Origin of the sequence: Salinisphaera sp. Q1T1-3 (assembly GCF_003602005.1) — a bacterium.
GTDB lineage: Bacteria > Pseudomonadota > Gammaproteobacteria > Nevskiales > Salinisphaeraceae > Salinisphaera.
This window is the reverse complement of sequence record NZ_QZWD01000009.1, coordinates 1-57201: the sequence shown is the minus strand read 5'-3', so window position 1 is coordinate 57201 and position 57201 is coordinate 1. Positions and strand designations below refer to the sequence as shown.

Annotated in this window: 52 protein-coding genes (1 of these 52 only partly in view); 22 read left to right on the top strand and 30 right to left on the bottom strand. The window is 65.1% G+C overall.

What is annotated here, in order from left to right; all coding sequences use genetic code 11:
* Nucleotides 1–1885: the 5' portion of a DNA helicase II gene (gene uvrD, locus D3260_RS09975; RefSeq protein WP_120098534.1), read on the bottom strand. 275 nt of this gene lie to the left of the window's left edge; the window shows 1885 of its 2160 coding nt (coding positions 1–1885); it begins with the start codon at nt 1883–1885; the stop codon falls past the left edge of the window.
* Nucleotides 1886–2052: 167 nt separating this feature from the next.
* Between uvrD and D3260_RS09970 the strand changes: the two genes are divergently transcribed.
* Nucleotides 2053–2856, top strand: a complete 804-nt coding sequence (locus D3260_RS09970; protein ID WP_120098533.1) for a M48 family metallopeptidase — start codon at nt 2053–2055, stop codon at nt 2854–2856.
* Between the two features lie 350 nt (nt 2857–3206).
* A complete protein-coding gene (locus D3260_RS09965) occupies nt 3207–3482 on the top strand; it encodes an RNA-binding protein (protein ID WP_120098452.1) in 276 nt (91 codons plus the stop codon).
* Nucleotides 3483–3695: 213 nt separating this feature from the next.
* Here the strand turns inward: D3260_RS09965 and D3260_RS09960 are convergent, their stop codons facing one another.
* Complete coding sequence (locus tag D3260_RS09960) at nt 3696–4703, bottom strand: ABC transporter ATP-binding protein (protein WP_120098451.1); 1008 nt, start codon at nt 4701–4703, stop codon at nt 3696–3698.
* A gap of 153 nt (nt 4704–4856) precedes the next feature.
* On the opposite strand from D3260_RS09960, the gene D3260_RS09955 reads away from it, so the two are divergent.
* On the top strand, nt 4857–5675 hold the full coding sequence (locus tag D3260_RS09955) for an endonuclease/exonuclease/phosphatase family protein (protein WP_120098450.1): 819 nt from the start codon (nt 4857–4859) through the stop codon (nt 5673–5675).
* Here the strand turns inward: D3260_RS09955 and D3260_RS09950 are convergent.
* The 6 genes from D3260_RS09950 to mnmG form a co-directional block, all read right to left on the bottom strand.
* A complete protein-coding gene (locus tag D3260_RS09950; protein ID WP_120098532.1) occupies nt 5666–7117 on the bottom strand; it encodes a phospholipase D-like domain-containing protein in 1452 nt (483 codons plus the stop codon). The genes D3260_RS09955 and D3260_RS09950 overlap by 10 nt on opposite strands.
* Nucleotides 7118–7386: 269 nt before the next feature.
* Nucleotides 7387–8190, bottom strand: a complete 804-nt coding sequence (locus tag D3260_RS09945; protein ID WP_120098449.1) for an ABC transporter ATP-binding protein — start codon at nt 8188–8190, stop codon at nt 7387–7389.
* A gap of 1 nt (nt 8191) precedes the next feature.
* Nucleotides 8192–9100 (bottom strand): ABC transporter permease subunit, encoded by a 909-nt coding sequence (locus tag D3260_RS09940; RefSeq protein WP_120098448.1) that lies wholly within the window; start codon nt 9098–9100, stop codon nt 8192–8194.
* Nucleotides 9100–10014 (bottom strand): ABC transporter permease, encoded by a 915-nt coding sequence (locus D3260_RS09935; RefSeq protein ID WP_120098447.1) that lies wholly within the window; start codon nt 10012–10014, stop codon nt 9100–9102. The genes D3260_RS09940 and D3260_RS09935 overlap by 1 nt, the downstream gene beginning before the upstream one ends.
* Nucleotides 10015–10047: 33 nt before the next feature.
* Nucleotides 10048–11748: an ABC transporter substrate-binding protein gene (locus D3260_RS09930; protein WP_147418164.1), complete on the bottom strand. Its 1701-nt coding sequence runs from the start codon at nt 11746–11748 to the stop codon at nt 10048–10050.
* A 156-nt stretch (nt 11749–11904) separates the two neighbouring features.
* On the bottom strand, nt 11905–13821 hold the full coding sequence (mnmG, locus tag D3260_RS09925; RefSeq protein ID WP_120098445.1) for a tRNA uridine-5-carboxymethylaminomethyl(34) synthesis enzyme MnmG: 1917 nt from the start codon (nt 13819–13821) through the stop codon (nt 11905–11907).
* A gap of 298 nt (nt 13822–14119) precedes the next feature.
* On the opposite strand from mnmG, the gene D3260_RS09920 reads away from it, so the two are divergent.
* On the top strand, nt 14120–15844 hold the full coding sequence (locus D3260_RS09920; RefSeq protein ID WP_120098444.1) for a sugar phosphorylase: 1725 nt from the start codon (nt 14120–14122) through the stop codon (nt 15842–15844).
* Nucleotides 15845–15853: 9 nt separating this feature from the next.
* On the opposite strand, the gene D3260_RS09915 is transcribed toward D3260_RS09920, so the two are convergent.
* Genes D3260_RS09915 through D3260_RS09905 form a run of 3 tightly spaced genes read right to left on the bottom strand, consistent with a single transcriptional unit; the run spans nt 15854 to nt 18442 of the window.
* On the bottom strand, nt 15854–16291 hold the full coding sequence (locus tag D3260_RS09915) for an Ivy family c-type lysozyme inhibitor (RefSeq protein WP_158583487.1): 438 nt from the start codon (nt 16289–16291) through the stop codon (nt 15854–15856).
* Between the two features lie 32 nt (nt 16292–16323).
* Nucleotides 16324–17562, bottom strand: a complete 1239-nt coding sequence (locus tag D3260_RS09910) for a glycosyl transferase (protein ID WP_120098442.1) — start codon at nt 17560–17562, stop codon at nt 16324–16326.
* Between the two features lie 46 nt (nt 17563–17608).
* Nucleotides 17609–18442, bottom strand: coding sequence for a mannosyl-3-phosphoglycerate phosphatase (locus tag D3260_RS09905; RefSeq protein ID WP_158583486.1), 834 nt, complete (start codon nt 18440–18442; stop codon nt 17609–17611).
* A 188-nt stretch (nt 18443–18630) separates the two neighbouring features.
* On the opposite strand from D3260_RS09905, the gene D3260_RS09900 reads away from it, so the two are divergent.
* The 4 genes from D3260_RS09900 (at nt 18631) to D3260_RS09885 (ending at nt 22880) form a co-directional block, all read left to right on the top strand.
* A complete protein-coding gene (locus D3260_RS09900) occupies nt 18631–19311 on the top strand; it encodes a response regulator transcription factor (RefSeq protein WP_120098440.1) in 681 nt (226 codons plus the stop codon).
* Between the two features lie 39 nt (nt 19312–19350).
* A complete protein-coding gene (locus D3260_RS09895; RefSeq protein WP_120098439.1) occupies nt 19351–20637 on the top strand; it encodes a HAMP domain-containing sensor histidine kinase in 1287 nt (428 codons plus the stop codon).
* A 202-nt stretch (nt 20638–20839) separates the two neighbouring features.
* Nucleotides 20840–21850 carry a glycosyltransferase family 9 protein gene (locus D3260_RS09890; protein ID WP_120098438.1) on the top strand — a complete coding sequence of 337 codons (1011 nt, stop codon included), beginning with the start codon at nt 20840–20842 and terminating at the stop codon, nt 21848–21850.
* A gap of 70 nt (nt 21851–21920) precedes the next feature.
* On the top strand, nt 21921–22880 hold the full coding sequence (locus D3260_RS09885) for a pteridine-dependent deoxygenase like protein (protein ID WP_120098437.1): 960 nt from the start codon (nt 21921–21923) through the stop codon (nt 22878–22880).
* Nucleotides 22881–23312: 432 nt separating this feature from the next.
* Here the strand turns inward: D3260_RS09885 and D3260_RS09880 are convergent, their stop codons facing one another.
* Both D3260_RS09880 and D3260_RS17280 read right to left on the bottom strand, forming a co-directional pair.
* Nucleotides 23313–23825 carry a gamma-glutamylcyclotransferase family protein gene (locus D3260_RS09880; RefSeq protein ID WP_120098436.1) on the bottom strand — a complete coding sequence of 171 codons (513 nt, stop codon included), beginning with the start codon at nt 23823–23825 and terminating at the stop codon, nt 23313–23315.
* A 124-nt stretch (nt 23826–23949) separates the two neighbouring features.
* Nucleotides 23950–24306 carry a hypothetical protein gene (locus tag D3260_RS17280; protein WP_147418162.1) on the bottom strand — a complete coding sequence of 119 codons (357 nt, stop codon included), beginning with the start codon at nt 24304–24306 and terminating at the stop codon, nt 23950–23952.
* Between D3260_RS17280 and D3260_RS09875 the strand changes: the two genes are divergently transcribed.
* Together D3260_RS09875 and corA are read left to right on the top strand one after the other, a co-directional pair.
* Nucleotides 24292–25425: a glycerate kinase gene (locus D3260_RS09875; RefSeq protein ID WP_120098435.1), complete on the top strand. Its 1134-nt coding sequence runs from the start codon at nt 24292–24294 to the stop codon at nt 25423–25425. The two genes, D3260_RS17280 and D3260_RS09875, sit on opposite strands and share 15 nt — an antisense overlap.
* A gap of 49 nt (nt 25426–25474) precedes the next feature.
* Nucleotides 25475–26428: a magnesium/cobalt transporter CorA gene (corA, locus tag D3260_RS09870; protein WP_120098434.1), complete on the top strand. Its 954-nt coding sequence runs from the start codon at nt 25475–25477 to the stop codon at nt 26426–26428.
* A gap of 237 nt (nt 26429–26665) precedes the next feature.
* Here the strand turns inward: corA and D3260_RS09865 are convergent, their stop codons facing one another.
* Together D3260_RS09865 and D3260_RS09860 are read right to left on the bottom strand one after the other, a co-directional pair.
* A complete protein-coding gene (locus D3260_RS09865; RefSeq protein ID WP_120098433.1) occupies nt 26666–27433 on the bottom strand; it encodes a VacJ family lipoprotein in 768 nt (255 codons plus the stop codon).
* Nucleotides 27430–28815, bottom strand: coding sequence for an alpha/beta hydrolase (locus tag D3260_RS09860; RefSeq protein ID WP_147418161.1), 1386 nt, complete (start codon nt 28813–28815; stop codon nt 27430–27432). The genes D3260_RS09865 and D3260_RS09860 overlap by 4 nt, the downstream gene beginning before the upstream one ends.
* An 82-nt stretch (nt 28816–28897) precedes the next feature.
* Here D3260_RS09860 and D3260_RS09855 point away from each other — a divergent pair, with 82 nt between their 5' ends.
* Nucleotides 28898–29917, top strand: coding sequence for an NAD(P)/FAD-dependent oxidoreductase (locus tag D3260_RS09855; protein ID WP_158583485.1), 1020 nt, complete (start codon nt 28898–28900; stop codon nt 29915–29917).
* A gap of 358 nt (nt 29918–30275) precedes the next feature.
* On the opposite strand, the gene D3260_RS09850 is transcribed toward D3260_RS09855, so the two are convergent.
* On the bottom strand, nt 30276–31577 hold the full coding sequence (locus D3260_RS09850; protein WP_120098430.1) for an NAD(P)/FAD-dependent oxidoreductase: 1302 nt from the start codon (nt 31575–31577) through the stop codon (nt 30276–30278).
* A 262-nt stretch (nt 31578–31839) separates the two neighbouring features.
* Here D3260_RS09850 and D3260_RS09845 point away from each other — a divergent pair, with 262 nt between their 5' ends.
* Entirely contained in the window at nt 31840–32427 is a 588-nt protein-coding gene (locus D3260_RS09845) for a superoxide dismutase family protein (protein WP_120098429.1), read from the top strand.
* Nucleotides 32428–32578: 151 nt separating this feature from the next.
* Here D3260_RS09845 and D3260_RS09840 read toward each other — a convergent pair whose 3' ends face one another.
* The gene (locus tag D3260_RS09840) at nt 32579–34504 is read right to left on the bottom strand and encodes an OPT family oligopeptide transporter (RefSeq protein ID WP_120098428.1); all 1926 of its coding nucleotides are present in this window, start codon (nt 34502–34504) and stop codon (nt 32579–32581) included.
* A 265-nt stretch (nt 34505–34769) separates the two neighbouring features.
* Here D3260_RS09840 and D3260_RS09835 point away from each other — a divergent pair, with 265 nt between their 5' ends.
* The 4 genes from D3260_RS09835 to D3260_RS09820 all read left to right on the top strand — a co-directional run bounded on the left by D3260_RS09835 (nt 34770) and on the right by D3260_RS09820 (nt 37776).
* Nucleotides 34770–35591, top strand: coding sequence for a transporter substrate-binding domain-containing protein (locus tag D3260_RS09835; protein ID WP_158583484.1), 822 nt, complete (start codon nt 34770–34772; stop codon nt 35589–35591).
* A gap of 88 nt (nt 35592–35679) precedes the next feature.
* On the top strand, nt 35680–36339 hold the full coding sequence (locus D3260_RS09830; protein ID WP_120098426.1) for an amino acid ABC transporter permease: 660 nt from the start codon (nt 35680–35682) through the stop codon (nt 36337–36339).
* Nucleotides 36340–36355: 16 nt separating this feature from the next.
* A complete protein-coding gene (locus D3260_RS09825) occupies nt 36356–37123 on the top strand; it encodes an amino acid ABC transporter ATP-binding protein (RefSeq protein WP_120098425.1) in 768 nt (255 codons plus the stop codon).
* Nucleotides 37120–37776, top strand: coding sequence for an amino acid ABC transporter permease (locus tag D3260_RS09820; RefSeq protein ID WP_120098424.1), 657 nt, complete (start codon nt 37120–37122; stop codon nt 37774–37776). Before D3260_RS09825 ends, D3260_RS09820 begins: the two co-directional genes overlap by 4 nt.
* 83 nt (nt 37777–37859) lie before the next feature.
* Here D3260_RS09820 and D3260_RS09815 read toward each other — a convergent pair whose 3' ends face one another.
* Complete coding sequence (locus D3260_RS09815) at nt 37860–38735, bottom strand: glycine betaine ABC transporter substrate-binding protein (protein ID WP_120098423.1); 876 nt, start codon at nt 38733–38735, stop codon at nt 37860–37862.
* A 241-nt stretch (nt 38736–38976) separates the two neighbouring features.
* The gene (locus D3260_RS09810; protein WP_120098422.1) at nt 38977–39516 is read right to left on the bottom strand and encodes a DUF421 domain-containing protein; all 540 of its coding nucleotides are present in this window, start codon (nt 39514–39516) and stop codon (nt 38977–38979) included.
* Between the two features lie 99 nt (nt 39517–39615).
* Here D3260_RS09810 and asd point away from each other — a divergent pair, with 99 nt between their 5' ends.
* Nucleotides 39616–40734, top strand: a complete 1119-nt coding sequence (gene asd, locus D3260_RS09805) for an aspartate-semialdehyde dehydrogenase (RefSeq protein ID WP_120098531.1) — start codon at nt 39616–39618, stop codon at nt 40732–40734.
* A gap of 489 nt (nt 40735–41223) precedes the next feature.
* Complete coding sequence (locus D3260_RS09800) at nt 41224–42300, top strand: low specificity L-threonine aldolase (RefSeq protein ID WP_120098421.1); 1077 nt, start codon at nt 41224–41226, stop codon at nt 42298–42300.
* 39 nt (nt 42301–42339) lie between these two features.
* Here the strand turns inward: D3260_RS09800 and D3260_RS09795 are convergent, their stop codons facing one another.
* The 5 genes from D3260_RS09795 to D3260_RS09775 all read right to left on the bottom strand — a co-directional run bounded on the left by D3260_RS09795 (nt 42340) and on the right by D3260_RS09775 (nt 46363).
* The gene (locus D3260_RS09795) at nt 42340–42942 is read right to left on the bottom strand and encodes a hypothetical protein (RefSeq protein WP_120098420.1); all 603 of its coding nucleotides are present in this window, start codon (nt 42940–42942) and stop codon (nt 42340–42342) included.
* A gap of 92 nt (nt 42943–43034) precedes the next feature.
* Nucleotides 43035–43421: a DUF2267 domain-containing protein gene (locus D3260_RS09790; protein WP_158583483.1), complete on the bottom strand. Its 387-nt coding sequence runs from the start codon at nt 43419–43421 to the stop codon at nt 43035–43037.
* Between the two features lie 89 nt (nt 43422–43510).
* Nucleotides 43511–44185 (bottom strand): class I SAM-dependent methyltransferase, encoded by a 675-nt coding sequence (locus D3260_RS09785; RefSeq protein WP_120098418.1) that lies wholly within the window; start codon nt 44183–44185, stop codon nt 43511–43513.
* A 79-nt stretch (nt 44186–44264) separates the two neighbouring features.
* Nucleotides 44265–45137: an FkbM family methyltransferase gene (locus D3260_RS09780; RefSeq protein ID WP_120098417.1), complete on the bottom strand. Its 873-nt coding sequence runs from the start codon at nt 45135–45137 to the stop codon at nt 44265–44267.
* Between the two features lie 107 nt (nt 45138–45244).
* Entirely contained in the window at nt 45245–46363 is a 1119-nt protein-coding gene (locus tag D3260_RS09775; RefSeq protein WP_158583482.1) for an esterase-like activity of phytase family protein, read from the bottom strand.
* 236 nt (nt 46364–46599) lie between these two features.
* On the opposite strand from D3260_RS09775, the gene D3260_RS09770 reads away from it, so the two are divergent.
* The 4 genes from D3260_RS09770 to D3260_RS09755 all read left to right on the top strand — a co-directional run bounded on the left by D3260_RS09770 (nt 46600) and on the right by D3260_RS09755 (nt 51727).
* Nucleotides 46600–47076, top strand: a complete 477-nt coding sequence (locus D3260_RS09770) for a hypothetical protein (protein ID WP_147418158.1) — start codon at nt 46600–46602, stop codon at nt 47074–47076.
* A 234-nt stretch (nt 47077–47310) separates the two neighbouring features.
* Nucleotides 47311–49164, top strand: coding sequence for a monovalent cation:proton antiporter family protein (locus tag D3260_RS09765; RefSeq protein WP_120098414.1), 1854 nt, complete (start codon nt 47311–47313; stop codon nt 49162–49164).
* Nucleotides 49165–49246: 82 nt separating this feature from the next.
* Entirely contained in the window at nt 49247–50380 is a 1134-nt protein-coding gene (locus D3260_RS09760; RefSeq protein ID WP_233544024.1) for a mechanosensitive ion channel family protein, read from the top strand.
* A gap of 576 nt (nt 50381–50956) precedes the next feature.
* Nucleotides 50957–51727 carry an SDR family NAD(P)-dependent oxidoreductase gene (locus D3260_RS09755; RefSeq protein WP_120098413.1) on the top strand — a complete coding sequence of 257 codons (771 nt, stop codon included), beginning with the start codon at nt 50957–50959 and terminating at the stop codon, nt 51725–51727.
* A gap of 36 nt (nt 51728–51763) precedes the next feature.
* Here the strand turns inward: D3260_RS09755 and D3260_RS09750 are convergent, their stop codons facing one another.
* The 6 genes from D3260_RS09750 to hslV all read right to left on the bottom strand — a co-directional run bounded on the left by D3260_RS09750 (nt 51764) and on the right by hslV (nt 56940).
* Nucleotides 51764–52831 (bottom strand): hypothetical protein, encoded by a 1068-nt coding sequence (locus D3260_RS09750; protein WP_120098412.1) that lies wholly within the window; start codon nt 52829–52831, stop codon nt 51764–51766.
* A gap of 283 nt (nt 52832–53114) precedes the next feature.
* Nucleotides 53115–53843, bottom strand: coding sequence for a PEP-CTERM sorting domain-containing protein (locus tag D3260_RS09745; protein ID WP_120098411.1), 729 nt, complete (start codon nt 53841–53843; stop codon nt 53115–53117).
* Between the two features lie 166 nt (nt 53844–54009).
* Nucleotides 54010–54390 carry a hypothetical protein gene (locus tag D3260_RS09740; RefSeq protein WP_120098410.1) on the bottom strand — a complete coding sequence of 127 codons (381 nt, stop codon included), beginning with the start codon at nt 54388–54390 and terminating at the stop codon, nt 54010–54012.
* A gap of 135 nt (nt 54391–54525) precedes the next feature.
* The gene (locus tag D3260_RS09735) at nt 54526–54888 is read right to left on the bottom strand and encodes a gamma-butyrobetaine hydroxylase-like domain-containing protein (protein ID WP_120098409.1); all 363 of its coding nucleotides are present in this window, start codon (nt 54886–54888) and stop codon (nt 54526–54528) included.
* A 116-nt stretch (nt 54889–55004) separates the two neighbouring features.
* On the bottom strand, nt 55005–56405 hold the full coding sequence (gene hslU / locus D3260_RS09730; RefSeq protein WP_199671447.1) for an ATP-dependent protease ATPase subunit HslU: 1401 nt from the start codon (nt 56403–56405) through the stop codon (nt 55005–55007).
* The gene (gene hslV, locus D3260_RS09725) at nt 56398–56940 is read right to left on the bottom strand and encodes an ATP-dependent protease subunit HslV (RefSeq protein ID WP_120098408.1); all 543 of its coding nucleotides are present in this window, start codon (nt 56938–56940) and stop codon (nt 56398–56400) included. Before hslV ends, hslU begins: the two co-directional genes overlap by 8 nt.
* Nucleotides 56941–57201 lie beyond the last annotated feature (261 nt).

The following is a 57201-nucleotide window of genomic DNA, read 5'->3' as shown; positions in this document are numbered from 1 at the left end:
ACGGCGCACAGAGATTCTCACTGCCGTGGATACGCCGGACCTCGGCATGCGAGAGATAGAGTTTCTCCATGGCCCGCGTCATGCCGACATAGGCCAGACGGCGCTCTTCCTCGAGCCCGTTCTCGTCCTCGGCCGAGCGCTGATGCGGGAACAGACCTTCCTCCATGCCGACCATGAAGACCAGCAGAAACTCCAGGCCCTTGGCCGAGTGCAGCGTCATGAGCTGCACCGAGTCGTCCCATTCCCCGGCCTGGGCCTCGCCGGCCTCCAGCGAGGCATAGGCCAGAAACTGGGTGATCTCGTCCATCGTTTCGTCATCGTCCGGGGTATAGGCCCGGGCGGCGGAAACCAGCTCGTCGAGGTTGTCCTTGCGGGATTCGGCCTTCTCGTCGCCGCCCTTGCCGTGATGGGCCTTCAGGTCGGTGGCGCGGATCACGGTTTCGGCCGCTTCGTGCAGGGCCATGCCCTCAATGGTGTTGTCGAGCTCGTCGATGAGCGCGATGAAGGCATTGACGGACTTGGCCGCCCGGGCTGACAGGCTGTTGGCAGCCAGATCGGCGGCAGCCTGCCAGAGATTCATCATCTGATCGCGGGCATGGGCACGGATCTTGTCGACCGTGGTGTTACCGATGCCGCGCGTGGGCGTGTTCACGATGCGCTCGAAAGCCGCATCGTCGGAGCGAGACTGGGTCAGGCGCAGATAGGCCAACGCGTCCTTGATCTCGGCGCGCTCGAAGAACTTCTGGCCGCCATAGATGCGATACGGAATTTCGGCCGCGATCAGGCGTTCTTCCAGCACCCGCGACTGGGCGTTGGAGCGATACAGGATCGCGGCATCCGAGCGCGTGCCCCCCTTGCCGATCCAGTTCGAGATCTGGGTGACGACGTGCTGGGCCTCGTCGTATTCGTTGTAAGCCGCGTACACATCGATCGGCTCGCCCTCCGCGCCGGCCGTCCATAGCTCCTTGCCCAGCCGGGTCAGATTATGGCCGATCAGGCCGTTGGCCGCGCCCAGGATGGTACCGGTCGAGCGATAGTTCTGCTCCAGGCGTACGGTCCGGGTATCCGGATAATCCGATTCGAAGGACAGAATGTTGTCGACGCGGGCACCGCGCCAGGAATAGATCGACTGGTCGTCGTCGCCGACGATGAAGACCTTGCCCGTATCCCCGGCCAGCAGCTTGACCCAGGCATATTGCAGGGCGTTGGTGTCCTGGAACTCGTCGACCATGATGTGCGAAAACCGGCGTCGGTAATGCGCCAGCAGGTCGGCGTTGTCACGACAGATTTCGTAGGCCTTGAGCAACAGCTCGGGGAAATCGACCAGCCCGGCCGATTCGCGCGCCGTCTCGTAGGCGGTGTAGACCGCGATCATCTGGCTGCGGGCATAGTCACCGCCCGCGGCGAGATCGCCCGGGCGTTCGGCCGCTTCCTTGCAGCTGTTGATAAAGCCGGCCATCTGCTTGGGCGGCCAGCGCTGCTCGTCCATGCCCATGCCACGCATGGCCCGCTTGACCAGCCGCAGCTGATCATCGGCATCCAGGATCTGGAAGGCCTGGGGCAGCCCGGCCTCCTTGTAATGCATGCGCAGTAGGCGATGGGCGATGCCGTGGAAGGTACCCACCCACAGCGACCGAGCCGGGATGCGCAGCATCGGTTCCAGCCGCCCGCGCATCTCGCCGGCTGCCTTGTTGGTGAACGTCACCGCCAGGATCGACTGGGGCGATACGCCTTCGACGCCGATCAGCCAGGCAATGCGATGAATCAATACACGGGTCTTGCCCGAACCGGCACCGGCCAGCACGCGCATATGCGACGGCGGCGCCCCCACCGCCTCGCGCTGGGCATCGTTCAGGCCGTCGAGAATCTGAGATACATCATCCATGGCCGGCATTGTAACCAATGGGGCACGGCCGGCGTTCAGCGATCCCTGATAGCCTCGCCTGCATACGCGATCGGTCTTGCGATGTGGCGCTGCCGGCCGGTGCGCCGCCATCCGACAAGCCGCGTGATGCGAACAAGCGTGATGACAGTCACCTCTGGGGACCATTGATGAAAAAGATCCTTCTGTGCGCCGTGCTGACGATCGGTCTGGTCGGCTGCGCGACCTCGCCCACCGGACGCAACCAGCTCATGTTCTTCGGCCAGCAGAAAATGGCGGCCATGGGCGACGAGAGCTTCGCCGAACTCAAGCAGAAGACGCCGACCGATACCAACAGCGCCGACAATCGTTTCGTCGAATGCGTGGCCCGCGCCATCGTCAGCGTGCCGAGCGTCAACGAAGCCGCCAAGGTCGATTCCTGGGACATCCAGGTCTTCAAGTCCGACCAGATCAACGCCTTTGCCCTGCCCGGCGGCAACATCGGTGTCTACTCGGGGCTGTTGCCGGTGGCCAAGAACGGCGCCCAGCTCGCCGCCGTGATCGGCCACGAAGTGGGCCACGTGATCGCCCAGCATCCGAACGAGCGCATGTCGGACCAGTACGCCACGCAGGGCGGCCTGACGGCACTCTCGGCATTCCTGGGCGGCGGCGCCGGCGGTGGATCGAGCCAGGCGATCATGTCGGCGCTGGGTGTCGGAGCCCAGGTGGGCATTCTGTTGCCATTCTCGCGCGCTCAGGAAAGCGAGGCCGATCTGATCGGGCTCGAGCTCATGGCCCGGGCCGGTTTCGATCCGCGCGAATCGGTCAAGCTCTGGCAGAACATGAGTGCGGCATCCGACGGCCAGAAACCCAATCCGTTCCTGTCGACGCACCCCTCCAACGACAACCGCATCCAGGCCCTGCAGTCGCACATGGAACAGGCTCTGTCGTTGTATTACGCCGCCGACAATCATCCGAACTGTGTCCATCCGTAAGCCGTGAAACGCCTCTCATGAGCACGCTCGGCCAGGGCTCTGCACCGACCTTTTTTCACAAAAATGCAATTCGCCACCGGGACATCCATAACCGGCCGGGTGCGTTCATCTGTGCCGGTGGCAGCTCGTCGCAGTGGTGCTGACAACGACAGGCCACAGCGCATTGCCAAAACCGCTCGTCGGTTGGCATGAAACCAGACGAAAAACCCGCTTGCGGGCGGGTTCAACTCAGGTAGACTTCAATTAAAGCGGCTTGAGAGCCGTTGTCCGTTGGTCTTGGTTTTGGTGTCATTGACGGGTCCGGACGGTTTTTTGGTAATGACACGTCTTTTTATGAGCTGAGATCAGTCGTGACGAATATTTACGTTGGCAACCTTTCGTGGAGCTCCGCGGACGACGACCTGCGCGCCGCGTTCGAGGCGTTCGGCGAGGTCACCTCCGCGAAGGTGATCATGGATCGCGAGACCGGCCGCTCCCGCGGTTTCGGTTTCGTCGAAATGCCGAACGAGAACGAGGCCCGCGAGGCCATCGAAGGCATGAATCAGAAGGACCTTCAGGGTCGAACCCTGCGCGTGAACGAAGCCCGTCCGCGCGAAGAGCGTCCTCGCGGCCCGCGTCGCTTCTAACAAGCCGCGCATTGCTGCAGCGGCCCGCCTCAGGTGGACCGCAAGAGTCGGTCGTGTCTGCGCACGGCCGGCTTTTTTGTGCGCGACAACATCCGCGATGACCCAGCACCGCCCTACCGGCCCGGCTAGGCACGCTGGATATCAGGCGCAGTCCAGGCGCCCCGCACGACGACTCGGTGAATCGGCCGCCCGATGCCGGGCGGCCGTCGCCTGTCAGGCTGCCGCCGCGGACTCGGCCATGACGCGCTCGGCGTGGTGACAGGCGACCTGCCCGCCGGCCAGCGTGCGCAGAGCCGGTATCCGTTGCGAACAGACGTCCGTGGCCCAGGGGCAACGCGTACGGAAAACACAGCCGGACGGCGGATTGGCCGGCGACGGCAGATCACCGGGCAACTGAATCCGCTGGCGCGCCCGCTCGGCGGCCAGATCGGGCCGGGGCACCGCCGACAACAACGCCCGGGTATAGGGATGACGCGGCTGATCGAACAGGGCAGCGGCGCCGGCCTGCTCCATGACGTTGCCGAGATACATGACGCGGACCTCGTCGCTGATCTGGCGAACCACGGCCAGATCGTGGGCGATGAACAACATCGCCACCTGTGTTTCGCGCTGCAGTTCCATGAGCAGATCCACGATCCGCGCCTGGATGGAGACATCGAGTGCGGAGACCGGTTCATCGCAGACCAGCACGCGCGGTTCCACCACGAGCGCCCGAGCAATGCCGATGCGCTGGCACTGACCGCCCGAGAATTCGTGCGGATAACGCCCCATCTGCGATTTCGACAGCCCGACCCGCTCGACCATGTCGGCCACGCGCCGCCGCCGCTCGGCGCGCGACAGGTCGCGGCGCAGATTGGCCAGCGGCTCGGCGATGATCTGGGCCACCGTCATGCGCGGATCCAGACTCGCCAACGGGTCCTGGAAGATCATCTGCACATCGCGTCGCAGGGCCTGCCAGTCGCGCGCCCCGCCCCGCGTGATATCACGACCGTCGAGATGTAGCCGGCCGGCCGTGATGGGCGCAAGGCCCGTCAACGCACGCGCCAGCGTGGATTTGCCACACCCGGATTCACCCACGAGCCCGAGTGTGCGTCCGGCCGTCAAGGACAGGGTCGCCCCGTCGACCGCGCGCAGCATCGGCGCACTCTGCCAGGGCCAGTCGGTGGTCAGCGGGAAATGAACCTTGATGTCTTCGGCAGCGAGGACAGCGGAATCGGACATGGAAAAAGGCGCTCATGGGTTGGGCCAGCCATGATGGTACGCTGACTGCATGCCTACGGACCATCGCCCGAGAGTCGGACAGACGGGCGTATGTCACGTTATCCAAGAATTGCGCCAGCCGCGATCGAGACGGCCGGACGAACGAGGATCCGCATGAGCCGCCCGGGCCTGCCCAACGAATTATCGATCCTGAGTTTCAATATGCAGGTCGGGATCGGCACGCGCCGTTATCGCGAATACGTGACCCGCGGCTGGCGACATCTGTTGCCCAGCCAGGCCGTGACCGACAACCTGGAACGGATCGCCGAGCTCGTCGCCGGCCACGATATCGTCGGGCTGCAGGAGATCGATGCCGGCAGCCGCCGGTCGCGCTATCGCAACCAGATCGAGGCGATTGCCCGACAGGCCGGCTATGCGTACTGGGAGGTTCAGGTCAACCGCGATCTGGGACGCGTCGCCCAGCACGGGCTCGGCCTGATCAGCCGGTATGCGCCCTATGATGTCAGCGAGCACAAACTGCCCGGCCGGGTGCCCGGCCGCGGCGCGCTCATCGCCCGATTCGGCACCCCGGCCGCGCCGCTGACCGTGGTAGTCACGCATCTGTCGCTCGGCGCGCGCAGCCGAGCCCAGCAGCTCGAGGCGATCTGCGAGCTCGTGGCCGACGAGCCCAACGTCGTGCTGATGGGCGATACGAACTGCAACAGTGCGGAGCTGATCGCCGACAGTGCACTGGCGGCCAGCGCGCTGCGCGTCTACGACCGGGCGTTGCCGACGTTCCCGAGCTGGCGGCCGCGCCGCGGCATCGATCATATCCTGACCTCGGCCAGCCTCGAGGTCCGCCAGGCCCGTGTGGTCGATGCCGTGCTCTCGGATCATCGGCCCGTGGCAATGCGCGTCGGCATTCCCGATAACCTGGCCCGCGGCCTGGCCGGCCGCACGTCGGCCGATGCGGCTTCACTGCCTCAGAAGTAGGGCGAGAACAGCCAGAAGAACGAGTCCCGAAGCCGGGCCGGCCAACGCCGGGCCGCCAGTGCCTGCTGCGTGTATTCCGTGCTGCGACCGACCACGTCGCCCACGTGGGCGAGCAGCGCGCCGACCGTGGGCTCGTCATAGATTTCAACAGCCAGTTCGAAATTCAGTCGCAGGCTGCGCGGATCGATGTTCGGCGAGCCGATCAGCGCGTAATCGTCGTCGACGATGAACAGCTTGCTGTGGGCGAACGGCGGCGGCTGAAAATAGACACGCGCGCCCGCACCGAGCAGCTCGCCCAGACCGTGGCGCGCGGCCCAGGCCACGAACGGCAGATTGTTGCGCTCGGGCATCACGATGGTCACCGCCAGCCCCCGCAGCGCCGCCGCCTGTAGCGCCCCGACCAGCGCCTGGCCCGGCAGAAAATACGGCGTGACGATCGTGATGCGCTCATGCGCGCTGGAAACCGCGGTCAACAGCAGGGTCGAAAGGGTCTCGTAATCCCGCGTGGGCCCGTTTTCGACCGTGCGACACGCCGCATTGCCGAGCTCCGGCAGACCGCGCCCGGAGACACGGCTCTGCTCCCCTGTCGCGAACGCCCAGTCCGACAGGAATACCGCCTCGATCTGACGCACGACCGGCCCGGCCAGACGGAAGTGCATGTCGGCAACGCCGCGGGCACCGGTCACGAAATGCCGATCGCCGATGTTCATGCCACCGGTGAACGCCACGCCGCCATCGGTGACCAATATCTTGCGGTGATTGCGCAGATTGAGCCGCAGGGCCGGCGGCCACCACCGCGGCGGGAGAAAACGCGCCGTGCTCACCCCATGATCGATGAGCAGCTTGACCGGTCGCTCGCCCGGCAGGGCATACCATTCGCCCACCCCGTCGATGAGCACACGCACGTCGACACCGCGCTGGACGGCCCGCGCCAGTGCATCGATGAAGCGCTGGCCGATCCGGTTGGTCTCGAAGATGTAAGTGGTCAGATAGACGAACGAATCCGCATTGTCGATCGCCTCGATCATCGGCGGATAGGCTTTCTCGCCGTTGTTGAGGATATCGACGCGATTGCCGGGCACCACCGGCCAGGCCGACAACCGGTCGCCGGCACCGGCCAGACCACGCCGGCGCGCATCCATGAAGCCGCGATAGTCACGGAGTGCGGCCGACGGGCCCGGCCGGTGCGCGCCCAGGCCGTGTCGCGAGGCGCGATCCAGACGTCGCGCCCGGATCCGCACACGATTGACGCCGAACATGTAATACAACAGCGGGCCGACCGGCGGAAACAGCAGGCACACGCCGATCCAGCCGAACGCGCTGGCCGGCGTCTCGCGACTGAGCAATGCGTGCACCGTGGCCGCCAGGGCACTACCGGCCACCAGCAACACCGGCCCCCAGAACATCAGCGCATCGAGAATGCCGTCGAAGTCTATCGACATGGCTCGCGGCGTTCCCGCAGGCAGGATCCGGAGCTGTAACGAGACCCGCGCGACATGGGCTTTGCCCTGCGATGACATGGCTGATGACGGCAGGCGCCGTCCGGATTCAATGATAACAGCGCCGCCGATACGGGCCGTCGCATCGAACGGAAAATCCGCCCCGCAACACGCCGCAGCCTATCGATCCCCGAACGGGCTTGATTCCGGCCGGCACCAAGCCCTTGTTCGCCACCTCACGGCCGACGGGCAACCGCGCGATGTTGAACGGATCAGCCTTCCAGACGCGGAATCGCGGCCAGTAGATTGCGGGTATAGTCGGCGCGCGGCGATTCGAAGACCTGTTCGATCGCCCCCTGCTCGACGAGATCGCCGCCGCGCATCACGATCGCGCGGCTGCAGTTGCCGGCAACAACGCCGAGATCGTGGGTGATCAGCAACAAAGCCGTATTCGTACGCTCGCGCAGATCGCCGATCACATCGAGAATCTCGTCCTGCACGGTCACATCGAGTGCCGTAGTCGGCTCGTCGGCGATCAGCAGTTCCGGCTCGCAGGACAACGCCATGGCGATCATCACACGCTGGCGCATGCCGCCGGAGAACTGGTGCGGATAATACTTCACCCGGCGTGCGGCTTCGGGGATCCGTACCGCCTCCATCATCTCGACCGCATAATCCATGGCCTGACGCCGCTTCATCCCGCGATGGGCGGCCAGCAGTTCGGTCATCTGGGTCGAGATCCGTAGATGCGGATTCAGGGCGGTCATCGGGTCCTGGAAGATCATCGCGATCCGGGCGCCGCGCACGGCCCGCAGCACACGCGAGCGCGCATTCAACAGCTCGATCGACGGCGTTTCATCATGCTCGCCCGCCAGCTTCGCCGAGCCGGAGACCCGGGCGTTGTCGGCCAGCAGCCCCATGAGCGCCAGCACGGTCTGGCTCTTGCCGGAGCCGGACTCGCCGACGATGCCCACGGATTCACCGCGCTCGATGGCAAAGGACAGGCCATTGACGGCCGGCACACTGCCTGTGTGCGTGGCAAAGGCAATCTTCAGATCATTGACGTCGAGCAGCATGTCAGCGGTCCTTCGGATCGAGCGCGTCGCGAAGCCCGTCGCCGATGAAATTGAAGCAGAACAGGGTCACGGCCAGAAAGATCGACGGGATGATCAACAGCCACGGCGCCACGCTCATCTCGCTCGTGCCGTCGTTGATGAGCGCCCCCCAGGAGGTCGCCGGCGGCTGCACGCCGAGCCCGAGATAGCTCAGAAACGATTCGAACAGAATCACCTGCGGGATCGTGAGCGTGACATAGACGACCACGATGCCGAGCAGATTGGGCACGATGTGCCGGGCGATGATCTTCGCGGTACCGGAACCGGCCATGCGCGCCGCCTCGATATAGGGCTGCGACTTGATCGTGAGCGTCTGACCGCGAACGATGCGCGCCATGTCCAGCCAGCTCACCGCCCCGATCGCGGCGAATAACAGGAACAGATTCCGGCCGAAGAAGACCACCAGCAGGATCACGAAAAACATGAAGGGCAGCGAATACAGAATATCCACCGCACGCATCATGATTGAATCGGTCCGCCCGCCGAGATAGCCGGCCAGCGCGCCGTAGGTCACCCCGATGATCAGGCTCACGAAGGTGGTCACGATGCCGACCATCAACGAAATGCGCCCGCCTGTCATGGTCCGCACGAACAGATCCCGGCCGACCTGATCGGTGCCGAAGAAATGCCCGCTCGCCAGACTCGGCGCGTCCCAGATAGCGTTGTAGTCCTGCGAGAAATAGTTGTAGGGCGACAGCCAGGGCCCTACCAGGACCATCAGGCCGACCAGGGCCAGCAGCACCAGCGAAGCCATGGCTGCCTTGTTGGCCTTGAGACGTCGCCAGGCATCCCGGCCGAGACTGTTGCCCCCTTCGGCCGCCGCCGCCATTGCGCGCGTCTTGCGGCTTTTGGATTTCGTTGCGACAGCCATCAGTAGGTCACTCGCGGGTCGAGCCAGCCGTAGAGGATATCCACGACGAGGTTGAAGCCGATGATGATGATCCCGTAGAACAGCGTGATACCGAGCACGAGCGTGTAGTCACGGTTGAGCGCGGCCGTGACGAAGAACCGTCCGAGCCCCGGGATGCCGAAGATCTGCTCGACGACGACCGAGCCGGTCAGGATCGCCGCCGCCCCCGGGCCCAGAAACGAGATCACCGGCAGGATTGCCGCCGGCAACACGTGCACGAAGAACACCCGGGCCTCGGACAGCCCCTTGGCACGGGCGGTACGTATGAACGGCGAGCGCAGGACCTCGATGGTCGAGGCCCGCATCAGACGCGTGACATAGGCCATGTACATCACGCTGAGGGCGATGACCGGCATGACATAGTTCTGCCATCCACCGAGCCCGCCGGCCGGCAACCAATTGTTGTAGACGGCAAGGACCAGGATCATCAGCGGGCCGAGCACGAAATTGGGAACCGAGATACCGACCAGCGAACCACTCATCGCGGCATAGTCGGCGAACCGGTTCTGGCGCACGGCCGCCAGCATGCCCAGCGGGATGCCGAACACCAGCGCGAGCAGCAGCGCGAAGCCACCGACCGCCAGCGAGACCGGGAAACCGGTCGCGATCAGATCGTTGACCGAGGTGTCCTTATACTGGAAGGACGCCCCGAAATCGAACTGCGCCACATTGAGCAGATAATGGCCGTACTGCTCGTAGAGCGGCTCGTCGAGATGATACTTGGCCTCCAGGTTCGCCCGGATCTGCGCCGGCATCGGCCGGTCGGAATCCAGCGGGCTGCCGGGCGCCAGATGCACGAGCAGGAAGGTCAGCGTCAGCAGGATGAAGACCGTCGGAATCGCCCCGAGCAGGCGCTTGATGGTGTACGAGAGCATCAGCTGCGCCTCCGGCTCGGGCCCGCGACACGATTAAGGCGCATGCGAGGCTCCCTTGTTGTCTGACGCCGCACGTCGATCACTGGAGCCGGCGGGCACGATATCGAAATTCTTGGTGTAATAGTTGTCCAGCGCGTTGCCGGTGAACCCCTTCACGTACGGCTTGACCAGATGATGGTTGGTCCAGAACCAGACCGGAATGATCGGCGCGTCATGCAGCAGCGTGCCTTCGGCCTTGTGCAGCAACGCGGTGCGCTTCGGCCCGTTCGGCGTATGGCTCGAGGCCTCCTGCGCGGCATCGTAGACGGCACTGTCGTAGCCCGGATAATCCAGGGCGGCCTTCGAGTTGAAGATCGACAGGAATGTATTCGGATCCTCGTAATCGCCGATCCAGCCGCCCCAGAAGATCTGGGTTTCATAGCCTTCGCGGGTGGTCTGTAGAAACACCTTCCATTCCTGGTTGACCGGCGTGATGTCGGCCCCCAGGACCTTGCGCCACATCGCCGCCGCCACGATGCCGATGACCTTGCCCTGACCGCCCGACGGATACAGATACTCGGCCTTGAGCGGGTGCGCGTCGGAATAGCCGGCCTCGTGATAGAGCTTGCGGGCCATGGCCTCGCGCTTGGCATCCGACCAGTTTTTCCACTGATACTCGACCGGGTCGTAGTCGTTCATCGCCGGCGGTATCAGACTATAGGCCGGCGCTTCGCCACCGCGCAGGATCTTTTCGGTGATCACCCGGCGATTGAGCGCCATCGACAGTGCCATGCGCAGTTTCGGGCTGTTCTTGAACGGCGCCCGGCGCACGTTGAGCCCCAGATAGGCGATGCCCAGCGTCGGCACCGCATGATATTGCCCCGGAATCGTTTTCTTGATGCGGCCGATCTCGGACGGCGGCATCGTGTAGGTCCAGTCCAGACCGCCGGCCTGATAGCGAGACAGTTCGGATTTCGGATCGTCGATCGGGAAATACTCGACCTGGTCGATCCGGGTATGGGCGTTATCCCAGTAATACGGATTGCGTTTGAGCGTGATGCGTTCGTTGACGCGCCACGTCTTCATCTCATAGGCGCCGTTGGTCACGGCATGACCAGGCTGGGTGAACGAATCCCCCCATTTCTTGACGGCCGGTTTATAGACCGGATCACTGCTCGTATGCGCCAGCGTCTTGAGGAAGAACGGCGTCGGCTCCTTGAGCCGGATCTGCAGCGTATGCGGATCCAGTGCCTTCACCCCCAGCGTGTCCGGGTCCTTCTTGCCCGCGATGATGGGCTCGGCATTCACGATCGGAGAATGGATATCGGCATACGGCGAGGCGACCTTCGGATCCACGCTGCGACGCAGGCTGTAGACGAAATCCTGGGCAGTCACCGGCGCGCCATTCGACCATTTCGCGTCATCGCGCAGATGAAAGGTATAGGTCAGCCTGTCGTCGCTGATCTCCCAGGATTTGGCCACACCGGGCACGATCTGGGCATGATCGCCCGTGATGACCAGCCCTTCATAGAGATCGTGCAGCACGTTGGAGGCCGGCACCCCGGAGGCCTTGTGCGGATCCAACGACCCCGGCTCCGAGCCGTTGCCATAGCGCATGGTCTTCGGGCCGCCGTTCGCACCGCTGGCCGGAGACAGCCGATTCGCGAAACCGTCGTCCTCCTGGCCGCCGCAGCCCGCCACAATGACGGCACTGCACAACATCAGTGCCGCTGTCTTCCAAAGTCGTCTGGCCAAGAAATCCCCCTGTTACACGACCGACCCATCTGTCGCTCGATGCGCCGGCCTGACGCAGCCGGCCGATCACTGCCCCGATCGGGGCGCTAAAGTGCCACGATCAGGCGCGGCGGTCAGTCACACCGTCGGCGACAGTGCGGCCCGAACCGAGCCGGTTCACGCCGACTTAGCAAGTTTCACGCCGGTTTTCTTGAGATGCACCAGCAGCAGCGACACGGCCGCCGGCGTCATGCCGGGCAGCCGGGCAGCCTGGCCGATGGTCTCCGGGCGTGCTTCGGCGAGCTTGGCCGTGAGTTCATTCGACAGGCCGGTCACTGCCGTGTAGTCGAGATCACGCGGCAACATCGTGGCTTCGTGTTCGCGTGCCCGGGCGATCTCGTCGCCCTGACGCGCGATATAGCCGGCATACTTGGCCTGGATCTCGACCTGCTCGCCGACCGCATCCGCGGCCTCGGCCGACAGGCCGTCGACGCTGGCCGGGCCGACCACAGCCAGCGCGGCCAGATCGGCATGGCCGATCTTGGGGCGCTTGAGCAGATCAGCGGCCGCCGTCGCTTCCTTGAGCGGCGTGCCGAGCAGACCAGCCCCGTGATCGGCGCCCAGATCGGCGGGCTTGAGTACGTGTTTCGACAACCGCGACTGCTCGGTCGTCACGGCATCCCGCTTGGCCGTGAACGCTGCCCAGCGGGCATCGTCGACGAGCCCGAGTTCGCGCCCGATGGGCGTCAGCCGCACGTCGGCGTTGTCCTCGCGCAGCAGCAGACGATGCTCGGCCCGGGAGGTGAACATCCGATACGGCTCCTGCGCCCCGCGTGTGATCAGATCATCGACCAGCACGCCAAGATAGGCTTCGTCGCGCCGCGGCGACCAGGCCGGCTCGCCAGCCGCGCCGCGCGCTGCGTTGATGCCAGCCAGAAGCCCCTGCGCGGCGGCCTCCTCGTAGCCGGTCGTGCCGTTGATCTGGCCGGCGAAATACAACCCCGGGATGGCTTTTGTCTCGAGACTCGCCGAAAGCGCCCTCGGATCGAAATAATCGTATTCGATCGCATAGCCCGGCCGCGTGATGTGTGCGTTCGTAAAGCCCTCGATGGAGCGCACGAGCGCGAGCTGGGTCTCGAACGACAGACTGGTCGAGATGCCGTTGGGATAGACCTCGCTCGCCGCCAGCCCCTCGGGTTCGATGAAGATCTGATGCGCATCCTTGTCGGCAAAACGCACGATCTTGTCCTCGATCGACGGGCAGTAGCGCGGCCCGGCCGAATCGATTGCCCCGGAATAGATGGCCGATTCGTGCAGTCGCTCGTGGATGATGTCGTGCGTGCGCGTGTTCGTATAGGTGATGTGGCAGGGCACCTGCCGCGGATGCTCGGCCCGCGTGCCCATGAACGAGAACACCGGCGCCGGATCGTCGCCGGGCTGCACCGCCAGCCGGGAATAATCGATGGATTTGGCATCGATGCGCGGCGGTGTCCCCGTCTTGAGCCGGCCCACCGGCAGATCCAGCGCCCGAAGGCGCTCGGCCAGCGCATTCGAGGGCGCATCGCCCGCGCGCCCCCCGCCGAAGCGCTTGTCGCCGATATGGATCGTCCCGCCCAGGAACGTGCCCACCGTCAGCACCACCGCCGGGGCAGCGAAGGTCAGCCCCATCGCGGTGGTCACACCGGCAACCCGGCCATTCTCGACGACCAGATCGGCAACCGACTGCTGGAACAGCGACAGATTCGGCTGGGCCTCGACCATGTCGCGCACCGCGGCCTTGTAGAGCGCGCGGTCGGCCTGGGCACGCGTGGCCCGCACAGCCGGGCCCTTGCGGGCATTGAGGCGGCGAAACTGGATACCGCCCCGATCGGCGGCCCGTGCCATGATGCCGCCCAGCGCATCGATCTCGCGCACCAGATGTCCCTTGCCGATACCTCCGATCGCCGGATTGCAGGACATCTGGCCGATGGTCTCGATATTGTCGGTGAGCAGCAGCGTGCGGGCACCGGCACGGGCCGCGGCCGTGGCACTCTCCGTACCGGCATGGCCGCCGCCGACCACGATGACGTCGAATTCAAGCCGCGTCGAGGACATATCGCACTCCGTCGCGCGCCATACGCGCGAATGACAGCCAGACCGCGGCCCGCGCCTGTCGTTACCGACAGCGCGATCACCGCGTCAAATCGCCATGATAACGCCTGGTGCCATCGGTTCGAAAATCAGGGCATCCGTCAACACGGCGGACCGGCCGCGTTCGCATACCCGTTCATCATACGATGGTCGAACACTGGTATGACTCTTGTTTCAATCAGTCGGGACAGACGACGACCGAAGTTGCGCACCAGTTCGGTGCAAAAGACTCGCCAGTTCAAACGCGGAGCCAGATCAGCGCATGAGTGAAGCCATCGCCAGTTCTTCTTCCCACGATGCCGTCCGACAATCGCTGGTCGAATGGCTGGTGCCGCTCTACGGGGACGCACCGGCCCGGGAATGCATCGATGCGACCATCGATGCTGCCCAGCGACACGGCCTGCCGCGCGAGATCGATCTGGCCGTGGATCAGTCGCTCAACGTGATGATCACATATCCGGACATCGTGCAGCGCCCCGGCGAGCCGCCGCTGGCGACGCTGCGTGATTTCATTGCACAGAATCTGGGCGAAGCGATCACCGCGGTGCATATCCTGCCCTTCTATCCGGCGAGCTCGGACGGCGGTTTCTCGGTCATGGACTACCGGGCCGTGAACGGCGATTACGGCGACTGGGACGATATCGCGGCCCTGGCAAACGACAAGCCGCTGATGTTCGACCTGATCCTCAACCATGCCTCACGCAAGGGAATCTGGTTCGCTCACTATCTGGCCGATGCCGATCCCGGTCGCGATTACTTCATCGAAGTCGATCCCAAGACCGACCTGCGTTCGGTGGTCCGCCCCCGCCCGACGCCGCTGCTCGCTGAAGTGCCCACGGCGCGGGGCACGAAATATCTCTGGGCGACCTTCTCCGAGGACCAGATCGACCTGGATTTCGCCAATCCCAAGGTGATGGCGGAGTTCATCGACATCATCTTCGAATACGTGGCTCGCGGGGCCCGCCTGATCCGTCTGGATGCCGTGGGATTTCTCTGGAAGGAGATCGGCACTTCCTGCATGCATCTGTGGCAGACCCATCACGTGATCAAGTTCTTCCGGGCCCTGCTCGGTCACTATGCCCCGGGCGTGCAGTTGATCACCGAGACCAACGTGCCGCACGCCGAAAACATCTCGTATCTGACCGATGGCGACGAGGCCCATGTGGCCTATCAGTTCGTGCTGCCACCGCTGGTGGCCCACACGCTGCTGACCGGTGACGGCTCCCGGCTGACCGAATGGGCGGCCAGCCTGCCGCCGCTGCCGGCAGGCTGTCATTTCCTGAACTTCACCGCCAGCCATGACGGCATCGGCGTACGCTCGGTCGAATCGATTCTCGACGAGGCCGAGCTGGCCGGGCTCGTGGCAACCACGCGCGAGCGCGGCGGTTTCGTCTCCACTCGGGCGATGGGCGATGGCTCGACGCGGCCGTACGAGCTCAACATCACCTATTACGATCTGCTGGCCGCCCCGGACGAACGCGATAGCGGCACGCACATCGACCGGTTCGTGCTCAGTCAGGCCATCGCGATGGCCCTGGCCGGGATCCCGGCGCTCTATTTCCACAGCCTGGTGGCCACGCACAACGACCACGACGGCGTCGAGGCGACCGGGGCCAGCCGCTCGATCAACCGTCGACGCTATGATGCCGGTGAACTCAACTATCAGCTGTCGCAGGAATCGGCAGCGGCCGAGGTGCTGCGCCGACTCAAGCGACTGCTCGTGGTCCGCGCGCGCCAGCCGGCCTTCCATCCCGACGCACCGCAGTCGATCGTGGATCTCGGGCCGTCGCTGTTCGCAGTCCAGCGCCACTGCGACGGCCAGACCCTGCTGGCCCTGCACAATCTGACCGACCGCCCGGTCAAGGTGCCGGGCCACGTCCTGCCGGAGGCTCGCGTGCGCAAGAACGTGGCTGCGGCCACCGAAATCAGCGGCGCGCAGCGCTCGATCTCGCTGGCGCCCTACGAGGTCGCCTGGATCAGTGACTGATCGCGTTGATCAACGGAACAGATAGGCCCCGATGAAACGCCGCTGATCGGCGCTGGGCGCGCCGAGCCAGGTGATCTCGGACTGGCCGGGCCCGCTGCCGTCGTCGCCGTGATTGACCACCAAGGCCCCGGCGGCCTTCGATGCCCCGGGCTGCATGAGCGCCACCACGTTTTCGCTGGCGCAGTCGTGGGGCTTGCAGGAGGCCAGTACGGCGTAATCCGTGCCGGCGATCGTGACATGCGAGACCGGCGTCTCGGTGCCCTGGCCGGCCGCGACCCAGCCGTGCGCGGGCTGTACCGGTTTGACGAGCGCTGCGTACTGCTTGGCAAGCGCCGGCTTGCTGTCGAGCAGCTGGCTCGGGTAGACCGTGTCGCCGTCGGCGGCCTGCGCGGTCACGGCCGTGGCAGCGAGCAGTACCGCACACAGCCACATGGAACGTCGAGTCATGACATGTCCTTGAAAATGATGCCGAACCCCCATCATGCCATGCCCTGACCGCTGCCCACGTCACGGGCATCGGCCTCGACGGCATCGTAGAAGTCGTCGAGCAGATCCGGACAGGCCGAGCGCACCCGATTCCAGGTCGGCATAAACGGGACTTCCATCGGATTGGCGATATATTCCTCGCCGGCCTTGATGACCGACTCGACGAACACTTCGACGGTCTTCTCCTCCTTGTGCCGGTCGAGCGTCAGGCCGTTGATCTGGGCATCGAAATAGAATCGCTCGACGGCATCCAGCGCATTGCGCAGATACACCGCCTTGATGGTGCGAATGGTCTCGGGCGTCATCGTCACGCCGTAGGTCGCAAGCTTGCGATACAGCGCCTTGGCGATGTCCGCGCTCATCTTGGCCAACCCGGTGTTGGCCTCATGGTCGGCGACATCCTGGTGCTTGTGATCATAGTGATCGGCGATGTCGACCTGGCAGATCGCGTTGCCCCCGTAGTTGCGGTGCACCTCGGCCAGGATCCCGACTTCCAGCCCCCAGTCGCTCGGGATGCGGATCGACTCGGCCACCGAGTCGGTCATGGCGCATTCGCCGGACAGCGGGTAACGGAAACTGTCCATGAAATCGAGGTAATCGATCGGCCCGACCACCGTGTCCAGCGCCCGGATGATCGGTGTCATGAAAAGACGCACGACGCGGCCGTTGATGGAGCCGTCGGCAACCCGCGCATAAAACCCCTTGGAGAACCGGAACGCGAAGTTCGGATGCACCATGGGGTAGTACAGCCGCGCGAGCATGTCCCGGCTGTAGGTCAGGATGTCGCAGTCGTGCATGGCCAGTACGCGACCGCGCCCGCTGGCCAGGAAATAGCCCATGCAGTTCCAGACATTGGCGCCCTTGCCCGGGCGGGCCGGTGCCAGGCCCTCGGCCTCGAGCCGATCGAACAACGCCTGTATCCGCGGCCCGTCGTTCCAGATCAGGCGATGGCGCGGCGCCAGCGGCGCGAAGAACTCGTGGGCGTGGGCGTACTGTTTCTCGTTCGCCGCATCCAGCCCGATGATGATCTCGGAGAGATAGTCGACCTGCGACAGGGCCGCCACGATCCGGGGCAGGGCCTCGCCTTCCAGCTCGGAATAGAGACAGGGCAGGATCAGCGACATCGGACGGCGCCGCGAATAACGGGCAAGCTCGGCCTCGAGCGCTTCGATGGGTCGGTCCGCCAGACGATGCAGCGTCGTGATGGTGCCGTTCTGATGAAAATCGGCCATGTCGTCTCCCCCGCGCACGCCGCCCGCTCGGGCATGCCGCGTGTTGTCAGATTTCTCCGGCCTCGATCATGGCATGAATCGCGGCCGACCAGCCGACTGGACCGATACCTTCGGCATGCCGGATGTGACCGCCGGCCGGCGCTTCGTAGTCGCCATCGGGACGCGCCACCCACCAGCCGATATCCGCGGCAGCCAGCATGTCGGCATCGTTGGCCGAGTCTCCCAGGGCCACAGCAAGAATCGGGCCGTGGACCGCCTCGAAACGCGTCCGCAGCCAGTCGAGCGCATCCCCCTTGTCGGCGAGGCCCAGCACGTGGACGAAACGTCCGCCGCGTCGCGTGGTCGCCCCGGCTTCGGCCACGGCCTGGGCGAAAGCGGTCTCGGCGGCGGCGCTGTCCTGCCAGAGCAACGGCTCGGACGCATCGCGCTGCCGGGCCGCCGCTGCGGCCTCCCGATCCAGCCCGGTCGCAGCCATGACATCGGCCACGCTCATATCGCCGAAACCGGTGTAGTCGAAGCCGTGGCGCGCCCGCAGATCCACGACCAGCCGGCGCAATCGATCATACGGCGCGCCCAGGGTCGTGCAGGTCAGGGTTTCCTCCGCCTCGCTGTCGTTCGCGAATTCGCCCTCGAAATAGCCGTCCGGTACCGCGACGATGCTGCCGTTCTCGGTAGCAAACGGGGCCCGGTTGCCCAAGGCCCGACGCAGAGCACGCACTTCGGCCACGGTCTTGCTCGTACACAGACAGACCGGCACGCCGCGGCTCTTCAGGGCCTCGAGCGCGTCTTGCGCCGCGGACCAGTCGTAGCTGTCGTGATCGAGCAGCGTTGCATCGAGATCGGTGAACACCACCGCGCGGACCGCGCGCTTGGTCGACATGGCAGGCTCCTGCGCCCAGAGGTTCCATCGCAGTCTACGATGTTCATCGGATACTGTCGGGCTGCCCCGCTCAGGCCCCATGCCCGGCCGTGCCGGCAAGTGATCATGCCGCGCATCGGCCCGGCCATTACTTCGCCGTTAAGAACTCGTTTAGACTGAGCGCCCACGCGTCGGCGGATAGTTGCGACATGCGCATTCTGGTCATTGAAGACAATGAAGATCTGGCTGCCAATATCATCGAGTACCTCTCGGCACGCGGCCATGTCCTTGACAACGCCACCGACGGCGTGACCGGTCTGCATCTGGCGGTCGTCCACAATTTCGATGCCATCGTGCTCGATCTGATGCTGCCGGGCATCGACGGACTGGCGCTGTGTGAGCGCCTGCGTGCCGAGGCGGACTCCCAGACCCCGATCCTCATGCTGACCGCGCGCGACACGATCGACGACAAACTCGCCGGTTTCGCCTCCGGCGCCGACGATTATCTGATCAAGCCGTTCTCGCTGCTGGAGCTCGAAGCCCGGCTGTCCGCACTCGGCAATCGCGGGCCGCGGCGCAGCGTGCACCAGCTCAAGGCCGGGGATCTGTCGCTGGATCTCGACACCTGGCAGGCCGAGCGCCAGAACGTGAAGCTCACACTCACGCCGACCGCGCTGCGTCTGCTCGAAGTCCTGCTGCGGGCCTCGCCGCGCCTGGTACGCCGCGCCGAGCTGGAAACCGCGATCTGGGGCGATCATCCGCCGGATTCCGAAGCGCTGCGCACACACATTCATGCCCTGCGCGCGGCCATCGACAAGCCGTTCGCCACGGCCATGCTGCAGACCGTACCGACCATGGGCTATCGCCTGATCGATCCGGATGCCGGCTGAGCCGGCCTGCGCCCCCCGACGCCGCGACGGCCGGCCGTGATGCCGCGCGATTTCCTGCGCCGCGTGCTCACCGGCCCGCGCGACAGTCTCCAGTATCGAGTGGCGACCGCCCTGGCGCTGTTCGTGGCGATCGTGGTGAGCGCCGTGCTCGCCGCGTTGTTCACCATCAACGATCATCTCAAGACCGAGCTGCTCAACGGCATCGTCAGTCACGAGATGTCGGAACTGATCGAGGACTATCCCACCGAAGGCGACGGCGCAATTCCGCACTCGGCGAACCTGATCGGTTACGTGGTCGGCCCGAACCAGCACGATCAGCTGCCCGAGGCGCTGCGCGGCCTGGGGCCGGATGTCAGCGGCGTGACACTCGATGTGGGCGACCGGACCTATCGCGTGGGCACCCACGCGATAGGCAATAAACAGGCTTATCTGGCCTACGACATCACCGCCATCGAGGATCGCGAGACGCTGTTCAAGGCCGTGGCCATCACCGCCGCGCTGCTCGTGCTGGCACTGGCGATTCCGCTCGGCTCGGCGATCGCCCGCATCAGCCTCAAGCCGATCAATGCGCTGGCCGATCACGTCGGGCGTCTGCATCCCGACGAGCGCACCACGCAGCTGGCCGAACAGTTCGAGCATTACGAAGTCGGGGTGATCGCACGGGCCTTCGACCGCTTCATGGGCCGGCTCGATGAGTTCGTCGAGCGCGAGCGCAGTTTCACCGCCGATGCCAGCCACGAGCTGCGCACACCGCTGGCTGTGATCCAGGGCGCCGTCGAAGTCCTGCAACAGGATACGCGCCTGTCGGGCAGTGGCCCGATCACGCGGATCGACCGGGCTGCCGGCCAGATGGCCGAACTGATCGAGGCCCTGCTGTTTCTGGCCCGTGACGAACAGCACGAAGCCGATGGTGCAGCCCCGATCTGTCGCGCCGACGAGGTCGTGCGCGAAGTCGTGGACGCCTATCGACCGATCATGGCCGGCAAACAGGTCGAGCTCGGCGTTCTGGACCCGGTGGAGGTGGATGCGCCACGCATCGCGCTGGTCATCGCCTTCGGCAATCTGTTACGCAACGCACTGCGCCACGGCGGCGACGAGATCCGCGTCACCCTGGCCGATCAGCGTCTGACGGTGGCCGACAACGGTCACGGCATGAACAGCGAGCAGATGCAGCGTGTCTTCGATCGTGGCTTCCGCTGCGGCCCCGGCGCGGGGCTGGGCCTCGGCCTGTATCTGGTCAAGCGGGTCGCGGACCGCTACGGCTGGCGGATTCGACTGGCCAGCCGGCCGGAGGAAGGCACACAGATCGAGATGCGCCTGGCCTGACAGCCGTACGCCCGGTCTGGCGAGGCGCCGCCGGGGCCAAGATTCACGTTTTTTTAACGCGAAGCTGACGCCCCGGCCAAGCCCAGGGGTGCAGCCTGTCCGGGTATTTCCGATACACGAGTCCGCTGTGTCCAAGGGTGCTGCACAGACCGCCACGTGGGGGAATTGGGCCCGACAGTGGCGTCGCAATAATCGTCGACGCTTGAATCAGCTCCTCGCCCGACTGCTCGGCACGCCGGGCGCCCGGCGACGGCCGTTGGCCGCCGATACGCGGCGTATTCTCGTCGTGCGTCTGAACAAGCGTCTCGGCAATGTTCTGTTTCTGACCCCGATGCTGCGCAGCCTGGCAGCCAGCCTGCCCGAGGCCCGGATCGATATCGTCATCCAGAGCCCGGCCCAGGTCGATCTGCTGCAGAGCCTGCCGGGCGTCGGGCGGGTCTGGGTGCAGAAGAACCGTGTGTTCGGCCTGTTCGGCTTGCTGCGAGCCATCCGGCGCGAGCGCTACGATCTGGCCATCGATCCGACCGGTAATTCGGCCAGCAACCGGATCGGCATGGCACTGTCCGGCGCACGCCAGCGGCTGGGTTTCGCCAACGCCGATCAGTGGCTGCCGTTGACCCATGCCGCCGGCCGGTCGATCAGCCGTCATCAGGCACTACAGGCGGTCGAGTTGCTGACCGGGGGCATCTCCGACCCGCCGATCGAGCGTTTCGACACCCTCGCCGTGTTCCCCGAGGCCTGCGATCGCCAGGCCGCGGAGACGCTCTGGCACGACACACTCGGCGTCATGGCCCCCCGCACGCCGGTGATCGGTTTCTTCTCGCGCGCCACCGGCGACAAGCAGCTCGCCCGGCCCTGGTGGGAAGCGTTTCTGGCCGCCGTCAGCCAAGCCGGGCCGAATGCCGTGCTCGTCGAGATCCTGCCGGGACCGGACGCGGATCCGATCGATCCGGCCCGGCCGCATGTCGCGATCGCATCACTCACTCAGCTGGCCGCCTTCATGGCGCGCTGTGATCAGTTCGTGGCCGCGGACTCGGGGCCGATGCACCTGGCGGCGGCAGCCGGCGTACCGGTCGTCGGCCTGTTTCAGGCTACGGCACCGAGCCATTACGCGCCGCTGGGCCAGGCCTGCATCAGCCTGGAAGGCGAGCGTCTGACGCCGTCACACACCGCACGCGTCGTCGTCGACCGGCTCGCCACGGGCACCGACTGACACGCCCCCCCTCGGCGCCGAAGCCTCCGCGCGGTATCGTGGCATGGCTCCACACAACACAGGGTAGTCCATGACCGTCGTCAAGCCGGACCGTGGCATCGACTGGGCCCCGCTCGACGACGTCGTGGTCGACCGTCCCGAGCTGGCCCATGTGGCCTTCAACGGCACCGATCTACCGCTGCCCCGCCTGGGCGGGGCCCTGGCGGGCGAGCGCTGGCTCACCGATGGCCACACGACCGCCCGACAGATCGCGGGCTGGCATGTGCGTGCCAACGATCGAATCGGCTGGGCGAGTCGTCGACTGGATGCGCCCGACACGGACGAACAACTCGTCGAGATCGCGCGTCGGGCCTATCACGATCTGTTTGCAGTCCAGCAGGCGACCGGCTTGCCGCACCCTCAGCGGGTCTGGCACGTGCTCTCCGACGTGGTCGGCGGCGTCGGCGAGGCCCAGCGGTATCGTCAATTCTGTCGCGGCCGGGCCGAGGCGCTGGCCGAAGCCGATAGCGATCCCGAACTGGACTGGTCTGCGTTGCCACCGGCCACGCTCGTCGGCAGCGATGCACACGGGCTGTGGATGCACGCCCTGCTCGGCCGGCAGCCGATCATACCGGTCGAGAATCCACGTCAGGTCAGCGCGTATGCCTACCCGTTGCAGTATGCGGCCCGGCCGCCGGCCTTCGCCCGGGCCGGCGTGATGACCGTCGGCCACGCCCGATACCTGCTCGTTTCCGGCACCGCCGCCATCGTCGGCCACGAGAGCCGTCATGTCGGCGATGCACCGGCTCAGCTCGACGAGGCTCTGGCGAACGTCGCCGCGGTGATCGCCGCGGCGACACCGCACATCGGGCACCACCGACTCGCCGATCTGGCCTGTCTGAAACTCTATGTCCGTCGCCCGGCAGACGCCCCCGCACTGCTCGCCCGGGCAGCCGCACATCTGCCGGACGTGCCGCTCGGCGCGCTGGCGGCCACCGTCTGTCGTGACGAACTGCTCGTGGAAGTCGAGGCCCACCTCAGAGCCGCCTAGGGCGTGTTGAGGTTTCGTGCGAATCCGCGCCAAGCGCGCCCTGAAATTGACGATGGGCGGCAAGACGAGGCGTCGTGCGCGCCGTGCCGCCATGCTGCACCCGCGAGCGACAACGCTGGATTGCCGTCGTGTTCTTGATTCTGGGGCGCTTGTCCCTTCGGGGTGGGCCGCCCATGAAAAATCGACGATGGGCGCCCGGCGGCGTTGCCAGCCTTGATCGTGGCACGCCACGATACGGCGACTCGCGTCTTGCCGGACACACTACGGCCTCTCGACGAAAAGGCGCTCGAACGAAACCTCAACCGGCCGTAGGGCAGGTCGTCATGAAGTCGTCCCCTTGCCCGGCATGCGTCGGACACGGCGCGGTCCGTCCAGCCGAGCAACGACTCGTCTGGTGACTCAAGGCCGCGTCATCAGGGACCTCGCGCCCGCTCAGTCCAGCCGGTTGATCGGAATCTCGGCCAGGATCTCGCGGTTGCGCGCCGTACGCTCGGCGTCGGGATCGGTGACCGTGCTCACCCGATCCAGCCCGGCGATCCAGTCCTGGGGGAGCGCGTGTTCGCGGGCCCCCGCCAGGACGAAATCGCGATACCAGGCATAAGGGACACGTGCATCGTCGAGCCAGTCGGCGCGACCGCGATAGATCGCCGCAGTCAATGTCTTACCGGCATGGACGACCGGCAGCTCGAGGAAATCGTAGGCCGGACCCTCTGCTGCGTGCAGGGCTTCGAGACGATCCGCCTCGAGCTCGAAGACCACACCGTGCACGACATCGCCCGGCTCGCCGGTGGCCACGACGTTGCACTTGCCCGATGCATCACTGCCGATCAGATGCCAGGCCAGACGATGCCCGGCGAGCGAGGCGGCGCCCAGCGGCCGCACGCTGGGCACACGTCGCGCCAGCCGCGCGGTACACATATTCGAGCCATAGGCGAAGTAATACATTCGAAACGCTTGTCGTAGGCCGCAGGGCGACCATTCTAGGGCCTGTTAACACGTCGCACCTGACCTGACCGCGTTGCCGCCCGAAAACCGGCCAGGCAAGGCACAGGGCGCCGACCCTGGTCATTCATGCCAAGGTCAAGCCGTGCAACGCCGCATGGCCGGTTTTTGCGCGCAACCCGACGGGACGGCGGTCATTTTTCTGCCATCCGGCGTTGTCGTTCGCGACGCCAGAATGACGGCCGTACGCGCCCGATGCCTTGTCTTGCAAAAAATGAGCGCCGGCGCGGCGCACGCGGGACGTGTTATTAATCCGGCACGAAAAATAAACGCCGGCGCTTGTCCGTCTTTTCATCTTCAATGGCTTCACGGCCGTAGGGCGTCCCGCCGGGAGCGCGACACGACACGCACGATCCGGCCCGTCCTTTGCGTACCATGAAGACAGGTCCATCGATGCAGGCGCTTGCTCATGTCCGATCTTCATGTCGTCATCGCCCCCGACAGTTTCAAAGGCAGCCTGTCGGCGCGACAGGTCGCCGATGCCATCGCCGTCGGACTGGCACAGTTGCCCGAGCCGCCGCGCGTCACGCTCGCCCCCATGGCCGACGGCGGCGAGGGCCTGCTCGATGCCATCGCCGCCCGCTGTGCCGGGCACTCGCAGGAGATACGCGTGATCGGCGTGCATCGCCAGTCGCTGACGGCGCGCTGGTATGCCATGACCGACGGGACCGCCGTGATCGAATCCGCCGAAGTACTTGGCCTGCCGCTGATCGAGGCCACGCGCGATGCCCCGGCCCTGTCCGATCGATCGAGCTACGGCCTTGGCACCCTCATTGCCGACGCGCTGGATTCCGGCGCACGCGATATCGCCGTCGGGCTCGGCGGCAGCGCCACCAACGATGCCGGCCTCGGGATGCTGCTGGCCCTCGGCGCACGTGCGCGCGACGCCGACGATGCACCGATCGCGCCGACCATGGCCGGCTTGCTGCGGCTGGCGCGCCTGGACCTGTCGGGGCTGGACGCCCGGCTGGCCGAAACCCGTCTGCGCGCGTTCTGTGATGTCGACAACCCGTTGCTCGGGCCGGAGGGCGCCAGCCGTGTCTACGGACCGCAGAAAGGGCTGACCGATACCGATATCGCCGACGTGGAAGCGGCCTTCGAACAGCTGGCCGAGCAGTCGCGCCAGCCGGCACGGGCCGAGTGGCCCGGCAGCGGCGCGGCCGGCGGGCTGGGTTTTGCCCTGGCACTGCTGGACGCACGCCTGGAATCCGGCGCCGACGCCGTGATCGGCCTGACCGGCCTGGCTGCGCATATCAAGGACGCCGATGCGGTGATCACGGGCGAAGGCCGCTCCGATCGACAGACGCTGTCGGGCAAGTTGCCCATGGCCGTGGCCAAAACGGCCGGCCGGACGCCGACCCATCTGGTCGCGGGCGCGATCAGCGACGATGCGCGCGACGAACTGGCACAGCATTTCGCCAGCCTGAGCACGCTTGTCGAGACGGCCGGCAGTCAGGATGCGGCGTTGGCCGAACCGGCGCGCTGGCTGGGCGAAATCGCCCGCGCGCTCGCCCCGCGCCTGCGTACCGGGGCAGGACACTGATCCGGCGCTCCCCTATCATGATGCAGCCGACCCGCAATCCGAGATCGCCATGCTCCGCACCTTCGCCATCGACCAGGGCCGCATCGTCGAGGATCGCACGGCCGAGGAGCCGCGCGAGGCGCGCCTGGGCCGCGCGCACTGGATCGATGCCCTGGAGGCCGATGAGGACGAACGCGCCGCCCTGAACCGGTTCCTGACGGACGAGCTGCCGGAGGACGAGGACGTCGAGGAGATCGAGTCCTCGGCGCGCTATTTCGTCGACATCGACGGCATCCACGTGCATTCGCTGTTTCTTGCGCAAAGCGAGGGCCGACACGAAACGGAGACGGTGGCCTTCATCCTTCAGCCCGCGCGATTGATCACGCTGCGCGACGAGGATCTGGCGGATTTCCGTCTCCTGCGCATGCGCGCGCGGGCTGGTCAGGTCGAGGCCGATACGCCGGAATCGCTTCTGGTGACCATGTTCGACCAGAAGGTCGAGAATCTGGCCGACACGGTCGAGGATCTGCATCTCAAGCTCGAGCAGGTCAGCCACACCGTGCTGGAGGACGAGGAGGCCGATTACGAGGCGGCCATCGACAATCTGGCCAAGCTCGAGGATTCGGCCGGCAAGATCCGGCTGTGTCTGATGGACACCCAGCGCTCCATCTCGTTCGTGCTGCGCCACCTGCCGGCGCGCTCGCCCAGCCGCGAGACCGCCCGCGAGATCCTGCGCGACGTGGACACGCTGATGAGCCACATCGCTTTTCTGTTCGACAAGATCAACTTCCTGATGGACTCGACGGTCTCGTTCATCAACATCGAACAGAACCAGATCATCAAGATCTTCTCGATCGCGGCCGTGGTGTTTCTGCCGCCGACGCTGGTCGCCAGTATCTACGGGATGAATTTCCAGTACATGCCGGAGCTGTCGTGGAAGTACGGTTATCCGATGGCGATCTGTCTGATGATCGCCGCCGGCATCGCCCCGTATCTGTATTTCAAGCACAAGAACTGGCTCTGAGCCGAACCGAACGAACGACCTCGCCGGCGCGAGGGCGTGTCGTCACGAGATAGGCAGCCCACTGCCCCTGCCAGGCGTGTCACGCAGTACGCACAACACGGCATGGCGGGGCCGGCAGGAGCAACCCGAAGAGCCAGCGGCCTATCTCGTGACGACGCGCCCTGGTCATCATGCCCCGCGCGATGCCGGCCCCGTCGCGGTGCATCTCGCCCCAGGTGCGGTGCGCCGTCGGGCCGGTTACTGATTGACCTGTAGCGCCCGGTAGTTCAGATAGACCATGCGTACCAGCAGATACTCGAACGGCGAGCCGGTCTGGTAGTACCGGAAATTGGTCTGTTCACGCTTGTTGAGTGCATAGAAGCCGTTGTAGGCCGCACTCGCCGGGAAGTTGCCGTTGATCTGCAGCGGATCGATCACGTAGAACAGCCCCTGATCCGCTGCCAGCCCGATGGCATCGCGCATGTCGGATGGCCCGAAGAACGGCAGCACCAGATACGGTCCGGTGCCCACGCCGTAATGGCCGAGCGTCTGGCCGAAATCCTCGTCTCGCTTCTGCAGCCCGAAATGCGTGGCCGGATCGAAAAACCCTGCGAGGCCGAGCGTCGAGTTGATCACGAACCGGGACGCGGTGACCGCGCTCGCACGCGGCTTGAGCTGCAGCACGCTGTTGGCGAACGTATTGATCTCGTCGAGATTCGAGAAGAAATTGCCGATGCCGTCCCGCACGGGCGATGGCGCCACCGTGTCGTAGACATGCACCGCCGGCAGCAGCAGATAGTGATCGGTGAGCGCGTTGAAGCGATAGACACGCCGGTTGAACGGGCCGAGCGGGTCGTCGATCGCCAACGGGTTGGCCGTGGTCTGGGCGACCGGCACATCGTCGGGCGTGCGCGGGTCCACGCTGGTCGGCGGCGGCGTCGAGGCACAGGCGCTCAGGAACAGAACGCCTGCCAGCGCATACAGACTGCGCAGACGCCGAAGACTCAGGGAATACGACGCTTTCATGGCGAGAAGAAATCCTGCAGCGCTCGAATCGTCTTGTCGTAGCTCAGGTTGCCCATGTGACCGCCGTGCGGCCGGATGCGGGCACGCGCTCCGAACGTTCGAGAAAGAAAGGCCACCTCGTCGTCCGACAGGATCGGATCGTCGGCGTTGGTGAAGACGGCGATGTTGTCGCTATTGGCCAGAAAACCGGCGATCTGGTGCAGATCGGCCTCGCGGATCAGCGTCGACTTGGGCACGTGGCGTCCATCGCTGTTCCAGTACGGCACCAACAGCTCGTTAATGTAGTCGTTGAACGACATATCGAACGCGCGCCGGAAATAAGGCCGCATATCACTGTATGGGCCGGGCGTGACGTTCTTCGGCACGATCACGTCCGAACGTGTGATCACGTCCGCGGCATAAGCCATGTTGGCCAGCGACAGCCTGAAGGCCAGACCGACGAGGGCCCCGATATCGTTCTGATCGGCCGCACCGGACTGATAGGCCTGATAGAGGAAATCCTCGTTGAAGCGCAGGGCCTTGTTCTTGGCGTAGACATCCTTGAGACCACCCAGGCCCTTGGCCAGGAACGACGGCACCTGATCGATGCCGCCGGGCAGCGTCCGATCCAGCAATGCATCCATGCGCGCGACGGAATCCCACACACTGACCGCCGGGTTGAGCAACAGCACATGCTGGAAATCGAACTGTCCGGCGCTGGCATCCTTGTGTGCGACGAAGGCCGCCTCGGTGGCGCCGAGGCTCCAGCCGGTCAAGGCATAGCCGGTGATGTCGATCTGATCCGACAGATCGTCACGCACAGCCCCCATCATCCGATACAGATCGTCCACGTCTGTCTTCATCCGGCCCGGCACCGGATATTCGGCGGCCCCCAGCATGAAGGTGACACTGGTCGGCGACGGCAGACAGGCCACGCTATAGCCGTCCGCATACAGCGCACGGGACAGCAGCACACATTTACTCGACAGGGCCGATGCGCCGGTACCGGCGATCACGAACGCCAGTGGCGCCGGCCCGTCCTGCGGCGTGAACATGTACTGCAACGGTCGCGCATAGCGCAACGTATCCGGCGTGTCGCGCTGAACCAGCGGGTCGAGCGTGCGCAGCGTGATCGGGGCGTCGTCGGGCAGCGGGGCCTTGAGCTTGGCAGGCGTGCCGAGGACGGTCGCGAGCAGCGGATTATCGATCGGATACGGCGCAACGGCGGCGCGATCATCATCGGACTCGCGGCTGTCAGCGGCCGTGGCGCTCGTCTTGCCCGGTGTCGCCGTGAGATCATTGGCGCCGGCGGCATCGCGCGCGCCGCCCTGGGTGGCACAACCCGCGCAGGCCAACAGGACAAGAAATACGACGCCGAGGCGACGACTAACGAATCTGGGCACAAGCCTTCCCTGATCGACTCGACATATTTGTTTCATCATACCGCGTTGCATGCAATCGGACAGCGGTACAGGACATCCGGATATGAACGACATCCTGATCATTGGCGCCGGCGTGGCCGGCATGGCGGCCGCCGAATATCTGACGGCCGCCGGCTGCCGGATCCAGATGGTCGACAAGGCCGGCCGCCCCGGCGGCCGTTGTGCCACGCGCCGCGTGACGCCGGACACGGCGGCAGACTGGTTCGATTACGGGGCGCAATACTTCACCGCACGATCGCAGACCTTTCGGATCAGCGTCGACCGCGATCTCGAGGCCGGCCGCCTCGTACACTGGCAGCCCCGGATCAACACCGCCGAGCCCCTGGGCGGCACCTGGCTGTTCTCGCCCTCACCGGATGATCGGGAACGCCTGATCGGGCCGCGGGGCATGAACCACTGGGTGCGCGACCGACTGGCGCAATCGGGATTGCATGTCGCCTGCGAACGCCGCGCCAACGCCCTGCGACGCGGCTCGGACGGCCAGTGGACTGCTCGTTTCGACAGCGGGGCGCCGATCAGTGCCTCGCATGTCCTGTTGACGCCGCCCGCGAGCCAGACACGGGCGTTGCTGGCCGGCGATGCGAAGGGCATCGACGTGCTCGACGCCGCGCCGCGGGCCATGGCGGCCTGTCATTCGCTGGTCGTCGCCGCGCCGCCGATCGACGGCGTCGATGCCATCTTCTTCAAGAGCGGCAAACTGTCGTGGGCAGCTGACAACACCACCAAGGCCGGCGTGACGCGCGATCGGCATCTCTGGACGCTGCATGCCAGCACGGCCTTCAGCACCGATCACGAGGATCGCATGGCCGAGGACCTCGCGGCGGCGATGCTGGCGGAGTTCGCCGCCGCCACCGCCCTGTCGGTCACCGATATGGAAGTCGTTCGCGCCCGGCGTTGGCGCTTTGCCCGGCCCGGCAGCGGCGCGCCGGACGAAGATCAACGTTTCTGGGTGGATCCGCGGTGCCGGCTGGCGATCGCCGGCGACTGGCTGGCCGGCGGTCGGGTCGAAGGGGCCTGGCTATCCGGCCGCGGGGCCGCGGCCCGCCTGATCGGCGACGTCTAGCCCGGCCGGGGCAGACAACGCCGTACGGAGAGCCTTGGCCCCACGCGACTCAGTCCGGCGGCGGCAAGACAAGGCATCGCGCGCGTACGGCCGTCATTCTGGCGTCGCGAACGACAACGCCGGATGGCGGAAAATGACCGCCGTCCCGTCGGGTTGCGCGCGCAGTGTTATTAATCCGGCACCAAAACAGCTGACGACGTCAGCTGTTTTCAACGCCATCGAAAAATAAAAGCCGGCACTGGTCCGTCTTTTTATTTTCAATGGCTTCACGGCCTTTGGCCGTGGCGCGCGTGCTTTCGCACACGCGCGTTATCAACCCGAAAAATCATCTATTTTTATGCCGGGTTAATAACACGCCCTAGTGCAGTTTCAGGCGCGGCCGCAACACGTTGTTGATACCGTCCACCACGGCCTTGAGCGCGGTCTTGAAAGCACCGTGAATCGCGCGCTGGTGCATCCGATAGAGCGAGACATAGAACAGCTTGGCCAGCTTGCCCTCGACCAGCAGACTGCGGCCCGCCGCGCCTCGCATGAGGTTACCGACCGCATCGAAATGCGCCAACGAGATCAACGAGCCGAAGTCGCGATACTTGAACGGCTTGAGCGCCCGCCCATCCATCGAGGCACGCAGATTCTTGTAGACGGTCGAGGCCATCTGATGCGCGGACTGGGCCCGCGGCGGCACCCACTTGTCCTCGCCCATCGGGCACGCGGCACAGTCGCCGATCGCGAAGATGCGCTCGTCATCCACGCTGACCAGCGTCTCGTTCACCCGGATCTGATTGTTGGGCCGCGTCGTCAGCCCCAGCTCGGACAGGATATCGGCGCCGCGCACACCGGCCGCCCAGACGGTCAGATCGGCATCGATCCGCTCGCCGGCCTTGGTGAGAAACCCGTTCTCGTCGGCCGAGGTGATCATGGTCTCCCGATGGATCGTCACGCCCAGATTTTCCAGCTCGCGCGCGACCGAGGTGCCGATGCGTTCGGGCAACGCCGGCAGAACACGGGGTGCCGCCTCGATGAGATGCACATCGAGCTGTTGCCTATCGATCTTCGAATAGCCATAGCTCGAAAGCATCTCGGTCGCCGAAAGCAGCTCGGCTGACAGTTCGACGCCTGTGGCGCCGCCGCCGACGATCGCGATCGACAGCTTGCCGGCATGGCCGGGCCCGCCGTCGGAATGCCGTAAAAAGGTGTTGAGCAGCGCACGGCGGAACGTCTCGGCCTGTGTGGTGCTGTCCAGGAAATAGCAGTGTTCGGCGACGCCCGGCGTCCCGAAATCGTTGGAGACACTGCCCAGCGCCAGGACGAGATAATCGTAGGACAACTCGCGCTCGGCCAGGATCTGCGTGCCCTGTTCGTCGTGGATCGGGGCGAGCCGGATCTTGCGGGCCTCGCGGTCAAGCCCGGTGAGCGCGCCCAGCTGATAACGATAGCCATGGGTACGGGCATGTGCCGGATAGGAGACCTCGTCCAGGCTCTGGTCGAGCGCGCCGGTGGCCACCTCGTGCAACAACGGTTTCCAGATGTGCGTCGGCTTGGCATCGACCAGCACCACATCGGTCTTGCCCTTACCGCCGAGCTTGCGGCCCAGCTTGGTGACCAGTTCCAGCCCGCCGGCGCCACCGCCGACGACCACGATACGTGTTTGCTCCGCCATTGCCCGATCCTTGGTTGTGCCGCGCGCTTGGGGGTGAGCTCGTCGCCTCTGACCCCGAAGCGACGATGCGATATTCTTGCGAATTATACTTTAGTACTACATACAAGACGATTCGGATGCATCCAAATCGCCGGTCGAGCCTGTCGTATGCGCCCCCGCAGCACAACATCCGGCGGCGCATGGCGCCTCGCAACGCTGGCGTCCGACCGCCTGAGCGTGCTTAATCTGGGGATCGGAGAATCCCGATTATCAAGGACGCATCATGTCGCTTCGTCAATGTCTCTTCACAGCCGGACTCGTGGCCGGGCTTTCGTCGGTCGGCGCGGCTCAGGCCGCCGATGGCGCGAGTCAAGAAGACCAGGCCCAGGCCGGCATCGCCGTGCTCTCCGGCACCGAGGGCAACGCCGACGTGCACGCCACGATACGCTTTATGCCCACCGACGACGGGCTGGCCTATACCACCGTCGCCCACGGCCTGAAACCGGGCAAGCACGGCTATCATATCCACATCTATGGGGACTGCTCGGGCGCGGACGGCAAGTCGGCTGGCACGCACTACAACCTGCAGGGCAGTTCGCTCAACCCGCCGAAGGATATCGATCGCATCACCGGGGATCTCGGCAACCTGGTCGCCGACGCCAACGGCGACGCCCATGACACCGGCGTGCTTGAAAATGGGGCGTTGACTGGACCGAAATCGATCATCGGCCGCGCGGTCATCATCCATGCCAAGGCCAACGACCCGAGCCAGCCGCCGATCGGTGCCGCCGGCGCGCGTCAGGCCTGTGGCGTGATCGGCATCGCTGATCCGGCCAAGGCCGATCAGGACACGGCCAAGGACGACACCTGAGGGCAGCGGTGGTGTCGCTCGAGCCCGGCTCGGACCTGTCGTTACAGAACGCGCATCACGGCACCATCGCCGCACTCGATCGAAAACACACCGCCCGCATCGCGACCGCCGCGTCCAACGCGACGGTCGCGATGCTGTTCACTGACCGGCCTCAGTCGTTCACGGCCTGCATGGTCTGGCGATACAGCAGCGCGGTCAGGACGAAGAACACGACCACACCCAGACCGAGGGCGACCGGTGCAAAGCCGAGCCCGAACAGGGCCAGTGGGCTGCTCTGGCCGGTGCCGGCCACGATCCCGGCGAACAGCACCCCGAACAACGATTCGCCGACGATCATGCCCGTGGCCGTGAGCACGCCCAGACGACGCGCCAGATCGGCGTTGTGCTGCTTGTCGGCCCAGGCGTTATAGAGCCGTCCGACCACCGCGCCGAGCACCACCGGCAGCGTCACGACCATCGGCAGATAGACCCCGATGCCGATCGCCAGCGGCGGCAACCGTAGCCGGCCGGCCCGTGCCAGACTTTCGTCGAGCCCGATCGCCGCCACCCCGATCAAGGCCCCGATGCCGATCATCGACCAGTTCAGATCACCGCCCAGCACGCCCTTGGCCAGGGACGAGATCAACGCGGCCTGCGGGGCCGGCAGCGCATCCGGCCCCGCGCCGGGTGTGCCGGCAAAACCGAAGGCATTATTGAGCAACGACATGACCGGCGGGATGACCAGCGAGCCGAACGCCACCCCGAAGACCAGCGCGACCTGCTGTTTCCAGGGCGTTGCGCCGACCAGCTGCCCGGTCTTCAAGTCCTGCAGGTTGTCGTTGGAAATGGTCGCCACGCCGAAGACCACGCCGGTCACGATCAACGCATAGGCCACGAGCGCCGCGGTCGTATCGGCATCGTGATCGCGCCCGAACAGCGCCACGAGCAGCAGCGAGGCGGCCACGATCGCCAGGATGCCGATACCGGAAATCGGGCTGTTCGACGAACCGATCAGGCCGGCCATGTAGCCCGAGATCGCCGCGATCATGAGCCCGGCAATCACCACGAAGACCAGCGATCCGGCGATCAGTGGCACGGCCGAGCCGGCCAGCGGCCCGTCGGCGATCAATGCGTCGAACAACCATGCGATCGGCGCCAGTGTGGCCAACGCTACCGCAGCGACCACACCGATCGGCAGATCCCGCTCGGCCACCGGACGCGCGTCGGCGCCCCGGGTCCGGGCGGCGGCCAGGGCCGAGCGAATGCCCGCGATCACCGGTCCCATGATGCGCACCAGCGTCCACACCGCGGCGGCTCCGATCACGCCGGCACCGAGAAACCGCACGTCGTTCGAGAACACCGTGGTCGCGATCTGCTCGGCGCTACCGGTCTGGCCAGACAATGCGGTCAACACCGGCAGCGCGATCCACCAGCCGATGGCCAGTCCGACGAGCATCGCCAGCCCGACCGACAGCCCGACCAGATGGCCGGCGCCGAGCAGCGCGAACGACAGACTGCCCCACAGCGCGGTCGCACCGCTACCGACCTTGAACCAGACGGCCGCCTCGCTGGCCACGAGCTTGAGCTGGGCCCCCAGGGCAAAGCCGGCCGAGGCCACGGCATTGACAACGATCACGCGCAGCCCGCGGGCGGACTCGGCAGCCCCCTCGCGCGAGCCGGCCCCGACCTTGAGCACCTCGGCGGCAGCCCGACCCTCCGGATACGGCAGATCGGCATCGACGACGAGCGCGCGACGCAGCGGCACCGAAAACATCACCCCGAGCAGACCGCCGGTGGCACAGATCGCGGCCGTCGTGAAGAAATCGAAGCCCTGCCACCAACCGACCATCACCAGCCCGGGCAGTACGAAGATGATCGCCGAGAGCGTGCCGGCCGCCGAGGCCACGGTCTGGACGATGTTGTTCTCCACGATCGTGGCATCGGCGAAGCCGCGCAGGACGGCCATCGAGATCACCGCTGCCGGAATCGATGTCGCGAACGTGAGCCCGACCTTGAGGCCGAGATACACGTTGGCCGCGGTGAAGAACACCGTGATCAGTCCGCCGAGGATCACCCCGCGCAGACTCAGTTCGCGCATCCCCCGATGCGTCTTGCTGCTTGCAGCCAAGATCCTCTCCCTGAATGTTTTTCCGATCGCGGCCGACGCACGGCGTCGCCGCCCCCGGCACGGGCACGCCGGCCGGAACCCGGATTATCATGCATCGATCGCGCCGCCGCCCGACAGCCCCGCGCCAAGCGCCGGCATGCCGCCAGAGCTGAACACGCGCGCTCGGTGTGCTTCAATACACGCCTTGAGCCGATCCGTCCGGTCGCCCAACCGTCCGCAAGAGGACCCGTCGAGAATGCGCATTCTTGCCCGCCTGCTGTTCGCGGCCACCGCGATGCTCGCTGCATCGAGCGCCGTCGCCAAGACCTATGTCGCCGGCATCGAGCCCTCGTTTCCGCCGTGGGCCTCGGTCGAGCGCGGCCAGTTCGTGGGCATCGGTCCGGACGCGGTCCGGGCGATCGCCAAGCAGCAGGGCTTCGACGTGACGTTCCGCTCGATGTCGTTCTCGTCGCTGATTCCGGCGCTCAAGGCGGGCAAGATCGACATGGTCGTCACCGGGCTGACGGTCACGCCGGAACGGGCGAAGCAGATCGACTTCACGCTGCCGTGGTGGCAGATCAAGCTGGATGTCCTGGTCCCGCCGAACTCGGACCTGACCGCCGACAGCGCGCTCGGCAACGGCCACACGGTGGGCGTGCAGACGGGAACGACGAACTACGACTATCTCAAGCAGCTGGTCGCCCAGGGCAAGGACATCGATATCAAGACCTATGAACAGGGCACCACCGCCCTGCAGGATCTTGGCATCGGCCGGATCGATGCCCAGTTTCTGGATGACGACACGGCGCAACAGTTCCTGGCCGACAATCCCGGCCGGATGAAGATCGCCGGTCAGATCACCCCGCAACCGCCGCAGGTTTACGCGCTCGGCGTGGCCAAGGGCAACACGGCCCTGTTGAAGCAGCTCAACGCTGGCGAGGTCGCCATCTCGAAATCGGGACAGTGGGCAAAGATCGTCCACAAGTACATGCCCGATGCGCAGATCGCCCCGATCCCGGTGGCGCTGCCTCAGGGGATCGATACCTACCAAAAGCCGATCCCCGGGCTGTCGCCGTAATTCCGACCGCCTGGATGCCGGCGTGGGCGATGTCCGCGTCGGCGCCTGTCATTAAGCGCCGTCGCCCGGCCCGAGTCTCGATCGCACGATGATCTACGCCGTCATCTGGGACAACCTGCCCTATCTCGCCGAGGGCGCAGCCATCACGGTCGCGCTCGCGCTGACGCTGCTCGTCATCGGCCTCGTAGTCGGCACGGGCCTGGGCCTGATTCAGGCATATGCCGGCTGGCCCCTGCGGCTGGCCGCCACTCTCATCGAGCGTTTCTTTCGCGCGATTCCGGCCATCGTGCTGCTGTTTCTGTTCTATTACGGCATCTCGGTCTTCTATAACATCAGCGCATTCCCCGCGGCAGCGCTGGCGCTCGGACTGCGTTCGGCGGCCTATCAATCGCAGATCATCCGGGGGGCCATTGCGGCCGTCCCCGCCGGTCAGCTCGCCGCAGCCCGGGCCATTGGCATGACACGCGCGGCCGGCATTCGCCATGTCGTTTTACCGCAGGCACTGCGTCAGGCGATCGGCCCCTGGACCAACGAAGCACTGTCCGAACTCAAGGATACGTCGCTGGCCTACACGATCGGTGTGGTCGAGCTCATGCGCCAGGCCGACTACATCGTTTCCGCGACCTACGGCCACCAGCTTGCTGTCTATTCCGCGGCGGCGGTCGTCTATCTCGCGCTCTCTCTGGCTGCCAACTGGGCGCTCACGCGGGCCGATCGCCGGCTCGCCGTGCCCGGCCTGTCTCACTAGTCTTACGCCTGTCGCCATGACCGATGCTACGCGCCTGCGCGCCGAACACCTGACGAAATCCTTCGCCGGCCGGCGTGTGCTCGACGATGTCTCGCTCTCGGTCGCCAAGGGCGAGGTCAAGGGCATCATCGGCCCGTCCGGTGCCGGCAAGTCGACGCTCATCCGTTGTCTGAACGGGCTGGAACCGCTCGATACGGGCCGGGTCTGGCTCGGTGCCGACGAGCTGACTGCCCGCAAGGCCGATATCGATGCCCTGCGCGCCCGGATCGGCTTCGTGTTTCAGGATTTCAACCTGTTCACCCATCTGCGGGTCGCCGACAATCTCATGCTCGGCCTGCGGCGGGTCCGCAAGATGGACGCGGTTGAGGCCGAACGCTGTGCCCGCGCCGAGCTGGACCGGGTGGGCCTGGCCGACAAGTGGCAGGCCTGGCCAGCCGAGCTGTCCGGCGGCCAGGCCCAGCGCGTCTCGATCGCGCGGGCCCTGGCCATGGCCCCCGAGGTCATGCTCTTCGACGAGCCGACCTCGGCGCTCGATCCCCAGTCAGTGGGCAGCGTGCTGCGCGTGATGCGCGAACTGGTGGCCGGCGGCATGACCATGATCATCGTCTCCCACGAAATGGCCTTCATCGAGGCCGTGGCCGATGACGTGGTCTTCATGGCCGACGGGGCGATCGTCGAGGAAGGCCCGGCCGGGCAACTCTTCAACACACCGCACGCCGCGGCCACGCGCGCCTTCATCGACGGCATCGCGGCCGCCCATCGCGGCGAAGCGACGACGCCATGAGCCAATGGCTGGCGTTTGCCGGGTCGCACCTGCCCACGCTGCTGGCCGGCACCGGCTACACGCTGACCATCTGGGCGGTAGCGATGATCGCGGGCTTCGTCGCCGGCTGGGTGCTCGCCGTTGCCCGGGTCTATGGTGGTTCGATCTCGCGCCGACTGGCGGTCGGCTACATCGAACTGATTCGCGGTACACCGCTGCTGGTGCAGATGTTCATCGTCTATCTCGGCCTGCCCCAGATCGGCATCGTGTTCGCACCGCTGACCGCGGCGATCGTGGCGATCGGCATCAACACGGCCGCTTATCAGGCCGAGTATTTCCGGGCCGGTATCCGGGCCGTGCGGCCGGGTCAGATCGCCGCGGCTCGCGCGCTCGGCCTCTCACGCGGTCAGGCCATTCGTCACGTGGTACTGCCGCAAGGCTTTCGCATCGCCCTGCCGCAATGGGCCAACGAGGTCGTCATCGAGCTCAAGTACACCTCGGTGGCTTATGCCATCAGTGTTCCGGAGCTCATGGGGCGTGCGAAGGAGATCGGGGCCGCGAGCTTTCGCTATTTCGCCATCTTCTGCGTGGTGGCCGTGATCTATCTGGTGCTGGTCACCGTGGTGACCCTCGTGCTCGACCAGGTCGAGCGCCGCTACGGCCTGCGCCACTGACACCGTAATCGACCGGCCAGGCCGGTCGATTACGGTGTCATGCGCTCGTCGTCACGCGGCGCCGGACAAGACGGCCGTCGCGCTCAGTCGGCCTTCAGCCAGGACTGCACCAGATCCGGGTGCTGGGCAACGAAACGCTTGGCCGCCGCGTCGTATGATGTCTTGTTGGCATCGGCGAGCATCGCGTTCGTTGCCGGAAGCGGGACCTGCATGCGGCTGAAGAACGCGGCGATGGCCGGGTGATCGGTCTTGATCGACGGATTGGCGATGATGTCGACATGCTCCTTGCCGCCGAGCACGTGTTTCGGGTCCGCCAGATAGCGCAGGTCGAAACGCTCCCACATCCAGTGCGGGCTCCATCCGGTGACGACGATCCACTCGTGACGATCGATCGCGCGCTTGAGCGCGGCGGTCATGGCCGGTCCGCTGGCGGTCACCAGACGCAGATGATGCTTCAATCCATAGGCCGTCATCGCCTGATGCGACAGCTGCATCTCCCCGGCCCCGGCCGAGATGCCCTGGATGCGCCCGTCCAGTTTCTTCGCGATGGCCTCTTTTTTCAGATCGGCGATGCTCGAAAGCGCGGCTTTCGGGACATAGGAGGGCACGACCCAGCCGATGCGGGCGCCGTTGTACAGGGTGCCGAGCGTATCGACCCGGTCCTTCACCCGTTTCATGTAATCGGCGTGTGTCTTGGGCAACCAGGCCGCGAGAAACAACGTGTTGTCGTTGCGCGCCGTGCCCATGAAGGCCACCCCGACAGAGACCTGCTTGAGCGTGACGCTGACGTCATAGTGTGTTTCCAGCAGATCACGCGCGACCCGACTGAGCGCCTCGTCGGCGGCGTAGTTGTCGGTGTAGATCGTGATCTCGGTCTTGGCCGCCTGTGCCGAGGCCGCGCCCAGAAGCAGTAGTGCCAGCAGACACCCCCGCAGAATGCAACGCCATGACTTGCTCATGCACTTCTCCCTGATGAATGTATCGATTCGTCGCTCGCGCCCATCCCCCGGGCGCCGGACCCATTGGTTAACCCGGCATGAAAATAGATGATTTTTCAGGTTGATGGCGTGCGTGTCCGAAAGCACGCGCGCCACGGCCAACGGCCGTTACGCCATTGAAAATAAAAGACGGACAGGTGCCAGCTTTTGTTTTTCGATGGCGTTGGAAACAGATGACGTCGTCAGCTGCTTGGGTGCCGGATCAATCTTCGCCGTAATCGCGCACGCCGTGCAGAATCCAGGCGCCGTCGGTGAGCGCATGGTGTTCACCGTGCAACACGTTGATCGTGCCGGTGCCTTCCATGATCACGGCCCGTACGGCCCTCGGATCGGATACGTTGGCTGCACGCAGATGGGTGCGCAAATCATCCTCGGTCACCCGCGCGACACGCAGTCCGCCGTGGCGGATCATACCACCCTCGCCCATCAGCAAGATCGGCCGGTTATCGATGACTTTCTCCGCCGTACGGCGGATGCTGCGGACATGCGAGATGGCCAGCTGCAACGCATAGAGCGTGATCACGGCGGCCGCGCCCTGGAGCAGGGGCGGATTCTTCGATACCACCACGCTGGCGACCATCGAGCCGATCGCGACGCTGACCACGATGTCGAACGTCGACATTTCCGCAAAACTGCGAACCCCGGAAAACCGGGCGCAGAGGATGATCAGAATATACATTCCGATCGTGGAGACCACGATCCAGAGGAGGGCCTGGGGCCCGGCGAGAAACCATTCACTCATGCGACCCGGCCCCCGGGCCGGCTTTTGCTGCGTACGACGCGGTGACGATACGCGTTAAGATGGACAAGTCGAAATGAAATGCTGTATCGGGAAACAAAAATGTTGAAAGTCGGATTCGTGGGCTGGCGCGGGATGGTCGGCTCGGTGCTCATGGAACGCATGCTCGCCGACAACGACTACGAGGGCCTGGAACCGGTCTTCTTCTCCACCTCCCAGGCCGGCCAGCCCGGCCCGGACATCGGTCGTGAGGTTTCGCCGCTCCAGGACGCCAAGGACCTGGACGCCCTGGCAGCCATGGACGTCATTGTGACCTGTCAGGGAGGCGACTACACGGGCGCGGTCTACCAGCCGTTGCGGGACGCCGGCTGGGACGGCTACTGGATCGATGCCGCCAGCAAACTGCGCATGAGCGATGACGCCACCATCGTGCTCGACCCGGTCAACCGCGCGGTCATCGACCGCGAGCTGGACCGGGGCACGAAGACATTCTGTGGCGGCAACTGCACGGTCAGTCTGATGATGCTGGGCCTGGGCGGCCTGTTCGAGCGCGACCTCATCGAGTGGATGTCGGCCATGACCTACCAGGCCGCCTCCGGCGCCGGGGCGGCCAACATGCGGGAACTGCTGGTACAGATGGGCACGCTGCGTGATGCGGTCGCCGACGAGCTGGCCACGCCGAATTCGGCGATTCTCGATATTGATCGCAAGATCACGGATACCATGCGCAGCGCCGACTTCCCGGTCGACGAGTTCGAATTCCCGCTGGCCGGCTCGGCCCTGCCCTGGATCGACTCGATCATCGACGACACCGGCCAGTCCAAGGAAGAGTGGAAGGCCGGCGCCGAATCGAACAAGATTCTCGGCCGCACCGATGCCCCGATCCCGATGGACGGCCTGTGCGTGCGCATCGGCTCGATGCGCTGTCATGCCCAGGCGTTCACGATCAAGCTCAAGGAGGATCTGCCGATCGACGAGATCGAGTCGATCATCGCCGGCCACAATGAGTGGGTGAAGCTGGTCCCGAACGAAAAGCAGGCCAGCAACGAACAGCTCACCGCGACCGCGGTCTCCGGCACGCTGTCGATTCCGGTCGGGCGCGTGCGCAAACTGGCCATGGGCGGGCAGTACCTGACCGCCTATACGGTCGGCGACCAGTTGCTCTGGGGCGCGGCCGAGCCGCTCAAGCGCATGCTCGCCATTCTGCGCGGCCGGCTCTAGGACGTGTTGAGGTTTCGTTCGAGCGCCGCGTTGGCGCCACAAATCACGTCCGGCAAGGCGCGAGTTGCCGATCGTGGCGTGCCACGATCCAGGCTCGCAACGCCGCCGGGCGGGATTTGTGGCCCAACCCTTCGGGACAAGTGCCCCCAAAATCAAAAACACGACGGCAATCCAGCGTTCTAGCACGCTGGCGCAGAATGACGGCACGGCGCGCACTACGCCTCGTCTTGCCGCAAGACAGCACTTGGCGCGGACTCGCACGACACATCAACAGGCCCTAGGCGAAGGCGGAGGCGGCCTCGGCCAAGACGCACGGCCCGGGCGCGCTCTTGTCGAGTCTTGCCCGGGGCGCGCCATGCCGTGCGCCGACACCGTCGGGCCTGCTTTCGCCCGGGCGAGACGCGCGACGTGCACGATTCGTGCATGGACCCGCGCTAGCCTGCGTACACGACATGGGCGGCCCGACTGCCCCAACGAGGATCGATCGTGATGTCCGACAATCATTCCGGCGACGACCACGCCAGCACGCCACGCTTTCTGGCCAGCGACAATACCTCGGGCATCTGCCCGGAGGCGCTCGATTATCTGCATCGCGCCAACGAAGTCGACGATCTGGCCTACGGCAACGATACCTGGACGGCACGCGCCAGCGATGCCTTTCGTGCGTTGTTCGAGACCGACTGCGAAGTCTTTTTCGTGTTCAACGGCACGGCGGCGAACTCGCTGGTGCTGGCGTCGCTGTGTCAGTCCTATCACAGCGTGATCTGTCATCAGCTGGCCCATATCGAAACCGACGAGTGCGGCGGTCCGGAGTTCTTCTCCAACGGCTCCAAGCTGCTGACCGTGCCCGGTGACGGCGGGCGCATCACGCCCGAGGGCATCGAACGCACCGTCACCAAACGCGGCGATATTCATTACCCGCGACCGCGCGTCGTCTCGCTGACCCAGGCGACCGAGGTCGGTACGGTCTACGATCTGAACGCCCTGCGCGCAATTCGCGATGTGGCCGACCACCACGATCTGCGCGTGCACATGGACGGGGCCCGCTTCGCCAATGCCTGTGCCGGGCTCGACGTATCGCCGGCCGAACTGACCTGGCGCGCCGGCGTCGACGTGCTGTGTTTTTCGGGCACCAAGAACGGGCTCGCGTTCGGTGAGGCCGTGATCTTCTTCGACAAGCGCTTGGCACTGGATTTCGAATATCGTTGTAAACAGGCCGGCCAGCTGGCCTCCAAGATGCGATACCTCTCGGCGCCGTGGCTGGGGTTGCTGGAAAGCGGCGCCTGGCTGTCGAACGCCCGGCACGCCAACGCGATGGCCCAGCGGCTGATCGCCGGGGTTTCCGACATTGCCGGCGTCTCGCCGATGTTCGAGGTCCAGGCCAACAGCGTGTTTCTGGAGATGCCGGCTGCCATGCAGAACGCCCTCCGCTCGCGTGCGTGGACGTTCTATACCTTCATCGGCGAAGGCGGCGTGCGCTTCGTGTGCAGCTGGAACACCTCACCGGCGCTGATCGATGCGCTGATCGCCGATCTGCGCGAGGCCGAGGCTGAAATCGCGGCTTGAAACCGCCGAATCACCGCGCGCACACGATCGGCTTGTCGTTCACTGACGACCTTCGATCGCGGCGAGCAGCACGGCCATGGCCAATACGAGCCGGTTATCCAGATCGGGCGGCTGCGGCGTGGCAACGGCGACATCCAGCTTGTAGATGAAGGGATTGAACCGCTGCTGATAGTGCACCAACCGCCGGCCGTGACGGTCCAGGTCGTAGCGCTGCGGCAACAGGACGTTGAGCCACGACAGGATCTCGGTCATGCCGGCCAGGCGCCGCAACATGGCCTTGGCCTGTGAGTCCTCGACCAGTTCGGCATAAACCTCGCCTTCCGGCGTGAGCATCTGCCAGTGATCGCGCATGAAAGTCGATTTCAGCCCGGATCGCTTCAGGGTGCCGATCCGTCGGCCCTCGGCATCGGCCACGTCGTAGGCGCCGGAGAAGTCGAAAACACTGTGGGTCCGGATCGACAGCAACGGCTCATGATGGCCGGCATCGGCGAACAGACGAATGTCTTCCTTGAGCCGGAAGCGTTTCATCTGTGCAAAACCCAGCGCCTGTCCGGTGTCGTCGTATAACGTGTAGGCGCCGCCGAACAGCCGGAAGAACTTGCTGCGCAGCGTATAGCGGGAATGCGAGTACAACGTGCTCATGGGCGCATGCTCGGCTGGATCGACCGCATGCCGCCTGAATGCCGACGGCCGGGGCGAGCGCATGGCCTGCCCCGACGCAGCCGGGCCGCGGTTCAGCCGCTCAGCAGCGCATCGAGATCGGGCGGCGCGTCCATGACGACATCCACACTTTCGCCGCGCGTCAGTGCCTGCTTGAACACGCTCGCCGCCGCCCGGATCGCCGGCTCGATATCACGGGCCGGCAGTTCGGCACGGGTCGCGACCTGAGCGAAGAACCGTTCCAGCGTGATCTCTTCGGGCGCATCAGCGGCCTGCTGAGCGCCGGCTTCGGCGGCCTGGGCAATGTCCTTGGGGAGCTGCGATGCCAGCTCGAAGGTCTGCTGACGCGGCAGATAGATGCACAGTGTCTCGACCGTCGCCATGGTCGTGCGACGGGCGATGTCGTCGTCGGCCAACTGCGCCCGCTGGGCGACGTCGTCGATGAATGGCTGCGTCTGCATGGAATTCGTCCGATCAATGAAATACCGCGTCATTGTTGCGGTGCGATTCGCAACGAACCATACGGGCGGTCACCAGGGTATCGGCGCGTTCAACGCACGCGGAACACGTCGTAGTGGATCCGGGTATCGTCGCGGAACTGCGGATGATCGGGGATATAGGCCGCAGCATCGGAATGCACCTCGCGTAGCCAGCGCCCGTCATCCTCGAACCGTTCGATGAGTGCAGCGAAATCACCGTCGTAGAGATCACTGCGCTGGGTGAACACGATCGGCCCGTCGGGTCGGACCACTCGGCACAACTCGCCGAGCAGACCGGCGGCGTTGTCGATGTAGGTCAGTGTCGCGACGATCTGAGCGGCGGCGAAACTGTCATCGACGAACGGCAGCGGCTGGTTCAGATCATGCCGGACCAGACTCGTGTAGCACTGCTTGGCACGCGCCTGCGCGAGCATGGCCTGCGACTGATCGAGCCCCGTGATTGCGGCAAATCCGCCGTCGGCCAGCGCCTGACCGGTCAACCCGGTACCGCATCCGGCATCGAGAATGGGCGCATCGAGCGCAAGCCCCGTCTCGGCCATCAGGCGCGCCACCTCGCCCGGCGCATCATAGCCCATGTCCGGCATGTCGATGTCGTATGTCGCCGCCCACTCGTCGTAATAGGCTTCCAGGGCTTCGCGATCGGCGTATGTGATACCGACGAAATCGCGCGTCTTCGGGTCTTCCGGCACCGGCGCCTCTGTATTGTCCTGCCCAGTGGGCAACATGCCTGACTCGACGAATCGATGCCAGACAGGCCGACACACGACCGGTCAACGGGCCATCCGGGCTACCGAGAAACCGCGGTCAGAACGCTTGGGCGCGCGATGATGCGTCGCCGGCCGCCGTCGCAGGCCGTGCGAAATAATAGACATGGGCCCCGGCGGTCACTCGGGTACGCTCGAAGCCGCGCTCGGCCAGCTGCGCGAAAACCCGCTCGATCCCGATTTCACCGGTCTTCTGCGGATGGAATTCCACCAGCAGCTTGTCGACGAACGGCGCGTCGAAATCCTGCAGTAACGCAATCTCGCCGCCTTCGATGTCCATGACGAGATAGCTCGGGCGCAGTGTGGCCAGCATTGTGTCCCAATGCATGCAGGGCACCGCTGTCCGACGGAAATCCGTGCCGAGATCGCTCAGCGAGGAGGACCAGAAATTACGCTTGTGCACATAGAACGGGCAGGTTTCACCGGCCCGTCCATCACGGGTCATCACGCCCTGAAGCAGGCGCGGCGCAACCCGGTTGTCGCGAAAGGTGCGCTCGATGACAGGAATCAGATGCGGATTGGCTTCACAGGTCGTGACCTGTTCGCTGCCGATGCGGCGGGCTGCGAAGGTCGACAGGTAACCCAGCCCGGAGCCCAGTTCGAGCATGCGGTCCGTGGCACCGAGTGTCTTGGCGAGCGCCTGACATTCCTCGGCCTCGTAGCCGCCGTCGTAGAGCCGTCGTACGATCTTGTCCGAAAACGCCTGACGATCGATCGCGATCGACACACCGTTGAGCCGCACCCGGTCCGGCCGGATACGGCGATACCAGTACTTGCGCAGCCGCAGCACACGACGCCGCAGCCACGGCGGCCTGGCGGGCAGCAGTAATGACTCGTCCGTGCCGGCAACGACGCCGGTATCGGACACCGGCGTCTGCCGGCTTGCGGTTCGGCTGGCGTGCACTGCGGTCATGGGTCCCCCGAGCGATCAGTGCCCCCAGTGTAGCGTCTGTGGCGAGGCAATCGGGATCCCGGTCGCCCATCGGTGACGCACGGCAGGCCACGGTCGCGACTCGGCGATCAGCCTGCCGATGCGCTGTTTGACGCGGCGCCCGCGTGCAGTCGGAAGACCAGAATCTGCGTTCGTTCGTGCGGGTTGAAGTTGTTGTCGGCGATCAGCACCAGTGTCCGATCGCCGTCGATACGGGGCCCGAAGGTCATGCCTTCGATGTTGTCCGTCTGAATGCCGGCCCGATCGAGATCCAGTAGCAGATGCTTGGGCATCGGCTGGATCTGGCCGCCCCGGATCGAATCCCGACCCGAGATATCGGTGGCCCCGCGTGTCGTGGTCCGGAACAGGCGAATACGGTTGCCCACGCCGGGAATGAAGGCGCGCTCGAGCGCGATATAGCGGTGCGGCCCCAGGGTCAACATCTCCGAGAGCCCGTTGTTGGCCGCTTTGCCGTCGTCGGGCGAGGGGCCGGGGATCGGCGAGACCTCGTAGACGTATTGATGCACAGGCCGGCCGGTCGCCGCATCGAAGGCCAGGACACGGGCCGGGCTTGCATGGCGCGTGGTCGGCACCGGGCCATCCTGGACGAGTGCATTCTCGACCGCGGTGATCCAGAGATCGCCGGCCGGCTGATAAGTCAGGCTTTCGAAGGCGAGATTGTCACGCACCCCGTGTCCGGCTCGCGGCGCGTAAGCCGGCGGCAATGTGAACCGGCCGACCGGTGCGCCGTCATCGGTCATCACGTTGACCGACGGCGGCCGGCCCTGGGCGGCCGCGCCCTCACTGGTCCAGTAGATCCGGTTTCCTTGCGGGCCGATCCGGATGCTTTCCGGATCGGCGATGCCGCGCGCGAGCGGCTTGCCGGCACGATTGCGGATGACGGTCGTGCCGGTGAAATGCACGTCTTTGATATCGAACCGTCGACGGCCGTCACCAAGATCCAGACGCAGGGTGTAGAAGCGCACCGGCCCGTGTGCGCCGCGGTTATCGCTGATCGCGACATAACGCCCGCTCGCCGGATCGTAATCGATGCCGGACAGACCGCCGATTTCGGTGCCGTCGTAGTCGGTCCCGGTGGCGATATCCGCTTCACCGATCCAGGTCAGCTGCGGTACGGGCTGTGCTGCGGCCAGCCCCGTCGAGCCGAATAACAGCAACAGCAGGCCCATGCCCGAACGTATTGTCATGCGCCGCCCCTGTCGCACGGTTGATCGTGGATGCGACGCATTATCGCGGACGGCGCATGACATCCGGATGAAATCGCCGGTTCCGCGTGAAACACGCGGTCTCGGGCGCCCCGGCGTACGCATCGGCTGTGGTCCGGGCTTCTTGTCTTGAGTCATATCCGGTTTCGTATAACCATGCACGCGCTGTCGACGTATTCGTGCGACACGATATTCCTGCCATCCGCCCGGCGATTGCCATGAGTGACGACGATCTTCTCGAAGCCAGCCCGTGCAAGCTCCGCAACGGCAACTGGGGATGCAAGACCGATGCCCCCGTTCAAGTCGGCGATACGGTGCGCATCGTGACCCGTGCCAACAAGCAATGGCAGGCTCGGATCACGCAGGTCGTCTGGACCGACGACACCGTGTGCATCTGCGAGACCGAAAGCCTGGACAAGCGCGGCGCGCCAAAGGACGCGAACCAGAGTGGCGCGCGTACGACGCGACAACAGTCCAAGGCCAAGACGCCGTCATCGGATGCCACCCAGACCGCACCGGATGACGGCGCACTCGGCACACCAGCCTACACCGCCGACATGCCACCGACCGGCGACAGCGGCCCGAGCGACGAGCTGGACGCCATGGCCGATCGTGTCGCCGCCGAGGATGACGAAACCGACGAATGGCTGGCCGCATTCGACGAGCTCGAACGGGACGGCAACAGCGACCGCTGAACAAGCGCGTGGCGTCTGATCGCGCTCTGGCGCGACAGCACACGCGACCACGGTGCCAGGCCACCGTCGGACCGTTTTCCGGCCCGCGCCCACGATCGTCTGACTGCAGGACGAGGCGCCGCGCCGGTACCGTATCGTCGCGCAACGACGATTTCTTCCAGATGATGCAACGACGAGGGCCGATGTGAGCACCGCCCAGACCCGCTCGACCCGAGCCGACGAACACGGCGCCCGATGAACGGCCACGATATTTCCTTCGTACCGCTGCTGGTGGTGATTGCGCTGAGCTTTGCCGTGCCGGTGGCTCTGTCCCCCATCCGGCGTCTCGGCATTCCGGTCGTGGTCGGCGAAATCGCCGCCGGCATGCTGGTTGGCCACAGCGGGCTGCATCTGGTCGAACAGGACTTCGTGCTGCGGGTGCTGTCGGTCTTCGGCTTCGCCTATCTGATGTTCCTGTCGGGGCTGGAAATCGATTTCTCCGGGCTGACGCCGCGTCGCGGCCTGCGCGCCAGTCATCTCGGTGATCGCCTGCGACGCAATCCGTTCGTGCTCGGCGGGGCAGCGTTCGTGATCACCACGCTGTGTTCGCTGGCCGCCGGGTTCTATCTGACCTATCTCGGCCTGGTGGCCCAGCCCTGGCTCATGGCGCTGATCCTGTCGACGACGTCGCTGGGCGTGGTGGCACCAGTGCTCAAGGAACGCGGTCTGATTGACGCGCCCTTCGGCCAGGCCCTGCTCGTGGCCGCGCTGGTCGCCGATTTCGTGACCATTCTGCTGGTCTCCGGCTATGCCATGCTGCGCGTCGGCGGCGCGGTCGATCTATTGCTGATCATGGTGCTGCTGATCGCCTTCGTCGCGGTCTATCGCACGGCCGGGCGCATGCGCTCCCATCTGCCGGCCCAGCGGCTGATGCTGGCGCTGTCCACGGCCACGTCGCAGATTCGTGTGCGCGGTTCGATGGCGCTGGCACTGGTGTTCATCGCGCTCGCCGAGAGCCTCGGTATCGAGAACATTCTCGGGGCCTTTCTCGCCGGCGTGATCGTCTCCCTGCTGGCCGGCCGGGAAAGCCCGGTCCTGCGTGAAAAGCTCGATGCGATCGGCTACGGCTTCTTCATCCCGATCTTCTTCATCATGGTCGGCGTGAAGTTCAATCTGCCGGCCCTGCTCGGCTCGAACTCGCCTTGGGAGACGGTCGGACTGCTGCTCGCCGCGGCTTTCATCGTGAAACTCGTCGGCGCGCTCGTCTTCAAGCTCGCCTTCGGCTGGCGCGAGACCCTGGCGGCCAGCACGCTGCTCTCGGCGCGCCTGTCGCTGATCATCGCGGTCGCTGCGATCGGCGTGGAGATCGGGGTCATTTCACCGGCGCTGAACGCCGCAATCATTCTGGTCGCGATCATCAGCTGTCTGATTTCGCCGATCGCCTTCAGCCGTCTCGTCCCGCGGCAATATCAGGCCGCGCCGGTCATCCTCGTGGTCGGCGACAGCCCGGACGCAGCCACGCTGGCCCAGCGGCTGACGACCATGGGGCGCGCGGTCGAGACGGCCCACGGCCTGCCGGCCGGCGACGACGGCGCCGCGCCTTCGCGCACTCGTGTAAGCGAACATCTGCGCACGGCCGGCGTGGCCCGTGCCCACACCGTGATCGCCATGGCCGATACCGACGAGGACAATCTGCAGATCTGTCGTGTCGCGCGCGAAGTGCATGCCGTCAAACGGCTGCTCGCCTGGGTGCGCGACCCGACGCTGAACGCGCGCTTCCGCCAGCTCGCGGTTCAGGTTGTCAATCCGGCCTATGCCAAGCTGCTGCTCATGGAAAGCATGGTGCTCGGCGGCGCGCAGATCGATGGCGCCGTACACGAGGACGAAAATCACGAGATTCGTATCGCCAAGCTGCAGAACAGCTGGCTGGCCGAGCTGGAGCTGCGTCATCTGCATCTGCCGGCCGGTGTCCGGGTACTGCGCATCGAGCGCCGTCATGCCGTACTCGAGGCCGAACCGAACACAGTACTGCGCATCAACGACACGCTGACCCTGACCGGCACGCGTGACGAGGTCGACACCGCCGCCAGGCGTCTCGCCCGGCGCTGATCCCACCCGGCGGGCGGCCGGCGTCGTCCGCGCCCGACCGTCACAGTCGACATTCGCGCATCAATCTTGCTTATCTATCGGCATGAACCTGGATGCACCGGTCGAACTGCTCGACAAGATCCTGCCCTCGCCGGCCTGGGACTGGGTGATCATGGCCGCGGTCACACTGACGATCGCCACCACGGTACTGATGATCTATATCGGCGGCGTGGCATTGCTGCGTCGCCTGACCCGTACCCATCCAGTCGCCCACCAGTGCATCAATGACTGCAGCCGGGCAGGCGGCACCGTCATCTTTCTGTTCGTGCTGCAACTGGCCTGGCAGGGCCATACCCAGAACCTGCCCTGGATCGCGGTCATACGTCATGTCACGAGCCTGTGCCTGATCCTGGCCCTGACCTGGGCGGCACTGCGGGCCACACGGGCGATCGGCGACATCATTGTCGGACTGAATCCCGCCGTGGAGGGCAAGCATCATTCGGCGCGCAAGCTCGAGACCCAGGCGCGCTTCATCAGCCGCGGGCTCGCTGTCCTGATCGCGATCATCGGCCTGGCCGCGGCGCTGATGACCTTTCCCTCCATCCAGCAGTTGGGCACCAGCCTGCTCGCCTCGGCCGGCATCGGCGGTCTGATCCTCGGCTTCGCCGCCCGCCCGGTCATCGGCAATCTGCTGGCCGGTCTGCAGATTGCGCTCTCACAGCCGTTCCGGATCGAGGACGTGCTCAAGGTCGAGGGCAACTGGTGCTGGGTCGAGGACATCACCTCGACCTACGTGGTACTACGCGCCTGGGACATGCGACGGCTGATCGTGCCGTTGCAGTGGTTCGTGGAGAATCCCTTCGAGAACTGGACACGACAGACCGCCAATCTGTTCGGTGAGGTCTTCATCTGGGTCGACTACGCGATGCCGGTCGCCCCGCTACGCGCCGAGTTCGACCGGCTGTTGCGCACCGATGCCGACTGGGATCGCCGGATCGGTCATACCCAGGTCGTCGATGCGACCGAGCGCACCAAGAAGATCCGGTTTCTACTCAGCGCCCGGGATTCGATCACGCTCTGGCATTTCCGGTGTCGGGTCCGGGAACACATGCTGGCCTTTGCCACCGAACATTATCCACAGCACCTGCCGCGTCAGCGGGCGGCCTGGGCCGATCGCGAAGAGATCGGCGATCGCCCGCCGCCGGACCCGTCGCCGGGTTCCGAAGACGGCTTCTGACGACGCATTGTCGGCCGGGCCGCCCCGCTCGGCCCTGTCGTTTCATCTGGCCCCGCACGCTAGGGCCTGTTGAGGTTTCGTTCGAGCGCCTTTTCGTCGAGAGACCGCCGTGTGTCCGGCAAGACGCGAGTGGCCGATCGTGGCGTGCCGCGATCCAGACGCGCAACGCCGCCGGGCGCCCATCGTCGAGTTTCATGGGCGGCCCAACCCCAAGGGACAAGCGCCCCAAAATCAAGAACACGACGGCAATACAGCGTTCCAGCAGGCTGGCGCAGAATGACACGCTATGCCTGCTACGCCTCGTCTTGCCGCAGAACAGCGCTTGGCTTCGGACCGGAGCAACCGGCCGAACGGCTCCGACGAAAGCCGTCTTTCGCCGTGAATGTTCGACATACGAGAATGTCTCGAAACCACCGCGTCCAATGGGCGTACGCCCCGGCCTCGCGCGTATGGGCTCACCTGCACCGCCTGCGTATCGGCACGGTTTTGGCGGCCGCGCTCGGGTTGGACATGGACATCTCTTATCTTTCATAACGCATCGGGCCATGCAGCCCGCGCACGAGACAAGGACCGCACATGCACTCATCGGCGATCTACCCCAGCCTGGCAGACCGCCCCGTGTTCATCACCGGCGGTGGCAGCGGTATCGGCGCGAGTCTCGTCACGGCCTTCGCGCGCCAGAACGCAATCGTGCATTTCATCGATATCGACGACACGGCCAGTCGTGCCCTGGTCGACAGACTCACGGCCGAGTCATCGGCCCATCGGGTCAGTTACAGCCACTGCGATATCCGTGATATCACCGCATTGCAGGGCTGTATTCGGGAGTTCGAGGCCGCACACGGCCCCATCCGTGTGTTGATCAACAATGCTGCCAACGATGATCGACACGACTGGCGCGACGTCTCGCCGGACGACTGGGACGAGCGCATGGCCATCAACCTCAGGCCTCAGTTCTTCGCTATCCAGGCCGCCGCGCCCGGCATGGCCTCGGCCGGCGGCGGCTCGATCATCAATTTCGGCTCGATCAGTTGGAAGGTCGGCCTCGGCAACATGCCCGGCTACACGACCGCCAAGGCAGCCGTGCATGGCCTGACACGAAGCATGGCACGCGACCTGGGCGGCGACCATATCCGCGTGAACACGGTCATCCCCGGGGCGGTGCTGACACAACGCCAGCTCGAAAAATGGATTACGCCCGAGGACAAGACGCGACTGGCCGAAATACAGTGCCTGAAACAGCATCTCGCACCGGCAGATGTGGCTCCGACCGTGCTTTTCCTGGCCGCCGACGACAGTGCGATGTGCACCGCCCACGAATACTTCGTCGACGCCGGCTGGGGCTGAGGCGCGCGCCCGGGCTGCCCGGGCGGCGACGACCGATCACTCGTGGTAACCGTAGGCGGCGAGATCCAGGCCGGTCATCTCAGCCAGGCGCCGATTCTCGCTGTCGAAGTGGTCGCGGATAGCCGCGGCCAGCGGTTCGGTCAACTCGATCTCGGAGGCCCGGCCACTCAGACGCGTCGGCACCGTGAGCTGGACCCGACTATGGCGCGATTTGTAAAGCAGCAGCGGGCGCAACCCCCAGCGGTTGGCCGTACGCGAACGCGCATTGACCGGCGCCTGAGACAGGTCGAGGTGGGTATTGTCGACATCGAGCACGCGGCGCATCTCGTCGATGAAGACATCGAACTCGGGCCCGATCAGCTCGATCGGCATCACGCTGACGTTCTCCGCGCCGACCACATCGGCGAAACAATCAAAAAGCCGCCCGTAGTCGATACCGAAGAACTGCCGGCTCAGGTCGTCGTTCGAACGTGACAGCAGAGTCTGCACGCGTCGCTCGAAATCGGCCTGCGAGGCCCGCGGGATCTTGCGCGACTGCTGGACATAGCTGGCCGCGAGCAACGTATCCTGCCGGCGCGTCATCAACATCAGGCGCACGCGGTCGAAGCCGAGGCCACGCGCGCTGTCGTAGAGCCCGCGCAGATTGGCACGCAGCGCACCCGGATCGAAGGCGGCGGGCATGTTGCGCACGCCGTAATGGTTGACACGCGTCACGGCCTCGTCGGAAATCAGCAGCGAGCGCGGTTTCGTCGTCTCGAAATCGGCCAGGCCCATGTACTGACGCAGAAAGGCCTGGCCATGCGCCGCCCAGAACGCCGCATCCTTCTGGAAAGCGTCGGAAAAGCGGCGTACGCCGAAACGATTGCGCGGGAACCGATAGGCCGATTTCTTCGCATTGGCGGCCCCGGGCATGACGTAATGCCCGCCCATCACCTGAGGAAAAACATCCACGTGCAGATAGGAACTGGCTGCCTTCGGCAGCCCGACATGCACGACAAGCGTACGCGGCGTCTCGACCGCTGCCCGCGTGTACGTGGCCGTTGCCGTACCTGATTCGATCGTTGCGCCCCCGAGCGGCGCGCTTCCTGCGATGTCGCTTGACATGTCGATGCCCTCTGACAAGCCATAAATCATTGATCCAGCTCGACCGTATCAGCGGACACATTCAGTTTTCGTCATCGAAGCGTGGACGTTGCTTCACGAGCAGCACACACCGGCAGGACGCGTTCAACGCGCTCGACACCACCGGGCCTTCCGCCACGCGCCACACGCATCGTCGTGACGCCTCGCCTTGCCCCCAGCCCAAAAAGAAAGCCGGCCTCCGTGGCGGAGAGCCGGCTCACCAGGGCCTGACCGACGTGCCCTCGTGACACGTCGGTATCGCCGCTCAGATCAAGTCACGACCACGACTGCGGCGTGCGAACAGGCCGCCGCCGACCAGCAGCAGACCGATCATGAACATCGCCACAGTGCCCGGTTCGGGCACGTCCGAGGCATCGACGCGCGTGGCATCGATGTTCTCGATCGCATAGTCGGAGTCGCTGTAGCAGTTACCGGTCGCGCACTCACCCGGCTCCGCCTCGAAACTCAGCGACGACAGTACGTTATCGCCGAACAGCGCGCCGAGCACGATCTGGGAGACGACATCGCTGCTGGCCTCGGTCGCACTGTTGACCAGATCATTGCGCTCCGTGCCATCGACGAACAGCGAGACATCCGAATCGCCATCGCTGCTGTAGATATTGGTCAGGCGCGCGACACTCGTGCCGCCGTTGGCAAACGTTGCCGTGAACCGCGCGATTTCCTGCGTGTCGCCGTATTCCGGGCCATCGAACAGGAACGCCAGTGACGTCCCGTTGAGGAGAAAATTCGCGCCGTAGGCGGTAATCGACTCGCCGATGCCGAGTTCGTCGCCGCCGGGGCCACCGCGCACACCGGCCCCTGTCACATTACCGATCGTGCGCGTGGTCAGTTCACTGCCCGCATTCGCGCTGAAACTCAGGCCGCCACCGGAACCGCTGGCGATATCGGTATAGGAAATCGGCGTTGCGAAGGCGCTCGCGCTGAAAAGCGACATCGCACCGCCGATCGCCGCTGCCATCAATTGAGTCTTCATGTCGTCCCGCCTCGTTTAGTTCAAGAACCTCGTCCCGAAGCGCTCGACGCAGGATGCGTGCCAAAACATAAACCAATGTTTTAATTGGATATTTTTTAGATCCGGCCGCAACTTGTAAGAAAAATCGACATGGATTCCGGGATGAACGGCCGCCATATCGGCAGCATCACATACCGCGCCAAGCCTGATTGCACAAGGCGAACTCGTTGTCAGGCGACGGGCCCGCCTCCATCGACGGTTGGTGATGACACGTGTCAGCAATGCCGACATGCCCTGGATATGACGCCCCGGTGTGCGAGCGTTCCCAGGGTCTGTTGATGCTTCGTTCGAGCGCCTTTTCGTCGAAAGGCCGCAGCATGTCCGGCAAGGCGCGAGTTGCCGATCGTGGCGTGCCACGATCAAGGCTCGCAACGCCGCCGGGCGGGATTTGTGGCCCAACCCAAAGGGACAAGCGCTCCAAAATCAAAAACACGACGGCAATCCAGTGTTCCAGCACGCTGGCGCAGAATGACATGTTATGCGTGCCATGCCTCATCTTGCCGCCCATCGTCAATTTCAGGGCGCACTTGGCGCGGACTCGCACGACACATCAACAGGCCCTAGCGGCTGAAACGGATGTCATGCCGCGTGACCGAACGCGGCTACAGCGCCCGGGCCGGCATCAAAACAGGCAAGAGGCCGTTCAGTGCCACTGTCGTTCGCGCGAGGCCCCGGCCTCATCCAGGCGCGCGAGATAGGCCTGCCAGTTGCGCTCGTAATCCGCGCCCAGCTCGCGCAGCGTCTCCCAGGAAAAGATACCCGTGTTGTGTCCATCATCGAAGAACAGCTGGATGGCATAGTTGCCGACGGGCTCGATCTTCTCGACGCCGATATCCTTCTTGCCGGTGACGAGCTTCATCGGCCCGCCATGGCCGCGCACTTCCGCCGAGGGCGAATAGACGCGCAGATATTCCAGGGGCAAGTTGTACATCGCGCCGTCGGAATAGACGACTTCGAGCACGCCGGATTTCTGGTGCAGCGTGATGTCGGTGGGAACGTCAGTCATGGGCCGCTCGGGCGGATTCGCCGGACATGAAAAAGCCGGAGCAGGATGCCCTGCTCCGGCGGTCTCGGGCAACGCATGCCCGAAAGCCTGTCAACTTCAGGCACACCGCGTCTGCGTTACAGAATGTAGCGCGATAGATCCTCGTCCGCGGCCAGATCCTTGAGCTTGCCGTCGACATAGGCGGCATCGACGGTCAGCGTTTCACCAGACTTGTCCGGCCCTTCGAAGGAAATCTCCTCCATCAGACGCTCCATGATCGTATGCAGCCGCCGCGCGCCGATGTTCTCGGTGCCTTCGTTGACGTTGAACGCCATTTCGGCGATGCGGTGCACGCCGTCGTCGGTGAAGTCGATCTTCACACCCTCGACGTTCATCAACTCGACGTACTGCTCGGTCAGCGAGCAGTGCGGCTCGGTGAGGATCCGGACGAAATCCTCGGCCTTGAGCGCGTTGAGTTCCACGCGAATCGGCAGACGGCCCTGCAGCTCGGGGATCAGATCCGACGGCTTGGAGACATGGAACGCCCCCGAGGCGATGAACAGGATGTGATCAGTGCGGACCATCCCGTACTTGGTCGAAATCGTCGAGCCCTCGACCAGCGGCAAGAGATCGCGCTGCACGCCTTCACGAGAGACATCGCCACCTGAGCCGTTGCCGGCCTCCGAGCTCTTGCAGACCTTGTCGATCTCGTCGAGGAAGACGATACCGTTGTTCTCGACCTCGTGGATCGCCTGGCTCTTGATCTGTTCCTCGTCGACCAGCTTGGCGGCTTCCTCGTCGACCAGCTGCCGGTAGGCGTCCTTGATCTTGACCTTGGAGCGCTTGGTCTTGTTGCCGCCGCCCATGTTCTGGAACATGGACTGGAGCTGGTTGGTCATCTCCTCCATGCCGGGCGGTGCCATGATCTCCACGCTCTGGTTCTGCGCCAGCTCCAGCTCGACTTCCTTGTCATCGAGCTTGCCCTCGCGCAGACGCTTGCGGAACACCTCCCGCGTGGCGGTGGATTCCGTAGCCTTGGACGAATCGTCCCAGTCGTCGTGCTTCGGCTTGGGCAACAGACTGTCGAGAATCCGTTCCTCGGCGGCCAGCTCGGCATCGTTCTGGACGCGCTTCTTGGCTTCCTCACGCGTCATCTTCATGCCGACTTCGACCAGATCCTTGATGATCGAGTCGACTTCCTTGCCGACATAGCCCACTTCGGTGAACTTGGTCGCCTCGACCTTGGTGAACGGCGCCTTCGCCAGCTTGGCCAGACGACGCGCGATCTCGGTCTTGCCGACGCCCGTCGGCCCGATCATCAGGATGTTCTTGGGCGTAATCTCGCCGCGGATCGCATCGTCGAGCTGCATCCGCCGCCAGCGGTTGCGCAGGGCGATGGCCACACTGCGCTTGGCCTCGGCCTGGCCGATGATGTGCCGATCCAGCTCGGCGACGATCTCGCGTGGCGTCATCTGTGCGCGCGGCAGCGCGGCCTCAGCGCTCTCGGTGCCCAGGGTTTCGGTGGCAGCTTCACTCATGATCGAGCACCTCCACGGTGATGTAGTGGTTGGTGTAGACGCAGGTATCGGCAGCGATATGGAGTGCTTTCTCCGCGATTTCGGCGGCTTCCATATCGGTGTTTTCGAGCAGCGCGCGGGCGGCGGCCTGGGCGTACGAGCCGCCCGAACCGATCGCCATGCAGCCATATTCCGGCTCCATGACATCGCCGTTGCCGGAGATCATCAGGGTGGCCGTGGAATCGGCAACCAGAAGCAACGCCTCCAGACGTCGCAGTGCCCGGTCGGTCCGCCAGTCCTTGGCCATGTCGACCGCGGATTTGACGAGCTGGCCGTTATGCTGGGACAGCTTGCCTTCGAAACGCTCGAACAGCGTGAAGGCATCCGCCGTACCGCCAGCAAAACCTGCCAACACCTTCTCGTCGTACAGGCGGCGCACCTTGCGTGCATTGCCCTTGAACAGGGTGTTGCCCATCGACACCTGCCCGTCACCGGCGATCGCAACCTGGTTGCCACGCCGCACGGACAGAATTGTCGTGCCGTCGAATTGCTTCACTTGCGTGCTCTCGCGTTCATGTGTTCCACGAGGTTGTGGGGCCGCGCGATGAGCGATTCAAGACAAGCCCTCGGCGACCGCGCAGCCGCGAGCGGCGGCCCCGGCCGCTGACGGGGCTTATCCGGTGGGTGTGCCAGCCGCGATATCGATGCCGACCAGCGCCTTCTCGTCGTTCGTATCGAACAGATAGAGCTTGTCGGCCGCGCAGCCCAGCGTGACGCTCTCACCCATCGCCACCGACTGGTGCGGCTCGATCTGGGC

Excerpts from the sequence above, each read along its gene's own strand:
- D3260_RS09915 (WP_158583487.1), bottom strand. The coding sequence starts at position 16,291 with ATGACTCGACGTTCCATGTGGCTGTGTGCGGTACTGCTCGCTGCCACG.
- D3260_RS09825 (WP_120098425.1), top strand. The coding sequence starts at position 36,356 with ATGACCGATGCTACGCGCCTGCGCGCCGAACACCTGACGAAATCCTTC.
- D3260_RS09785 (WP_120098418.1), bottom strand. The coding sequence starts at position 44,185 with ATGTTGCCCACTGGGCAGGACAATACAGAGGCGCCGGTGCCGGAAGAC.
- D3260_RS17280 (WP_147418162.1), bottom strand. The coding sequence starts at position 24,306 with ATGAAGATCGGACATGAGCAAGCGCCTGCATCGATGGACCTGTCTTCA.
- D3260_RS09960 (WP_120098451.1), bottom strand. The coding sequence starts at position 4,703 with ATGTCCGATTCCGCTGTCCTCGCTGCCGAAGACATCAAGGTTCATTTC.
- D3260_RS09830 (WP_120098426.1), top strand. The coding sequence starts at position 35,680 with ATGATCTACGCCGTCATCTGGGACAACCTGCCCTATCTCGCCGAGGGC.
- D3260_RS09750 (WP_120098412.1), bottom strand. The coding sequence starts at position 52,831 with ATGTCAAGCGACATCGCAGGAAGCGCGCCGCTCGGGGGCGCAACGATC.
- D3260_RS09795 (WP_120098420.1), bottom strand. The coding sequence starts at position 42,942 with ATGAGCACGTTGTACTCGCATTCCCGCTATACGCTGCGCAGCAAGTTC.
- D3260_RS09935 (WP_120098447.1), bottom strand. The coding sequence starts at position 10,014 with ATGCTCTCGTACACCATCAAGCGCCTGCTCGGGGCGATTCCGACGGTC.
- D3260_RS09910 (WP_120098442.1), bottom strand. The coding sequence starts at position 17,562 with ATGGCCGATTTTCATCAGAACGGCACCATCACGACGCTGCATCGTCTG.
- D3260_RS09905 (WP_158583486.1), bottom strand. The coding sequence starts at position 18,442 with ATGTCGACCAAGCGCGCGGTCCGCGCGGTGGTGTTCACCGATCTCGAT.
- D3260_RS09950 (WP_120098532.1), bottom strand. The coding sequence starts at position 7,117 with ATGTCGATAGACTTCGACGGCATTCTCGATGCGCTGATGTTCTGGGGG.
- D3260_RS09770 (WP_147418158.1), top strand. The coding sequence starts at position 46,600 with ATGAGTGACGACGATCTTCTCGAAGCCAGCCCGTGCAAGCTCCGCAAC.
- D3260_RS09955 (WP_120098450.1), top strand. The coding sequence starts at position 4,857 with ATGAGCCGCCCGGGCCTGCCCAACGAATTATCGATCCTGAGTTTCAAT.
- D3260_RS09810 (WP_120098422.1), bottom strand. The coding sequence starts at position 39,516 with ATGAGTGAATGGTTTCTCGCCGGGCCCCAGGCCCTCCTCTGGATCGTG.
- D3260_RS09745 (WP_120098411.1), bottom strand. The coding sequence starts at position 53,843 with ATGAAGACTCAATTGATGGCAGCGGCGATCGGCGGTGCGATGTCGCTT.
- D3260_RS09820 (WP_120098424.1), top strand. The coding sequence starts at position 37,120 with ATGAGCCAATGGCTGGCGTTTGCCGGGTCGCACCTGCCCACGCTGCTG.
- D3260_RS09865 (WP_120098433.1), bottom strand. The coding sequence starts at position 27,433 with ATGAAAGCGTCGTATTCCCTGAGTCTTCGGCGTCTGCGCAGTCTGTAT.
- D3260_RS09875 (WP_120098435.1), top strand. The coding sequence starts at position 24,292 with ATGTCCGATCTTCATGTCGTCATCGCCCCCGACAGTTTCAAAGGCAGC.
- D3260_RS09900 (WP_120098440.1), top strand. The coding sequence starts at position 18,631 with ATGCGCATTCTGGTCATTGAAGACAATGAAGATCTGGCTGCCAATATC.
- D3260_RS09760 (WP_233544024.1), top strand. The coding sequence starts at position 49,247 with ATGAACCTGGATGCACCGGTCGAACTGCTCGACAAGATCCTGCCCTCG.
- D3260_RS09790 (WP_158583483.1), bottom strand. The coding sequence starts at position 43,421 with ATGCAGACGCAGCCATTCATCGACGACGTCGCCCAGCGGGCGCAGTTG.
- D3260_RS09850 (WP_120098430.1), bottom strand. The coding sequence starts at position 31,577 with ATGGCGGAGCAAACACGTATCGTGGTCGTCGGCGGTGGCGCCGGCGGG.
- D3260_RS09765 (WP_120098414.1), top strand. The coding sequence starts at position 47,311 with ATGAACGGCCACGATATTTCCTTCGTACCGCTGCTGGTGGTGATTGCG.
- D3260_RS09800 (WP_120098421.1), top strand. The coding sequence starts at position 41,224 with ATGTCCGACAATCATTCCGGCGACGACCACGCCAGCACGCCACGCTTT.
- D3260_RS09775 (WP_158583482.1), bottom strand. The coding sequence starts at position 46,363 with ATGACAATACGTTCGGGCATGGGCCTGCTGTTGCTGTTATTCGGCTCG.
- D3260_RS09855 (WP_158583485.1), top strand. The coding sequence starts at position 28,898 with ATGAACGACATCCTGATCATTGGCGCCGGCGTGGCCGGCATGGCGGCC.
- corA (WP_120098434.1), top strand. The coding sequence starts at position 25,475 with ATGCTCCGCACCTTCGCCATCGACCAGGGCCGCATCGTCGAGGATCGC.
- D3260_RS09880 (WP_120098436.1), bottom strand. The coding sequence starts at position 23,825 with ATGTATTACTTCGCCTATGGCTCGAATATGTGTACCGCGCGGCTGGCG.
- D3260_RS09895 (WP_120098439.1), top strand. The coding sequence starts at position 19,351 with ATGCCGCGCGATTTCCTGCGCCGCGTGCTCACCGGCCCGCGCGACAGT.
- D3260_RS09970 (WP_120098533.1), top strand. The coding sequence starts at position 2,053 with ATGAAAAAGATCCTTCTGTGCGCCGTGCTGACGATCGGTCTGGTCGGC.
- D3260_RS09815 (WP_120098423.1), bottom strand. The coding sequence starts at position 38,735 with ATGAGCAAGTCATGGCGTTGCATTCTGCGGGGGTGTCTGCTGGCACTA.
- D3260_RS09945 (WP_120098449.1), bottom strand. The coding sequence starts at position 8,190 with ATGCTGCTCGACGTCAATGATCTGAAGATTGCCTTTGCCACGCACACA.
- D3260_RS09885 (WP_120098437.1), top strand. The coding sequence starts at position 21,921 with ATGACCGTCGTCAAGCCGGACCGTGGCATCGACTGGGCCCCGCTCGAC.
- D3260_RS09740 (WP_120098410.1), bottom strand. The coding sequence starts at position 54,390 with ATGGGCGGCAAGATGAGGCATGGCACGCATAACATGTCATTCTGCGCC.
- D3260_RS09755 (WP_120098413.1), top strand. The coding sequence starts at position 50,957 with ATGCACTCATCGGCGATCTACCCCAGCCTGGCAGACCGCCCCGTGTTC.
- D3260_RS09845 (WP_120098429.1), top strand. The coding sequence starts at position 31,840 with ATGTCGCTTCGTCAATGTCTCTTCACAGCCGGACTCGTGGCCGGGCTT.
- D3260_RS09780 (WP_120098417.1), bottom strand. The coding sequence starts at position 45,137 with ATGACCGCAGTGCACGCCAGCCGAACCGCAAGCCGGCAGACGCCGGTG.
- D3260_RS09920 (WP_120098444.1), top strand. The coding sequence starts at position 14,120 with ATGAGTGAAGCCATCGCCAGTTCTTCTTCCCACGATGCCGTCCGACAA.
- hslU (WP_199671447.1), bottom strand. The coding sequence starts at position 56,405 with ATGAGTGAAGCTGCCACCGAAACCCTGGGCACCGAGAGCGCTGAGGCC.
- D3260_RS09735 (WP_120098409.1), bottom strand. The coding sequence starts at position 54,888 with ATGACTGACGTTCCCACCGACATCACGCTGCACCAGAAATCCGGCGTG.
- D3260_RS09840 (WP_120098428.1), bottom strand. The coding sequence starts at position 34,504 with ATGCGCGAACTGAGTCTGCGCGGGGTGATCCTCGGCGGACTGATCACG.
- asd (WP_120098531.1), top strand. The coding sequence starts at position 39,616 with ATGTTGAAAGTCGGATTCGTGGGCTGGCGCGGGATGGTCGGCTCGGTG.
- D3260_RS09940 (WP_120098448.1), bottom strand. The coding sequence starts at position 9,100 with ATGGCTGTCGCAACGAAATCCAAAAGCCGCAAGACGCGCGCAATGGCG.
- D3260_RS09835 (WP_158583484.1), top strand. The coding sequence starts at position 34,770 with ATGCGCATTCTTGCCCGCCTGCTGTTCGCGGCCACCGCGATGCTCGCT.
- mnmG (WP_120098445.1), bottom strand. The coding sequence starts at position 13,821 with ATGTCCTCGACGCGGCTTGAATTCGACGTCATCGTGGTCGGCGGCGGC.